The sequence below is a fragment of the Agrobacterium sp. 5Ca39 genome (assembly GCF_055382365.1).
Window position 1 is genome coordinate 2,177,501 of the sequence record NZ_AP026436.1, and the last position, 57,671, is coordinate 2,235,171.

Below are 57,671 nucleotides of genomic sequence, written 5' to 3' on the forward strand. Positions count from 1 at the left end.
GACATTGCGCTTATAGTTGAATGCGATCGATACGCAGGGAAGAACAATGAGCCGACGTATTTTACCCCTACTTGCTTCTCTGTGTGTGACCGCGATTCTGGCGGGCTGCAGCGATGGCGGCGAAAGCAGCCAGAACGCCGCCCAGGGCGCAGCGCGTCCGCCGTCTCCGGTCAGCGTCATTTTGATGAAGACCAGCGAATATCCGTTGACCACTGTTCTGCCCGGCCGCGCCAGCGCGTTCCAGACGGCTGAAATCCGGCCGCGGGTCACCGGCATCATCCGTGAAATTCCCTTCAAGGAAGGTAGCGAGGTGAAGCAGGGCGACGTTCTCTACCAGATCGAAGACAATACCTATCTGGCGGAAGTGGCGCAGGCCAAGGCAAACGTGGCGAAGGCGGAAGCGAGTGTCCCGAGCGCCGAAGCCAACCTTGCCCGGTACGAACGGCTGGTTAACAGCGGTGCCACCCAGATCGAATATGAAAACGCCAAGGTGACGCTGCTGCAGGCGCAGGCCGATGTGGCGCAGACCAAGGCGGCGCTGGAAACGGCGGAGATCAATCTCGATCTCACGAAGGTCCGTGCACCCTTCGACGGCATTACCAGCGCAACGGCCTTCAGCATCGGCAACGTGGTGACCGCGAACCAGACGACCGCTTTGACGACGCTTCGTCGCATCGATCCGATTTACATCGACCTGATGGAATCCAGCACCAATCTCCTGCGTCTGAAAAAGGCGATATCGTCCGGTCAGCTTGGTGGCGACACGAAAGAGACCGGCATTCATCTGACACTGGAAGATGGCACCGAATATAAGCATGACGGCAAGATCGACATGTCTGACATGGCGGTGAGCGAAACGACAGGCACCTTCTCCATCCGCGCCCTCTTCGATAATCCGGACGATCTCCTGCTTCCCGGCACCTATGTTCGCGCCACGCTGACCATCGGCAAGGAAAAGGGCTTCCGTATCCCGCAGCGCGCGGCGAGCCGCAACGCCAATGGCGAGCTGACGGCAAAATTCGTGACGGCGGAAAACAAGGTGGAAACCCGCACCTTCCCTTCCAGCCAGCAGTCGGGCAACGCCTGGCTGGTGACGGAAAACGTCAAGGATGGCGACAAGCTCATTGTCGACGGCTTCCAGTGGATCGCGGACGGCGCAACCGTGGCGCCGGTGGAAGTGACCATTGACGATCGGGGTATCGTCGTTGTGCCGCAGCAGGCTCAGCCTGCCGCCGCGCCTTCGAAATAAGCATGAGCGCGAGACCTCCGGTCGAAGCTCGTAAAAGGTAAGGCAAGGACTGCCATGGCCCATTTCTTCATCAGGCGCCCCGTTTTTGCATGGGTTATCGCCATCGTCATCATGCTGGGCGGCGCCCTTGCGATCTGGACTCTTTCCATTTCGCAATATCCCGACATTGCACCGACAACGGTCCGCGTCAGCGCGACCTACAATGGCGCCAGCGCCGAGACCGTGGAAAAATCGGTGACAACCATCATCGAGGACGGCATGACCGGCCTCGATGACCTCACCTATATGACCTCGTCGTCCTCGACCGGCAGTTCCGAAGTGACGCTGACATTCGGTAACAGCATCCTGCCTGACATCGCGCAGGTTCAGGTGCAGAACAAGCTGCAGCTTGTCCAGTCGCAATTGCCCGATACCGTGCAGCAGCGGGGTATCCAGGTCAGCCGCTCGACATCGAGCATCCTCATGGTTGGTGCACTGATCTCCACCGACGGCAAGCGCAATTCGGCCGATCTCGGCGACGTCTTCTCCTCGCGTGTCGAAGACCAGATCAAGCGCCTGGAAGGCGTGGGCAGCATCAATGTCTTCGGCTCCGAATATGCGATGCGTATCTGGCTGGATCCCTTCAAGCTCAACAAATATCAGCTGACCACCGCAGACGTTACCGGTGCCATCGAAAGCCAGAACACCCAGGTTTCGGTCGGTTCGCTCGGTGCCGTTCCCGCCGTCAAGGGTCAGCAGCTCAACGTGACGGTGACGGCGCAGAGCCAGCTCACCACTGTCGCCGACTTCGAATCGGTCATCCTGAAAGTCGAAAAGGATGGCGCAACCGTCCGCCTGAGCGATGTTGCCCGTATTGAAATCGGCCAGGAAACCTATGGCGGCGATTCCCGCTCCAATGGCCGCCCTTCGGCCGGTTTCGCCGTCAACCTTGCCACGGGGGCCAACGCGCTCGACACGGCGGCGCGTGTAAAAGCTGCCCTGACCAACGTCGAAGGTTCGCTGCCTGAAGGCGTCGCGATCGAATATCCCTATGACACGACGCCGTTCGTGAAACTGTCGATCGAAAAGGTGGTGCATACGCTGATCGAGGCGATCATCCTCGTCTTCGTCGTGCTTCTGGTGTTCCTGCAGAACCTCAGAGCCACCTTTATTCCGATGATCGCCGTGCCGGTCGTGCTTCTCGGCACCTTCGGCGTTCTTGCGCTCACCGGGTATTCCATCAATACGCTCACCATGTTCGCCATGGTTCTGGCCATCGGTCTGCTCGTTGATGACGCCATCGTCGTTGTCGAAAACGTCGAACGAATCATGTCGGAGGAGGGTTTGTCGCCCGTCGAGGCCACCGAGAAGTCGATGGGTGAGATCACTGGAGCCATCATCGGTATCGCGCTTGTGCTCACCGCCGTGTTCATTCCGATGGCCTTCTTCGGCGGATCGACGGGCATCATCTACCGCCAGTTCTCGATCACCATCGTTTCGGCCATGCTGCTTTCGGCCGTAGTCGCCATCGTGCTGACGCCGGCGCTCTGCGCCACCATGCTGAAGCCGATCGACCATCACAAGAAGCAGCGCGGGCCGGGCGCGTGGTTCAACCGCGGCTTCGGCAAGACGACGGACGGCTACGTGTCCTCCATCGGTTATCTGCTGAAGCGGCCCCTGCGCGTCATGATCATCTTCGCAATCGTCATCGGCGGCTGCGTCTGGTTCTTCAGCAAGCTGCCCAGCTCGTTCCTGCCGCAGGAAGACCAGGGCGTGCTCCTGACCATCATCCAGACGCCGACCGGTTCGAATATCGAGCGAACCAATGAAGTGGTGAAGCAGGTTGAAAACTACTTCCGCGAAAAGGAAGCCGCCAATGTCGAATCGGTTTTCGGCGTTCTCGGCTTCAGCTTCAGTGGTTCGGGCCAGAACAACGCCATCGTCTTCACCAAACTCAAGGATTTCGCCGAGCGAACCGCACCCGACCAGCACGCGGGCGCCATCGTCCAGCGCGCCATGGGCACCTTCTTCGGTTTCCGCGATGCCCAGGTCTTCCCGCTTCTGCCGCCGGCCATTCAGGGCATGGGTACATCGAGCGGCTTCTCGATGTATCTCGTGGATAGCGGCCGCAACGGCACCGACGCCCTGACCGCTTCGTCCAAGGAACTGATTGCGCTTGCCACCGGCAATCCTAAGATCAGCTCGCTTCGAAGCGACAGCCAGGACAACGAAACCCAGATGAAGATCATCCTCGATCAGGAGAAGATGGGGGCAATGGGTGTCGATCTTTCCTCTGTCAATCTGATGCTGTCGACGATCTTCGCCGGCCGTGACGTCAATGACTTCACCCTCAACGGTGAACTCAAGCCCGTCTATGTCCAGGGCGACGCGCCGTACCGCATGCAGCCGGACGATCTCAAGTTCTGGTATGCCCGCAACACCAGCGGCGAGATGGTGCCATTCTCCTCCTTCAGCGAGGTGAAATGGATCAACGCTCCTCCGTCTCTGGCGCGCTTTAACGGCACGGGCGCCATCTCGCTCGAAGGCACTGCCGGCGCCGGCGTAGCCTCCGGTGATGCCATGGACGAGATGGAACGGCTGACGGCGAGCCTGCCGGGCGGTTACACGGTCGCGTGGCAGGGCATCTCCTATCAGGAACGCCTTTCCGGCTCACAGGCGCCGATGCTCTATGCGCTCTCGGTGCTGATCGTGTTCCTTTGCCTTGCCGCCCTTTATGAAAGCTGGTCCATCCCCTTCTCGGTCATCATGGCCGTGCCGGTGGGTGTCCTCGGCGCCTTGGCCGCGGCGCATTTCTTCGGCCAGTCGAACGACGTCTACTTCAAGGTAGGCCTGCTGACGACCATCGGCCTCGCGGCAAAGAATGCGATCCTGATCGTCGAATTCGCCAAGGAGAGACAGGAGCACGGGCTGAGTCTCATGGAAGCGACACTGGAGGCCGCGAAGCTGCGCCTGCGGCCGATCATCATGACATCGCTGGCCTTCATCCTCGGTGTTGTGCCTCTCGCAATCGCAACCGGTGCGGGTTCAGCCGCCCAAAATGCAATCGGGATTGGCGTGTTGGGTGGTATGCTTTCTGCAACACTGCTCGGAATTTTCTTCGTTCCGTCCTTTTTCGTCATCATTCGTCGCCTTTCAAGGCGTTAACAAAACAAAAATGGGCTGTGCCAACCGTTAATACGCTGCTAGAAATGTTGCCGATTTGGCAATTGCACGTTTCTACGGCAGATCGACCGCGCAGCCCATTTTTCACCAAGCCGCGCTCGGTAAGCCAACCAGAGAATTGGGAAAATTATATGCTGTCTATTCGCGCTACTCTTCCCCTGACAATGCTGCTGCTCTCAGGCTGCGTTGTTGGACCCGACCACAAGACACCGGAAATCCAATTGCCGGGAAAGTTTGCGGAAGCCGGAAAAACCAGTAACGGCGACATCAGCACCGTTGCGTGGTGGACAGCCTTCAATGACAGCCGCCTGAACGGTTACGTTGCTACCGGCCTGAAGCAGAACCTGACGGTGATGCAGGCCATAGAGCGTATCAACCAGGCTGAAGCCAACGTGATTTCAGCCGGCGCAGGCGGCCTGCCCAGCCTGACCGCCAATGGCAGCCACACGACCAGCGAAACGAAGGGCAGCTACCGCGACGTTCCTGTCACCAACGTCTCTTCCGGCAGCCTCAGCGTTTCCTGGCTGCTCGATCTCTTCGGCCGCTATCGTCGCGCCACGGAAAGCGCCAATGCATCGCTCGATGCGGCTTATTCAAGCGTCGACGTTCAGCGCCTGACGCTGATTTCCTCGGTTGCCTCGGCTTACATCGACGTACGCTATTATCAGGAGCGTCTGGCGATCGCCCGCCATAACCTGGCTTCCCGCCGTGAAACACTGGATCTGACCAAGCTTCAGCTTGAAGCCGGTGCGGCTTCGCGACTCGACGTTGTCCAGTCCGAAGGTCTGGTCAACTCCACCCTGTCCGACATACCGGGCCTCGAAACCAACTTCCGCAAGGCGGCGCACCGCATCGCCACGCTGCTCGGCCTGCCAGCTTCGTCGCTGATCGCCGAGTTGCAGAAGGGCGCGCGTCAGCCCGTGGCCCGCAGTGTGCCACGCACCGGCATTCCGGCAGATCTCATTCGCAACCGTCCGGATATCCGTGTCGCCGAGCGTGAACTTGCGGCAGCCGTGGCAAAGATCGGCGTTGCCGAATCGCAGCTTTATCCGAGCATTGAACTCGGCGGCGCCATCACCCCGAGCTACAACTTCGTCAGCGGCGGCAACAGAGGTACGGCAAACAGCTGGTCCTTCGGCCCGAGCCTTGTTCTTCCGATCCTCGATGGCGGCAGCATCCGCGCCAATATCGACCTCGCCAACTCGCAGGCGCGCGAAGAATATCTCGCATGGAAGCAGACGGTCCTCAACGCCGTCGAAGAGGTTGAAAACGCCCTTGCCGCAGTCAATCGCGACCAGCGCACCGCCGACGCATTGCGCAAGACGGTCGCTTCCTACCAGGAGGCGTTGCAGCTCTCGACCGCCAGCTACCGCGACGGTGCCTCTTCGCTGCTCGACGTTCTCGATGCGCAGCGTCAGGTTTCCGCCGCACAGGCAAGCCTTGCCACGGCGATCCAGCAGACCGCGCAGGACTATGTGTCGCTGAACGTGGCGCTGGGCGGCGGTTATGCCTTTGGCCAGACGACCGCGCCGAAGAAGCCGGCAGGCCCGACTGTTACGGCGGCCAAGGGCATGTAATCAACAGCCCGAAAAGACAAAAAAGCCCGCGTCTCGACGCGGGCTTTTTGTTATTCGCGGCATGGAATAAAAAAAGCACCGGGAACCGGTGCTTTTTTGTCTACTCGATCGCCAGGATCAGTTCTTGGCGCGCTCGACGTAGGAATTGTCTTCCGTCGCGATGACCACGCGAATGCCGGCATCGATATGCGGCGGCACCATGGTGCGGATACCGTTGGAAAGAATGGCGGGCTTGTAAGAAGAAGACGCCGTCTGGCCTTTTACGACCGGCTCGGTTTCCGTGATCTCAAGCGTGACGTGGCGCGGCAGTTCGACAGCCAGCGGATTGCCTTCGTGGATGGAAAGAACGCAGGTCATGCCTTCCTGAAGATAGGCCTTCTGGTCACCCATCGTCTCCGCGTCCACCACGACCTGATCGTAATTCTCAGGGTTCATGAAATGGAAGCCTTCGCCATCTTCATAGAGAAACTGGAAGTTCAGGTCTTCAACAAAAGCACGCTCGACCTGCTCGGTGGTGCGCCAGCGCTCGGAGACCTTCACGCCATCGACGATGCGGCGCATGTCCACCTGCGTGACCGGCGTGCCCTTGCCGGGATGAAAGTTCTGCGCGGTGAGAACGACGTAAAGCTTGCCGTCCACGTCGAGAACATTGCCCTTGCGGACGGATGAGGCGATAACCTTGACCATATGACTTCCTTGTAACTCGATGAAATGCGTCGTAAAGGACTGCGCGGCAGCACCAGCCCCGGCAGACGTTTTGTCTTTTTTCTGGGGCGCAACTACCTTAAATCCGCACGGATTGCCAGCCTTCTACAGCAATTCGCGGAAGAGTACCTAGCGGTTTTCGCCCCGGAACCGCTTTAAATAACGCAACCAGGTGTTTTGCAGCCTGTTTATCCGCAATCCGGGGCGGGGCAGAAGACGGAAACGAAGAACGATGCGCGCAAGCAACGAAACAATGTCGCCATGGTGGACGCCCGATGTCCATGCCGACCGTCGCGCCTTCCTGCTTGGCCGCAACGCCGTCCAGTCGGCCTTTCGCGGCTATTTCGCCCGCGCCGATTTTCTGGAGGTCGATACCTCCACCCTGCAGATCTCGCCAGGCAACGAGGCACATCTCCACGCATTTGCCACTGAAGGCGTGACGCCGGGCGGCGACGCCGTGCCGCTTTATCTTCACACGTCTCCGGAATTCGCCTGCAAGAAGCTGCTTGCCGCGGGTGAAAAACGCATCTCCTGTTTCGCCCATGTCTACAGGAACCGGGAGCGGGGCCCGTTGCACCACCCCGAATTCACCATGCTGGAATGGTATCGCGCAGGCGAAACCTATGAGAGCCTGATGAAGGACAGCGCCAGTCTTCTCGCTCTCGCGGCCGAAACCACGGGCACGAAACATTTTTCCTATCGCGGGCGCAGCGTTGATCCCTTTCTCGAGCCCGAACGCCTGAGTGTCGCTGAGGCCTTCGAACGCTATGCCGGAATCGACCTTCTGGCCACAATCAGCGGAGACGGCGAGACCGACAGCCGGCACCTTGCCGCAAGCCTCGCCAGTGCCGGCATCCGGGTGGCCGAGGATGATACCTGGGCGGATATGTTCAGCCGTGTCATCGTCGAACGGGTCGAGCCGGAACTTGGCTTCGGACGCGCGACAATTCTCGATGAATATCCGACAAGCGAAGCAGCCCTCGCCCGCAGATCCCCGAGGGATGCGCGCGTGGCGGAACGTTTCGAGCTTTATGCCTGCGGCGTGGAACTTGCCAATGCCTTCGGTGAATTGACCGACGCTGCCGAGCAGAGGCGGCGTTTTGAAACGGAGATGGCGGAAAAGCAGCGTGTCTATGGCGAGACCTATCCGCTGGACGAGGATTTTCTGGCTGCGCTCGCCATCATGCCGCCGGCAAGCGGCATAGCCCTGGGTTTCGACCGGCTGGTGATGCTGGCCACAGGCGCACCCCGCATCGATCTCGTCATGTGGGCCCCGGTTGCGGAATACGGACGATGACAGGCTCTGATACCATCAAGACACCGGAGGCACTGCTGGAAGCAGGGCTGATCGAAGCCGGCGCACTCGACAACCTGCGGCCGGTCACGCAGCGTTACGCACTGGCTATCACGCCAGCGGTTGCCGAACTGATCGACATCGGCGATCCGAACGATCCCATCGCCCGGCAGTTCGTGCCGGATGCGGCCGAGCTTATCCATCTTGCCGAGGAGCGGGAGGATCCGATAGGCGATGACGCCCATAGCCCCGTGCATGGCATCGTTCACCGTTATCCGGACCGGGTTCTTTTAAAGGCGGTGCATATATGCCCCGTTTATTGCCGTTTCTGTTTTCGCCGTGAAATGGTCGGGCCACAGGGTAATGGTATGATGAGCCCGCAGCAGCTGGACGCCGCATTCGACTATATAAAGGCGAACCCGGCGATCTGGGAGGTCATCCTCACCGGCGGCGATCCACTGGTGCTCTCCCCGCGGCGACTTTTCGATCTGATGCAACGACTGAAAGACATATCGCATGTGAAGATCGTCCGCTTCCACACCCGCGTGCCCGTAGTCGATCCCGATCGCATCGATGAAGCGATGATCGACGCGCTGAAATCCAGCGGTAAGACGACTTATGTTGCCCTGCATGCGAATCACGCGCGGGAACTCGGCGACGCCGCAAGACTAGCCTCGGCACGCCTCATTGATGCGGGGATCGCCATGGTCAGCCAGACCGTGCTTTTAAAAGGTGTCAACGACGATCCGGCGATTCTTGCCGAACTGATGCGGGCATTCGTCGAGACCCGCATCAAGCCCTATTATCTTCACCACCCCGATCTGGCGCCCGGCACCAGCCACTTCCGCCTGTCGATAGAAGAAGGGCAGCGAATCGTGTCTGCCTTGCGCGGACGCATCTCCGGTCTCTGCCAACCGACCTATGTTCTCGACATACCCGGCGGCCACGGCAAGGCGCCCATTGGCGCAAATGCGGCCGAAAAGACCCGGGACGGCCGTTTTTCAATATCTGACTTCAACGGAAACGATCATATTTATCCGCCGCAGCCATCCGGACACGATTAAAAAAAGCTAAAAAAGCCCGTTACGCAGGGCCTTTTGACGCCGGCCCCGAGCGGAAACAAAAATTTCACAATTCCGCCCCTCTCCTGTCATCATAAAGAAAAATATTCTACCTATAACAATCAGCATTGATTTTAGTGCTGGTCTGGATTATTAGTGTGGAACTGGAGAACGAGTCTCCTGATTCCGGATCAACACCAATACAGGGAGTGTGTCATGTCAAAATACAATCGCATCAACGCAATCCTTGGTCTTGAATCCTGGAATGCTGGATTTAAATCCACGTGTTCCCGCTGCTGTCGAATGTGACTTAACAGTCTCAATTTCCTGAAAATCAGTTCGACAACATGCTGTGAGAAGTAGCCACAGCGGGAGTTTATCTATGCAGAAGCAAGTTATTGAATTCGCCGGCGAGCCCGTTGGCATCGTCGTCCCGGACAACGACCGGCTGAAGTTTATTGCGGTGAAGTTCCACGTTCACGATCTGGACGAGCAGAAGTTCGACAGTGCGGACGATGTGCGGATCGCGATTCGCGACCTCGTGCGTAATCGGAACCTGGCCGCGGTAGCCTGATGCGCGAAAGCCATCGCCCGCTTACAAAACCGTCAAAACGAAAGCGCGCCCCATATCGGACCCGACATTGTGGGCCGGCGGCGCGCTTTTCCTTTGGCTGACAGTCCTGCCTGCAAGACACCGCCTTCCACTTTAATTGGTCTGCCTATGCAGGTTTTTGCGAAATTCGCAAACGCGCCTAAGCCCCCCCACATTTCCTTGTTCCGACAAGGCGCTGAGCTGACAGGCTCCCGGAACGGGCAGAATGAGAGGCCGTCGCAGACTCTCAAGTTTGATGTCAGAAGGCCGTAAAGGTCAGCGTTGTCAGCGAACGAACGATGCCCGGAATATTGACGATGTTCTGATTGATGAATTTGCCGATATCCTCTTCCTGCGGAAGATAGATTTTCAGCAGAAGATCATATTCACCGCTGGTGGAATAAAGTTCGGAAACCAGTTCGGTTTTATAGATGGCGTCGGCGACATCATACGTCTTGCCGGGCTCGCATTGAAGCTGAACAAAAATGGGCTTCACGGACATCTCCCGTATTGAAACTCTCAAGGCACGGCTCTGGCGCCACGCATCACGGCGCACTATTGGCTGAGCCGCATCGTTCTTGCAAGACCGCGCAAGGGTTTAAGCAGAAAACTCGCCGGCCTCGACGCCGGTTCCACCTCCTGCCTCGGAAACGATCCAGCGCCGAAAGCTTTCAAGCGGTGCGTAACCGACGCGATCCGGCATGCAGGCGAGATAATACGCCTCCTCGCTTTCCGCCTCGCCGGCAACGGCCGCGACAAGTCGGCCACTTCGCAACTCCTCTTCGATCATGAAAGCAGGAATGAGCGACACACCGAGACCGGCGCTCGCCGCTTCGGCGATGGTGGTGAACTGATCGAAAAGCATGCCGTGTACGTTGTCGAATACCACGCCGTGACTGCGAAACCATTGCTCCCAGGCATCGGGTCGGGTTGTCATGTGGAGTAGCGGCACATGCAGCAGATCATCAGGCTTTGAAAATCGGTGTCGCGTTTTGAAAGCGGGGCTGCATACGGCAACGATCTTTTCGTGCATCAGGAAAACAAGTTCGGTACCCGGCCAGTGCGGCAAGCCGAAATGAATCGCCGCATCGACCGTATCGGTCTTGAAATCGAAAAGCGAAGACCGCGTCAGAAGATTGACGGAAATACCCGGGTGGCGTGCGATAAAAGCGGGCAGGCGCGGCACGAGCCAGCGTGTGCCGAAGCTTGGCAGCACCCCGAGATTGAGCGTGCCGCCATCCGGATTGGCGCGTAGATTGAGGGAAGCCGTCGATATGCGCCGCAGGGCTTCGCGTATTTCCCGGCCATAACCCTCCCCTGCCCTTGTCAACCGGATCGTCTGTCGCTCGCGAAGGAACAGCGCCACCCCGAGCTGTTCTTCGAGGGCCAGGATTTGCCGGCTGACGGCACCCTGGGTCAGGCCGAGCTCCCGCGCAGCCGCGGTAACGCTGCCGGTGCGCGAAGCGGCTTCGAATGCCGCAAGTAGCGAAAGCGACGGCAAAAAACGGCGGGGCGGCAGAACCATATTCCCTCACGGAATGAACTCTTGACGATATGTCGATATTCAACAGGCGGCGAGGCTTGTAAAGTCTTATAAACAAGGGCTTGTAACTCATACGAAAACCAAATGAACTCGCCCGGACATGGTGGAACGATGTATAATGACCCCCGCTCGCACGGCCTCTGGGAAAAGACCGCGCCGCAGCCACCCGCAACAGCTGCGTTAAAAGGCTCCGTGGCTGCCGATGTCGTTATCGTCGGTGGCGGTTTCACCGGGCAATCTGCGGCGCTCCACCTTGCCGAACGGGACACGAATGTCGTCCTGCTCGAAGCCAGGGAAATCGGCTTCGGCGGCGCGGGGCGCAATGTCGGCCTTATCAATGGCGGCATGTGGGTCATGCCGAAAGAATTGCCTGGCGTGCTGGGCGAAACTTACGGCGAGCGGCTTCTCGGCCTTCTGGGCAATGCACCACTTCTCGTGCGAGACCTGGTGGAAAAACACGCAATTCCCTGCGAGATCGAAAAAAACGGAACGCTGCATTGCGCAGTTGGTGAAAAAGGGCTCCGTGAAATCCGCGAACGCTGCGAACAATGGGCCGAAAGGGGCGCGCCCGTTCGTGTTCTCGATGCAGCGGAAACGGCCAGACGCACAGGCACGACAGCCTATTCCGGCGCACTTCTGGATACGCGTGCAGGCACAATTCAGCCGCTCGCCTATGTTCGCGGTCTCGCCGCCGCCGCGCAGAAGGCGGGCGCACGGCTGTATACGGATAGCCCCGTGGTAGCCACCGAACGCAACGGTGGACAATGGGTCGTGAAGACGCCAAACGGATCGGTAACCGCCAAATGGATCGTGGTGGCGACCGAAGCCTACAGCACGGGACCGTGGCAGGTCGTTCGCGATGAACAGATTTATCTGCCCTATTTCAACTTCGCGACCAGACCTCTCGGCGACAACCTGCAAAAAAGCATCCTCCCCGGCCGCGAGGGCTGCTGGGACACGAAGGAAATTCTCTCATCCTTCCGCATGGACAAGGCTGGCCGGCTGGTCTTCGGCAGTGTCGGGGCGCTGCGCGGCACGGGTGCCGCCATTCACCGCGCCTGGGCGAAACGGTCGCTGAAACGGCTTTTTCCGCAGCTTGGGGATACCGAGTTCGAGTGTGAATGGTACGGCCAGATCGGTATGACCGACAATGCCGTGCCCCGCTTTCACAAATTCGCCGAAAATGTCGTCGGCTTTTCAGGCTATAATGGCCGCGGCATCGCACCGGGCACGGCCTTCGGCAAAGTCATTGCACAGCATGTTCTCGGTGAGATAACCGAGGCGGAATTGCCTTTGCCTTTAACGGAACCAAAAGCGCAGCCCTTCAGGGCTCTGAAGGAAGCCTATTACGAAGCAGGTGCACAGATAGCCCATTTCGCCGGCGAGCGTTTTTGATCCGACTTACGGTCCGACAGAAACATCGGGCCCGATATCTGATTACGACCTTTGCCGTTTCTGCTGTGCTCGCCATCCCCCACAGCTGTCACGGCGTTTCAGTCCGCCCAAATCTACGGTCTGAAAAGACACTCCCGTGACGCAGACGCTCATCCAATGCATTCCTGTGGCGAGCAGAGAACTGAGGTTGGAAGCCCCCCCAACCCCGGGAATTTTGTCATCCTTCGATATATCCTTGAAAATATAATGAATGCGCTATAGGCCTATCGATATATTCATAGGAATATCTCGTACCGGGGCATCACACCATGAGACTTTTGCGTCGCAGCTTCTTCAAAACCATCGCCACAGTGACGTCCTTCGGGCTGGCGGCCTCCTTTGCAGCCGTTCCGGCCCATGCCGCCGAAAAAGTCACGGTGTTGGCCGCAGCCAGCATGAAAAACGCACTGGACGGCATCAACGCCGAGTGGGCGAAGGAAAGCGGTAATGAAGCGGCGGCTTCTTATGCCGCAAGTTCGGCGCTCGCCAAGCAGATCGAGCAGGGCGCACCAGCGGATATCTTCATTTCCGCCGACCTTGCATGGATGAATTATGTCGCTGAAAAGAAGCTGATCAACGCTGACAGCCGCTCCAATCTTCTAGGCAACCGCATCGTTCTCGTCGCTCCCGCCGACAAGGCCAAGCCGGTCGAGATCAAGCAGGGCTTTGATCTTGGGGCTCTGGTAGGTGACAGCCGCCTGGCCATGGGCGCGGTGGATTCCGTACCCGCCGGCAAATACGGCAAGGCCGCGCTGGAAAAACTCGGCGTCTGGTCGTCGGTCGAACAAAAGGTCGCCGGCGCGGAAAGCGTGCGTGCCGCCCTGCTGCTCGTCTCGCGCGGAGAGGCGCCCTATGGCATCGTCTACCAGACCGATGCGGCTGCCGATCCCGGTGTGAAGATCGTCGGCACGTTCCCTGAAGACAGCCATCCGCCGATCATCTATCCCGTGGCCATTCTTTCGGAGGCAAAATCGCCGGCGGCAAAAGCCTATCTGGATTTCCTGAAGTCCGAAAAGGCAACGCCCTTCTTCGAAAAGCAAGGCTTTACGGTTTTGAAATAAACTGCTTTCCCTGGCCCAGGGGCCGCAAGAGATGACGGTTACGGGATATGGCGTTGCATTGGTGGACACTCAGCCCTGAAGAATGGACGGCGATCAGGCTCAGCCTGTGGGTGTCCTCCGTTGCCATGCTCGCCAGCCTGCCGTTCGGCATTCTCATCGCCTTGGCGTTGGCGCGCGGCCGCTTCTGGGGCAAGTCTCTCCTCAACGGCATCGTCCACCTGCCACTTATCTTGCCGCCTGTCGTAACCGGTTTTCTGCTGCTGGTTCTTTTCGGCCGCCGGGGCGCCATCGGACAATTTCTCGACAGCTGGTTCGGCATCGTCTTCTCCTTCCGGTGGACGGGGGCAGCTCTCGCATGCGCTGTCATGGCCTTTCCGCTGATGGTGCGCTCCATCCGCCTTTCCATCGAAGCGGTGGATCGCAAGCTGGAAGAGGCGGCGGGAACATTGGGGGCCAATCCGCTCTGGGTGTTCCTCACCGTTACCCTGCCCCTGATCCTGCCCGGCATCATTGCCGGCATGATTCTCGCTTTCGCCAAGGCCATGGGCGAATTTGGCGCGACCATCACTTTCGTTTCAAACATTCCGGGCGAAACGCAGACATTGTCCGCCGCCATCTACACCTTCACGCAGGTCCCGGGCGGCGACGCCGGTGCGCTGCGGCTTACAATCGTTTCGGTTGCGATTTCCATGCTCGCTCTGCTCGTCTCGGAATTGCTGGCCCGCGTAATCGGCAAACGGATGAGCATGGAATGACGCTTTCGGTTTCCATCCGCCACCGTCTTGGCGCCTTCGAACTTGACGCGTCATTCATGTCCGAAGGCGGAGTGACCGCGCTTTTCGGGCGCTCGGGCTCCGGCAAAACCTCAGTGATGCGCATCATCGCCGGCCTCCTGCGACCGGATGATGGACAAGTTTCACTTGATGGCAAAGTGCTGAGCGACAGCGAAAAACGACTGTTTCTGCCGGCGCACAAACGCCATTTCGGTTATGTCTTTCAGGAAGCGCGGCTCTTCCCGCATCTCAGCGTCGCCCAAAACCTGAACTACGGCAGGTGGTTCACTGCGAATAAAACCACGGGCACGGATGGGGACCATATCGTCGACATGCTCGGCATTGGCCATCTTCTGCACCGACGCCCGAACAAACTTTCCGGCGGCGAAAAGCAACGTGTGGCTATCGGCCGCGCCCTGCTTTCTTCACCCAGATTGCTGCTGATGGACGAGCCGCTCGCCTCGCTGGACGAACAGCGGAAAGCGGAGATCATTCCCTATCTCGAACGGCTGCGGGACGAGACGAAAATCCCTGTTGTCTATGTCAGCCACTCGATCCACGAGGTCGCCCGTCTGGCCGATCGCATCGTTGTTATGAAGGACGGTATGGTGGAAACGCAGGGAAAAGCCGCCGAGGTGCTGGCAAGACCCGATTTCAGCACCCATCTCGAAAGGCGCGAGGCGGGCAGCATTCTTTCCGGGCGCATTGAAAGCTTCGACGAGCGGCATGGGCTTGCCGCCGTAAAGCTAAAAACCATGCTGCTTCACGTTCCGGCAAGAAGCGGAATATGCGGCAGCCCGGTGCGCGTGCTCATACCCGCACGCGATGTAATGCTTGCAACCGTAAAACCTGAAGGCTTGAGCGCGCTCAACATTCTCAACGGCCGTGTCGCAAACGTTTCCGTGAGCGAAGACGCCATGGTCACGGTTCAGGTGGATTGCGGCGGTGACATCATCCAGTCGCGCATCACAGACCTCTCTCGCGAAAGGTTGCAGCTGGAACCCGGAAAACCGGTGCATGCAATCATAAAGTCAGCGGCTATCGATCCCTATTGAGAGCAGCGTCAGGATTGCGGTTGGCCTCCAGCCAGTCGATATCCTGATGTAAGGCCTCGTTCATCCGCGTTTGCATGTCGCGATAACGCGCCAGCAATTCGGTGCCGAAGACGGTCAGCGCCGCCCCGCCGCCCTGTTTGCCGCCGCGCTGCGATTCGATAACCGGTTGTCGAAACATATGGTTCAGCGCATCCACCAACAGCCACGCGCGGCGGTATGACATGTCCATCGCCCGCCCGGCGGCGGAGATCGAGCCGGTCTCGACAATCAGTTCCATCAATTCGATCTTGCCGTGGCCGAGGCGTTCTCCGGGCGGAAAATCAATGCGAAGGACAGGTTTCAGTGGCGGAAGAGCCTCACTCATCGGTCAAAGGCTCCGTCCATGAAGATCGCGATAGGCCTTTTGCGCTCCATCCACCGGCAAGGCCGTCGCCTCATAGATGCCACGTGCCACGGCCCGCGCCATCACAATGGTGGCAAGATGGCAAAGTTCGGCGAAATGAACGCCGCCCTCAAGCGGCTTCTCGCCCGTCGCGGCCGCGAACATGGTGTCACCGTCACTCGGCAAATGGGCGGGCAGAACGGCGCGGGCCAACCCGTCATGCGCCATGATGGAAAGGCGATGTGCCTGCGCTTTCGTAAGTGCGGCATCCGTCACCACCGTACCGATGGTCGTTGCCGTGAGATTGACCCCCTTGAGGCGCAAGGCGGTATTTTCAGGCTCAAACCGTTGCGGAAACCCGCTTCCGCCAAGCTCATCCGCCACCTCAAACGGAGCCGACCAGAAATGGCGGCTCGCGCCGAGGGTTGCCGAGCCAAGCGCATTGACGGCGACAATAGCCGCCACTTTATATCCCCCGGAACTGACAGCACTTGCCGACCCCAGCCCTCCCTTGAAGGTCGCCGTCGTTGCTCCCGTCCCGGCACCGACCGTCCCGAGTTCGAAGGGCGCCGCACACGCCGCCTTGAAAGCCGCATATCCCATGTCGCGATAGGGCGAATGCAAACCCCAATTCTTGTCGCCGCCATTCAGAAGATCCATGAGGATCGCCTGCGGCACGATGGGTACGCGGGTGGAACCGACCTGAAGGCCGCGGCCGATCTCGCGCAGCCCGGCCTGAACGCCGCCTGCCGCATCAAGCCCAAAGGCCGAGCCGCCCGACAGCACGAAGGCATCCACGGTTTCAACCGTCATCGCCGGGTCGAGCAGGCCCGTGTCACGCCCGCCAGGCGCACCGCCCAGAACAGAACCTGAGGCAATGGCGGGCTTTTCAAAAACAATCGCCGTAACACCGGAACCGAGGGAAAGATCGGTAACATTGCCGACCGAAACGCCGTCTATGTCAGTCAGAAGATTGGTGAGTGCCGCCATGCCTTTTCCCTTTTCTCCCGGTATCCCGCCACCATCAGGCACTGTCAACGCAAAAGGTGACACGCCTGATGTCGGCGACGAGCCGCGATCAGGAAAAAACCGCAGTCCCGATCACGGGCGTCGAGGGAACGGCCATGTCCCGCGGCTCCAGCGGTCCGGAAATATATGCCTGATGGCCGGCTTCTATCGCCAGAGCAAAAGCTTCGGCCATGCCGGCCGGGTCTCCCGCCCCCGCCACCGCCGTGTTGAGCAGAACGGCATCGTATCCAAGCTCCATTACGGTGACTGCATGCGACGGGCGGCCGATACCGGCATCAACAATCAAAGGTATGTCGGGGAAACGCGCCCGCATGGATTTCAGCGCCACCAGATTGAGCGGTCCCATGGCGCTACCAATCGGTGCGCACCACGGCATCAAAACCTTGCAGCCCGCCTCCAGCAGCTTCTCGGCGACGACCAGATCGTCGGTCGTATAGGGAAAGACCTCAAAACCATCGTCGCAGAGGATTTTCGCGGCTTCCACAAGCGCAAAGACATCGGGCTGCAGCGTATCGTGATGGCCGATGACCTCCAGCTTGATCCAGTTGGTGCGAAACACCTCGCGCGCCATCTTTGCCGTCAGCACGGCTTCCTTGGCGGTGTGGCAGCCAGCCGTATTCGGCAGGACGTTTCGATCCAGTTCGCGGATCAGTTCGAAAAACTGCCCGCCTTTCCTGCCGCCCACCATTTCCCGGCGCAGCGAAATCGTCAGAATATCCGTGTTGCTGGCCCGGACCGCATCCGCGAGCACGGCGGGGGATGGGTACCGCGCCGTACCAAGGAGAAGACGGGACGAGACCTCACGGCCATAAAGCATCAGCATGGCTCAGCCTCCCTGCATCGGCGAGAGAATTTCGACGCGGTCAAAATCCTTCAGTTGATAATCGGCGCGCTCTTCCGAATGCACCAGTTCGCCATTCACCGCCGTCGCCAGCCAATCGCCTTCGTATTCGAGGCTGGCAAGCAGGCCGGCCAGCGTCTCGGCGGCGAGATCAAGCTCGTCGCCATTGACAAGAAGTTTCATGATCCTGTTCCTTCTGAGAAAGTTTGGCGAATGATGTCAGCCGCCTGCCGCGCCATGGTCGGAGAAAGCAGAAAGCCGTGCCGGTGCGCGCCGTTGATGAAAATGGTCCGGCAGTCCTGCATGACCTTGGGGAGATTGTCGGGATAAGCAGGACGCACACCCGTGCCGGATTCGATGATCCGAGCTTCCGCAAAAGCCGGATGCACGGCATAGGCGGCATTCAGGAACTCCATCATCGAACGGACGGAAATGGCCCCGGCATCCTCCGTCTCGATCATCGTCGCGCCCACCATGAAGCGGCCAGACTCGCGCGGGACGATGTAAAGCGGAATGCGCGGATGCAACAGCCGGACGGGACGGGAGAGGGATAGCTCCGACGTAGCGAGGTAGAGCATCTCTCCACGCACGCCGCGTAGGTTGGAAATTTCTCCCACTGCCGCAGCTCCGGTGCAGTCCACCGCCCGGTCGAACAATCGTTCATCGACAGGGATGCCCATGTGGAACCGCACACCCATGATAGAAAGCCGCTCATGCAGCGATTTCAGCGCGAGACGCGGATCGAGATGCCCCTCGCCCGGGAAATAGAGCCCGGAGCGGAAGCGACCCGCAAGATCGGGCTCCAGAGCGGCGATCTCGCCCTCATCCACCCAGCGATAACCGCTGGTCCGCGATGCGAAACGCGTGAGCTCTGCCTTGTCGCGTGCTGGCGCGACGACCAGCGTGCCATTGCGAACCACAAGGCCGGGAGTTGCCTCGTCCCACCAGTCAAGCGCCACCTTGCCAAGCGTCAGGACCGCTTCCTCCGCATTTTCGCGCTCACACCAGGGAGCCAGCATGCCGCCGGCATAAAACGACGCTCCACGAGAAGGCTCGGCATTGCGCTCCGACACCTCGACAACAACGCCCCTCCGCGCCAGTTCGAAGGCCGCCGTCAAACCGGCGACCCCCGTTCCCTTGACAAGGACGTGCATTTTATTCGGCATTCGCAGGCGTCGGAAGCGGCATGTAAAGCTCACCGCCTTCCTTGAAGCGCGCGGCCATGGCCTCAAGCCCCTCCTTCTGCGCCTCGGCGCGGATATCGTGGGAAATCCGCATCGAGCAGAATTTCGGTCCGCACATGGAGCAGAAATGCGCAACCTTGTGCGCCTCCTTCGGCAGCGTCTCGTCATGGAAGGACCGAGCCGTATCGGGATCGAGCGACAGGTTAAACTGATCCTCCCAGCGGAACTCGAACCTTGCACGCGACAGCGCATCGTCCCGCACCTGTGCGGCCGGATGACCCTTGGCAAGATCGGCGGCGTGAGCGGCGATCTTGTAGGTAATGACACCCACCTTCACGTCATTACGATCCGGCAGACCGAGGTGTTCCTTCGGCGTAACGTAGCAGAGCATGGCGGTCCCGAACCAGCCGATCATTGCAGCACCAATGCCGGACGTGATGTGGTCGTAACCGGGCGCAATGTCCGTGGTCAGCGGCCCAAGCGTATAGAAGGGCGCTTCGCCGCAGGTCTTCAACTGCTTGTCCATATTCTCCTTGATCTTGTGCATCGGCACGTGGCCGGGGCCTTCGATCATCACCTGGCAATCCTTTGCCCAAGCGATCTGCGTCAACTCACCCAGCGTTTCTAACTCCGCAAACTGCGCCGCATCATTGGCGTCAGCGATCGAGCCGGGACGCAGGCCATCGCCCAGCGAGAAGGAGACATCGTAAGCACGGCAGATGTCGCAAATCTCGTCGAAATGCTCATAGAGGAAACTTTCCTTGTGGTGATGAAGACACCACTTGGCCATGATCGAGCCGCCGCGTGAGACGATGCCGGTGACGCGGTTGACGGTGAGCGGTATGTAATGCAGCCTGACGCCGGCATGGATGGTGAAATAATCCACACCCTGCTCCGCCTGCTCGATCAGCGTATCGCGGAACACTTCCCAATTGAGGTCTTCGGCAATGCCGTTCACCTTCTCCAGCGCCTGATAAAGCGGCACGGTTCCGATCGGAACCGGCGAATTACGGATGATCCATTCGCGGATATTGTGGATGTTGCGGCCGGTCGAAAGGTCCATGACCGTATCCGCACCCCAGCGGATGGCCCAGACCATCTTCTCAACCTCTTCCGCCATTGAGGAGGTGACGGCGGAATTGCCGATATTGGCATTGATCTTGACGAGAAAATTGCGGCCGATGATCATCGGCTCAAGTTCCGGATGGTTGATATTGGCTGGAATAATGGCGCGGCCCGACGCCACTTCCTGACGCACAAATTCCGCCGTGACGTAATCAGGAATATGCGCGCCGAAACTCTCACCGTCACGCGCGAGCTTCTCCTTCGCTGCCTCGCGCCCGAGATTTTCGCGAATGGCGATGAATTCCATTTCGGGCGTGATAATGCCCGCCCGCGCATAGGCAAGTTGCGTCACCGCCTTGCCCGCCGTCGCTTTCAGCGGCTGATGACGTACACCAAATTCAGGCGTCAGGCGTTCGCCTGTGGCAAAACCGTTATCCTCCGGCTTGACGTGCCGACCCTCGTAAGCCTCGACATCACCGCGCGCGACGATCCAGTCATGACGCAGACGCGGCAGACCCTTTTCGATCAGGACCGGATGGTTGGGGTCGGTATAGGGACCTGAGGAATCATAAACCGTGACCGGCGGCTCGCCCGCCGTCGGGTGCACTGCGATCTCGCGCATCGGTACGCGGATATGCGGATGCAAAACGCCCGGCTTATGGATTTTCGTGGAGGCGGCATGCGGGCCGGTTGTAACGACGAGCGGTATAGTCTTGGCAGCGATATTCATCTTGAGGCTCCAAAGTTTAACAGTGGAGACCCAGTTCGAGCCGGAATGATGGAAAATACCTGTGTGCCGAAACGCGGCGCCATGCGCCGCCCGACATCAGGTCTTTGCACCGTCCCTACGCCAGTATGAACTGGATCAGGTTCAACGGGTCACTGCGCATGAAAGCAGAATCTCAGCCCCTTGACGGGACACCCCTGGTGAATGGCCCCAGCAAAAAACACCCTCAGGCTTTTGTCAAGACCGGCGATCCATGCTTGGCAAAGGTGCGGGAATGGCGCATGCTGCCGTTAGTTGTAATTAACCTAACGGTTTAGGCGAATATTATCGTTTGCAACGTAACCATAAGCACAAACCATCCTGATGTGAAATTCATGGGAGATACGTCGGAATGAATGCGACTATACGTGAAATACTGGCAAAATTCGGCCAGCTTCCAACCCCCGTCGATACGATTGCAGATGAAGCCGATCTTTACGCGGCGGGCCTTTCTTCCTTTGCATCGGTGCAATTGATGCTCGGCATCGAAGAAGCATTCGATATCGAATTCCCGGACAATCTGCTGAACCGCAAGTCTTTCGCCAGCATCAAGGCCATTGAAGACACTGTTAAACTCATTCTCGATGGTAAAGAGGCAGCCTGATGAACGTCACCGTCGCGCCGCAGGATGAAACGCTGTCCGCGCGCGCGGGCCGTGTCGCGGCAATTGCCGCCAAATATGCGGACGAGGTGGATGTCACCGGCCGCTTTCCGCAGGAAGCCGTTGATGCATTGAGGCAGGAACGTCTGCTCGGCATACAGGTCCCTTCACTGCTGGGCGGCGAAGGCGCCTCCCTTCAGGAAATCGCCGATATCTGCGCCCGGCTTGGGCAGGCCTGTTCGGCAACGGCGATGATTTTCGCCATGCACCACATCAAACTGTCGAGCCTTGTGGAACATGGAGAGGCGAGCGCATGGCACGCCGACTTCATGCGCCGCGTCGCCGGCGAACAGCTTCTGCTCGGTTCCGCCACCACCGAAGGCGGCATCGGCGGAAATCTGCGTAACTCCATCTGCGCAATCGAAGTCGAAGGTGATAGCTGCCGGCTGGAGAAGGACGCCACGGTTATTTCTTATGGCAGCAACGCCGATGCGATCCTGATTACGTCGCGCGCCCACAAGGATGCCGCGCCCGCCGATCAGGTGATGACCGTCTTCCTGAAAAACCAGTATACGCTTGAGAAGACCCATGTTTGGGATACGCTCGGCATGCGTGGCACCTGTTCGGACGGCTTCCTGTTCCGCGGCGAAGCGCCGGCGGCGCAGATTTTCCCAAAGCCTTTCGCAGAAATCGCTGCACAATCCATGCTTGCAAGCTCGCATCTGCTGTGGAGCGCCGTCTGGTATGGTATCGCGTCGGATGCGGTGCTGCGCGCCCAATCTTTTGTCAGAGCTGCGGCCCGCAAGTCGCCCGGAACGGCTCCTCCCGGCGCGATCCGCCTTGCCGAGGTTTCCACCAAGCTGCAGGTGGTGAAATCCAACATCATAGCCGGTATCAAGGCCTACGAGGACACCAAGAGCGATCCGGAAAAATTGATGTCGATGGCCTTTGCCGTTGCCATGAACAATGTGAAAATCTGCTCTTCGGAAACCATTCTCGAGATCATCGACCACGCCATGCTGGTCTGCGGCATCATGGGCTACAAGAACGGCACGCCCTACAGCCTCGGCCGGCATCTGCGCGACGCGCATTCCGCCCGCCTGATGATTTCCAACGACCGCATTCTCGGCAATTCCGCCAATCTCCTGCTGGTTCACAGGCAGGACACCAGCCTCTTGGGATAAGACCATGGACATGCAAACATCGTTCCTCGATCGACTGTTCGAAGAAGGCCTGCTGATTGAAACGGGTGTGGACGGTCTTTATGGACGCAGCGGCCAGTTCGAGGACGTGATTGCCGCCTTCGAGCGGCTGATCGACCGCACCGGTGGCGCCGATGGCGCCGAAGCGATCCGTTTCCCGCCCGGCATCAACCGCGCCTATTTCGAAAAAAGCGGTTACATGAAGAGCTTCCCGCAGCTCGCCGGCACGGTCCATTCCTTTTGCGGCTGCGAACTGGACCATGTCAGCCTGCTGAAAACCATGGATGAGGGCGGCGACTGGACCAAGGATCAGAAAGCCACCGATATCGTACTGACGCCAGCGGCCTGCTACCCGCTTTATCCAACGATCGCCAAGCGCGGCGCGCTGCCTGCCGGCGGCGGTCTCTATGACATCCAGTCCTATTGCTTCCGCCACGAGCCCTCCAAGGATCCGGCCCGCCAGCAGCTTTTCCGCATGCGCGAATATGTCTGCATGGGCACCGAGGCCAACGTCACCGAATTCCGCCAGACCTGGATGGATCGCGGCGTTGAGATGATGAAAGCGGTCGGGCTCGATGTCACCATCGATATCGCCAACGATCCTTTCTTCGGCCGCGCGGGCAAGATGCTCGCCAACAACCAGCGCGACCAGAACCTGAAATTCGAACTGTTGATCCCGGTCACGTCAACGACCAGCCCGACAGCCTGCATGAGCTTTAACTACCATCAGGACGCCTTCGGCCAGAAATGGGGTCTGAACCTCGATAATGGCGATGTCGCCCACACCGCCTGCGTCGGTTTCGGCCTTGAACGCATCGCGCTGGCGCTGTTTGCCCATCACGGTCTAGATGTGAAGAAATGGCCCACAAAAGTCGTGGAAACACTCTGGGGCTGATTATCCATGCAGCAGATTTTTCCCGGTCTCGATCCCAAAAATTATGTGCAGCATCCGCTTCATTCCTCCGAAAGAATGTGGCCGGAGACCAATTGCTACATTGATTTATGGATCGAGGTGCTGGCCTCGAAAGGCTTATCCCCGGAAGCCATGTTCGGTTTCACCCTGACGCAGGACTTCGAAGGCGACCAGTTCACCTTCTTCAAGGTGCCGCTGGAAGACCTCGAAGCCCTTTATGGCATTCGCGCCACCGAGCTTGCGATCTTCGATAAGGTGGAAAACCACATCGAGGCGCAGCTGGAACGCGGCCGCATCTGCCTGATCGAGATGGACAGTTTCTATATGCCCGATACCCATGGGGTGGGCTACCGTAAGGAACACGGCAAGACCACGATCGCCATCAACCGGCTCGATCTCGAAAAGCGGGAACTCGACTATTTCCACAATGCCGGCTTCTTCCATCTCTCCGGCGAGGACTTTGACGGGCTTTTCCAGCATCATCTGGCTGAAACCGACCCGCCTTTCCTGCCCTATACGGAATTTGCGAAATTCGCGGACGGCAATCCTTCGCCGGCGCATGTTCGCAAGACCGCCGAACGGCTCCTGAAGTTTCATTTTTCCCGGCGACCTTCCTCCAACCCGGTCCGGGCCTTTGCAAAGGTGTTTCCGGCACAGGTGGAAAAGGTCGCAGACCGGCCCTTCGGGTTTTTCCACAAATACGCGTTCAATACGCTACGCCAGCTCGGTGCCAATTTCGAACTGGCGGCAAGCCACTTCGAATGGTTGGACGCGGATAGTTTTTCTGAGGCAAAGAACCACGCGCTAAAAATCTCCGAGGTTGCCAAGACCGTGCAGTTCCAGCTTGCGCGCGCCGTCACCCGCCGCAAATTCGATGCGCTGGCCACCGTTCTCGATCCGGCCGCGGATGCATGGGATGGTCTGATGCAAAGCCTTGGCAAAAAACTATCTGATGCCAGCGAGGCCGCGTGAGGACCTATCTTCCGGGTGAAATCGAGGAATTGCTGAGCGAAGGCTGGACGCTGGCGCTGACGCCCGCCGATGCCTATGAAACGCCCTCCGATATTCCCGCCTCGCTCGAAAGCCTCCATGTCTCCGTTCCCGGAACCGTGGCGCAGGCTTTGGAAGCCGCTGAAAAGTTCGACCGCCTCGCTCCGACGCCCCTCAATGACAGGGACGCCTGGTACAGGCTGACGATGATTTCCGATGTCAGGGAGCGTGCCACCCTGCGCTTCGACGGTCTTTCCACCATCGCGGAGATCTTCTTCAACGGTGAGCTGATCGCGGCAAGCCAAAGCATGTTTGAAAGACTGGAAGTGCCTGTGGAACTGACGGGTGCGGATGAACTCGCGATCTGCTTCAGAGCGCTGGCACCCCGACTTGAAAAAACCGGTCCCCGCGCTCGCTGGCGGCCGCAAATGATGAATACGCAGGGGCTGCGGCTGATCCGCACCACTGCACTGGGTTATATGCCTGGATGGTGCCCGGAAATACACGCCGCCGGCCCATGGCGACCCATCAGCCTGATACGGCAGAACGGAATTCTCTGCACGCTGCAATCTTCGCTGGACGGGGCCGGAACGGGAACGGTCAGCATCGCGCTGCAAGGTAGCCGCCCGATAAAGTCGGCAAAGCTTGGCTGCGCCGGTTACAGCGCCGATCTTTCTCTCGACGAAGGCGGCACACTTTCCGGCGAACTGCGCATAACTGATGTGGAACAATGGTGGCCACACACGCATGGCAGGCCAACTCTGCATGACGTCGTTCTTGAGCTGGACGGCGCGCAACATCGCCTTGCACGCACGGGCTTCCGGCAGGTCGAGATCGATCACGGCGAAGACGGTAAAGGTTTCGGCCTCAGGGTGAACGGTCAACCGGTGTTCTGCCGTGGCGCGGTCTGGACGACGGCCGACATCGTGCGCCTGCCGGGAACGAGGCCGGACTACGAGCCATGGCTTCGAAAAGCAGCGGAAGCAGGCATGAACATGATCCGCATCGGCGGCACCATGACCTATGAAACCCCGGAATTCTTCGCACTTTGCGACGAACTCGGCATCATGGTCTGGCAGGACGCCATGCTCGCCAATTTCGATTATCCGGCAAGGGACGAGAGTCTGCGCCAGCACATCGTCACGGAAATCTCGCAGTTCCTTGAAGCCACCGCGCTTTCTCCATCGCTCGCCATTTTTTGCGGTGGCAGTGAAATGTACCAGCAGGGCGCGATGCTCGGCCTTCCGGAACAGATATGGAAGGGAACGCTGACCGAAGAGGTTCTGCCAGAACTTCTTGCCGACAAGCGGCCGGACGCGGCCTATGTCGCCAATTCCCCCTCCGGCGGCGCATTGCCCTTTTTTCCGAACACCGGTGTCGGCCATTATTACGGCGTCGGCGCCTATTGCCGTCCGCTGGAAGATGCACGTCGCGCTGGTCTGCGCTTTGCCGCCGAGTGCCTGGCCTTCGCCAATGTTCCCGAACAGGAAACACTGGACAGGTATCTACCCGGCGTGGCCGTGCACGATCCACGGTGGAAAGCGCGTGCACCGCGCGATCGCGGCGCCTCCTGGGATTTCGAGGATGTTCGCGATCACTATCTGAAGCTTCTTTATGATGTCGAACCGGACGTTCTGCGGCGAGAAGACGGCGGTCTTTATCTCGACATGTCCCGGGCCGCGACGGCCGAAGTTATGGAGGCGACTTTCGCCGAATGGCGGCGCAGCGGTTCATCCTGCCAGGGCGCTCTTGTCTGGACCCTGCAGGACCTCCTTCCCGGTGCAGGCTGGGGTATCATCGATGCCACCGGCAGGCCGAAATCCGTCTGGCATGCGCTGAAAAGGGCGTTTCGCCCCATCCAGGTCAATCTGCTCGACGAGGGCACGAACGGGTTGGACATTCAGCTGATCAACGAGACCGGCGACACCTTCGAGGGCATGCTCGAACTCACCTGCCTGCGCGACGGCGCCCAACCCGTCGTTCATGCCAAGCGGTCGATCACTCTGTCATCGCGACAGAGCCAGACGATTGCCGCGACTGATCTGTTCGGGGCGTTTTTCGATACAACCTACACTTACCGTTTCGGCCCGCCGTCCCATGATGTCACGGTGGCCCGGCTTCGCGACGTTGCGACCGGACAAGTCATTGCTGATGCATTCCATTTTCCGCTCGGCCGGAAAAAGGCGCTGCACGCGGCAAACCTCCAGGTCGCCATCAGCCAAAACAACGATATCTGGTCGCTTGAGATCGGCACTGACCGTCTGGCGCAGTCTGTCTATGTTGCCGCAGAAGGTTACCGCGCTTCGGAAAACTGGTTCCACCTTGCCCCCGGCGAGAGCAGAAAGATCGGCCTTGTGCCGGAGACCGCAGGATCTCAGACGCCTCCTTCCGGTGACGTGGTGTCATTGGGGTCCAGGCGGCGATTTTCCTTTTAGGGCCACGCGCGTCACGGTCTCCATATAGGTTCTCTTCGCATCAGGCGTGGAGAGGTTGTGGTCGGCATCGGGGATGATGGTCAGCGACACATTTCGATAGGCGGACAGCCCCTGCCCGTCGGCGTCGAAATAATAGCGGAAATGCTCAAGACCATCATCATTATCGCTGTAAAGCAGATTGACGGCAGTCCCTTTTGCCTTCAGCAGATCGAAAGCGCGGTATACGGCCCGTCCTTCCTCGCTGCCACGGCGGAACAGCCTCGCCGTTTTTGTCGAAAGCTTCTTCATCGTCGCCTTGACGATATTCAATCCGGCACTGACAACATCCACATCGCCGCTGATGAGACGCTTGAACGTGGCGCCCTGACGAAAGCGCTGACTGTATTCCCCAAAGGAGCGGGGCCGCTTGTGCAACGCCTCATCGACCGAACGGCCTTTCCGCCAGTGGAAGACAACCGGGTTGACAGCAACCACCGCTTCAATCCTGTCATCGACAAGCGCGCCATTAAAGGCAAGGTATGCGCCGCTACATCGGCCCGCCGCGATGAACGGACCATTGCTGCCCCGTTCGAGGAAATCGAGCGCGGCGGACACATCGTCATTCTGCGCGGCATCGTAAAGAACCTGATCCGGCACGCCTTTGACCGGCGGACTATCGGCAATGTTGGCCGCATCGAAACGGAGGGAAGCGACACCCTCCCGGGCAAGCGTACGGGCGATCTGCACCGAAAGCCTGCCCCAGCCCGCGTGCCGGTCATAGGCCGCCCCGAGCAGCAAAACCGAGGAGACCGCACGCCGGTCGTGCGGTGTGCAGGAAACGCCAAAAAGTCGCCCGCCCTCACCAAACTGCACCGGCTGTTCGAAAAAACCCTGACCGCGCTGCGCCGCGTTGATGACGAAATCAGCCGGGCAGGCCGCGGAGCCTGAGGCCCGTGTCTGAGAAGAGACCCAGCCCACCAGCCGGCTCACCACATTTTCCGATATTTTCGATAGCGTGGGACTGGAAACGAGATCGTCATAGCCCGAAAATTCGGCCTCCTCCACCTCACCGCCGATTGCGGTGAGGTGTGTGGCGAAATCACCGTCCGTGACGCGGCCCGGCCTCGACAGAACGAGAATGCGGCGAGCCGGAGCGGCATCGAGATTCGAAAGATTGATCTTCTTGACGATATCGGCCACACCGGCTGGCATCGCCATGCCGGCGATTGCACCTGCCTGTGGCATGCGTTGGCTGGCACGCAGGCCAAGTCCATCGTCGATCATCGAAGACCACATCGCCAGTTCGCGCAGATAGGCACGTCCTGAGACGACGGGTGCCAGAAACGCCATGGAACTGGCGGCTCCCGCAAGCGCCTCCGCAGCGATCGGGCAACCGAGGCCCTGGGCGATGACGACCACGCCCGAGCATCCGGAGAGGCGCCTGAGATAGTTCAGCGCCGCCCGCGTATCGGAAAGCCAGTCCGCCACGCGGCTCGCATCTTCCGGATCAAGTGCATCTCCGGTGCCAAGATAGTCAAAACGCAGGCTGGCGACCCCGCAAGCCGCAAGCCGTTCGGCCAGAACCCTTTGGAACTTGCGGCTGCAAAGCTCCTCCATGCCCCACGGACTGACAAAAAGAACGGCGTGTTCCTGCCGCAAGTCCTGGCGTGCCGGATGAAAAATACCCGCAAGCCCGTCAAAGGAAACCGGACGGGCGATCGTGCCGTCCGCCGCGATGCCGGAAAGCAATAATGCATCGAGGGAAGAATTGCTGCTTGTATGCTCTGAAATATCTATTGCCATAGACCTTGCCACCATTGCGCCAGCGTCGGGCTCAACCATTACGGGATCACTATACCGAAGTGTCTTAATGCCTGTTCTACAATAAGAACAATAACATTAGAGAATCCTAAAAATACCATGTCGTCTGGATCGACGAAAACGCATGCGATGCAGACAGAATGGCTTCGCGTGGCGACAGGTCGCGTTTGAGCCGCTATTTTTCTCGAAACCGCTTGAATATGCTGATAAATAGCGAGTCACATACCTATTTGCAGGAGGAGGTTGCGCCACCCGGCCGCCGGATCATCTAGACACCGCGCAAACCAACACGCCGGGCCCGCCCCGACAGGTCATAGAAGTTTTATATGGAACAAAGCCTTACGCGTTACATCTGGTCGCATACCAAGCGGCAGCAGCTTTTCATCCTGCTGATCGTCGCCCTGTCCATGATCCCGTATTTCCTCGCCTTCGACCTGCCCAAGCAGATCGTCAACGGCCCCATTCAGGGAGACGGCTTCGAAGGAGCGAATGCAACCCAGCTCTTCATGCATCTCACGGTCGATATCCCCTATTGGGGCACCGTGACCCTGTTCCCGGGGCTTGAGCTCAACCGCATGTCGATGCTGATGGCGCTCAGCCTGACGTTCCTTGCGCTTGTTATCATCAATGGGCTCTTCAAATATTACATCAATACCTACAAGGGCCGGCTTGGCGAACGGCTTCTGCGGCGTATTCGCTTCGAACTTATCGACAAGATCCTGAGGTTTCCGCCCAGCCATTTCAAACGGGTGAAGGGCGCTGAAATCTCCAGCATGGTGAAGGACGAGGTAGAGCCGCTCGGCGGTTTTACCGGCGACGCCTTCGTGCAGCCGGCCCTTCTCGGCGGCCAGGCGCTCTCCGCCCTCTTCTTCATTCTCGTGCAGAACTTCTGGCTCGGCCTGATCGCGGCCTTCATGGCAGCAATTCAGGTCGGCATCATTCCCAAGATGCGCCGCCGCCTCATCGAACTCGGCCGTCAGCGGCAGCTGAGTGCACGCCAGCTCGCCGGACGTATCGGTGAAATGGTCGACGGCATCGGCACGATTCATGCCTATGACACGTCCAATTACGAGCGTGCGGATGCTTCGCATCGCCTCGGCGACATCTTCAAGATTCGCTACGATCTCTACCAGTGGAAGTTTCTGGTCAAATTCATCAATAACTTCCTTGCCCAGCTGACCCCCTTCTTCTTTTATGCGCTGGGCGGATATCTGACCCTGAAGGGCAGCCTCGATGTGGGGCAGCTGGTCGCCGTCATCAACGCCTATAAGGAACTGCCAGGTCCGCTGAAGGAGCTGATCGACTGGGATCAGGCCCGGCAGGATGTGCAGGTAAAGTACGAGCAGGTCTTCGAACAGTTCGATGCGCCGAACATGATCGACGAGAAGGTGCAGAAACTTTCTCCCGGTGCCGTCGCAGCCATCAGCGCACCGCTCGTCGTCGCCAATCTGACGCTCGAAGACGATAGCGGCAGCCGGCTTCTGGAACAGGCATCCCTCAAGATCGAGCCGGGTGAGGTTATCGCCATCGTCGGTGGTGCGGGAGGCGAGGCACTGGCGGATGCGATAGGCCGCACGCTCTGGCCGAGCTCAGGCAAGATCAGCATCAACGACGTCGACATTCTGGAATTGCCGGAATCGCTGACGGGACGGCGCATCTCCTACGTGTCCTCGGACAGCTATTTCTTCCATGCCAGCCTGAAGGACAACCTGCTATACGGTCTCAAACACGCGCCGCTTGCAGAGAAAAACTATGAGGGCGCGGCGCTGGACCATCGCAAATGGGAAATCCGTGAAGCGAAGATGGCCGGCAATCCGCTGATCGACATCAACAGCGAATGGATCGATTATGCTTCGAGTCCGGCAGGCGATGGCAAACCGGAAAATCTCATACAGGCCATTCTAGCTGTTCTCGACAGTGTGGAACTGTCGCAGGATATTCTGGAATTCGCCCTGCGATCGTCGATCGACCCGTTGACAGACCTGCATCTCGCCGCCCGGATCGTTGAATTGCGACATGTCCTGCGCGCCGAGCTGGAAAAGGAAAATCTGAGCGGCCTGATCGCGCCTTTCGAGCTGGAGAGCTACAATAGCGAGGCGACGGTCGGCGAAAACCTGCTTTTCGGCACCATGCGGGACTCGTCCCAGTCAATCAGGACGGTCATCGAAAGCGACTATTTCCGCTCTTTGATGCGCGAGACCGGCCTGGTAAAAACCCTGTTCGAAATGGGCTACACGATCGCCGAGAACATCGTGGAAATCTTCGCCGATCTGCCGGGGGATCACCCCTTCTTCCAGCAGCTCACCTTCATGACGCCTGACGATATTCCGGTCTATCAGCAGATGCTGCAACGCCTTCAGGGCCGGAATTTCGACGAGGCCAATGAAAGCGAAAAACGCGCAATGCTGCGGCTGAGCTTCTTCTATATCGAGCCCCGCCAGCGTTTCGGCCTGCTGACGCCGGAAATCATGAACCGCATCGTCGAGGTCCGGCACATGTTCCACGAGAAGCTGCCCGACAGTCTGAAAAACGTGATCGAAATCTACGATCCGACCAAATACATGAGCGCCACCAGTCTTCTGGATAATATCCTCTTTGGCAAGGTAAGCCACCGCTACACCGATGCTTCAAGGCGTATCACCCGCATCGTTGCTGACGTCATGCGCAAGCAGGGCGTTTACGAACGGGTGCTGGCAGTGGGTCTGGATTTCAATCTGGGTGCAGGCGGCAAGCGGCTAGGCCCGCTACAGCGCCAGAAGCTTAATCTGGCAAGGGCGCTGATCCGGAAATCCGACATTTACGTCTTCAACCGCCCGCTTCCGGGCCTCGACCCGAGACAGCAGGAAGAAATTGTTGAACGGGTCATCACACTCCTGAAACAGAACAACAATAACCCCTCGATCATATGGGTTCTGTCGAATGCGCACCTCTCGCGCATGTTCGAGAGGGTTATCGTTGTTCATCAGGGGCTGATCACCGCTGACGGAAGTTACGAGACTCTGGTCGAGGAAAACGGTACATTCAAGGAGATGGTCGCGACATAATTCCAAGAATGTGACCGAGGTGGAACAATAACAGGGTAAGGCAATGCTGTTCAAAGACGAAATTCAGATGCTGAAAAGGGTGCCGTTTTTTTCCGAAATGGAACCCTCCAAGTTGAAACTGCTCGCATTCGCATCGGACCGCGTTTCCTATCACGCCGGCGACGTGCTGTTCCGGCAGGGTGACGTCGGCGACGCGGCCTATGTGCTGCTGACCGGAAAGGTTGATGTTCTTGTCGATTCTCCCTCTGGTACTTTGAAAGTGGCGGAAATGACGGGCAACGCCATCGTCGGGGAAATCGCAATTCTCTGCGACAGCGTCAGAACCGCCACCGTCCGCGCCTCCACCAATGTGGAAGCTCTTCGGATCGGCAAGGAACAATTCTTCAAGCTGATGTCCGATTTCCCCGATATCACTATCAAGGTCATGCGCGTTCTGGCCGAACGTCTCACCCAGACGACGGCTGAACTCAGCAAAGCCAGGACAAACGCCAGAACATAAGCGGCAATTCTATGCTCCCCGGGCGGTCGATATTGGAAAAATAAATGTCGTACTATTGCAATATAAATGAAATGCTGACTGAATAAGGGGTAAAGGCATCCGCCCGAAAAGGGCGGGAAATAAGATCTATAGAGACAACGGGCTTCATGGGAGGAAAGCGTGCAAGATTCCGTTGTCATTGGGGTGTGTCATGGCGTTCAATTCCGACACTGCGGGTCGGGAAAGTAACAGAAATTTTCGGGTGAAGATCTGGGGGGCGCGGGGAACGCTTCCTGTTTCAGGTGAAAACTTCCGAAAATACGGTGGGAATACCATCTGCATCGAGGTTCGATGCGGCGACCATGTCCTTTTGTTTGATGCGGGGTCGGGACTTCATCCCGCAGGCATGGCGCTTCGGGCGGAGGGGGTTACCGACGTCGATCTTTTCTTCTCCCATTGCCACTACGACCACATTGTCGGTTTTCCCTATTTCAAGCCATTCTATAATAGCTGCAATGACGTCTCGATTTGGTCGGGTCATCTCGCGGGCGCCATAACGACACGGGAAATGCTCAAGGACTTCATGAGCCCGCCCTGGTTTCCCGTGCCGCTGGAAATTTGCTGCGCAAAAATCGACACGCGGGATTTCATGCCCGGTGATACCCTAGACGTCCATCCGGGCCTCTCGATCCGAACCGGCATGCTGAACCATCCTGGCAACGCCGTCGGATACCGGCTGGACTGGGAGGGAAAGTCCCTCGCCATCATCACCGATACCGAACACGAGCCCGGCGGCATCGACGAAACTGTGCTTGATCTCATCCGGGATACCGATCTTTTCCTTTATGACGCCATGTTTACCGATGACGAGATGGGCCTTTATCGCGGCTATGGCCATTCGTCCTGGCAGCAGGCGATCCGCCTCGCCCAGTTGGCCGATGCGAAAAATGTCGGTTTCATCCATCATGCCCCAAGCCGCAGCGACGAAGAGCTGGACATGATCGAAAAACAGGCTAAAGCCCTGTTCAGCGGCGCATTCGCAGCCATGGACGGTCAGGTCATCGAAATCTGATAGCCGCCGTCATGGTGTTTTTGACTTCGCGTGACTATTTGACCGGAAATCTGAAGAGGCCTCACCAGTCATTGGTGGCTTCGGGTACTTAAACACGCATAATTGACCATCGCCGCTCGTTTGCTCCACGATATTGCCACGAGATGTCATGCACTAAAGACGCGACGATCGACCGACTGATGATTCTGGGCCGAACGACCTCACGATGGGATTTGCATGATCCGTTTCTTCTCGGAAACCAGTTTGAGACGCGCCCGGATTTTATCCGGCCTGATTATATTTGCCTTTGTCTTTTCGCATCTTTTCAATCATTCCCTTGCGCTCATTTCCATCGACACCGCCGAACGGGCACGAAAATGGTTCAGCCTCATCTGGCTCAACCCTGTTAGCAGCCTGCTTTTCTACGGCTCGGTCCTGGTGCATGTCAGCCTGGTCCTGCGCTCGCTTTACCAGCGCCGAACGTTGCGCATGCCGCTTCGTGAAGCGCTTCAGGTCATCTTCGGCCTGTCGATCCCCTTCCTCATTCTGAGCCATGCAGTGAATATCCGCGTGTCGCACATGCTCTACGGCATCGACATCGGTTATTATACCGTCGTCCGCCGGCTCTGGATCAACAATCCCATGGGTGGCGCGTGGCAAAGTCTCGCCCTGATCGTCATCTGGATACACGGATGTATCGGCCTCTATTTCTGGCTGCGTTATCGCGACTGGTACCCGAAAATCGCCGGCATCTTCATGACCATAGCTGTAATGCTGCCGCTTCTGGCGCTGCTGGGCTTCAGCGATGCCGGCCGTTGGCTCGAGGAAGTCGACCGCAAATATGCGCTCCCTCCGGGACTGGGCGACACAATCGTTCAGAGAGACGAACTTCCGCTGCAGCGGGAGATGGAAACACGAATCCGGTTTATCACCGGGACGACAGAGGCGATTTTTGCCGGCGCGGTGATGCTGGTCTTCGCGATGCGCGGTGTAAGAAGCTGGCGACAGCGGTTGACGGCCATCGAAATCCGCTACGAACATGGTGCGCAGGCGCGCGTGCCAGCGGGCCTCAGCATTCTGGAAGCCAGCCGTCTGGCAGGCATCCCGCATTATTCCGTATGCGGCGGTAAAGGACGATGTTCGACCTGCCGGGTGAGAGTCATGGAAAGCAAGGGGCCGCTCCCTCCGCCCGGAGACATCGAGCAAACCACATTAAGACGCATCCATGCCGATTCGGATGTGCGGCTCGGCTGCCAGCTGCGTCCCACCCATGATCTCGGCGTTGCCCTTCTGGTTTCACCGCCCCAGCACAGTGACCTGCCGGCGGACTCCCAGCCGGCCCGGCCGGGCCGGGAAGAGGAGATCGCCATTCTCTTCTGCGATCTGCGCAATTTCACGACTTTGTCGGAAGCGAAGCTGCCCTACGATGTCGTCTTTCTCCTGAACCGCTATTTCACCATCGTCGGCCAGGCCGTCGAACAGGCGGGGGGCCATCTCGACAAATTTATCGGTGACGGCGCCATGGCGCTTTTTGGACTAGGCGACGACAGCCAGCACGCCTGTCGCAATGCCATGAAGGCGGCAGCAATCATATTGCGGGATATTGCGATCCTGAACGAAGGACTGGAGAAACAATTCGCCGTGCGTCTTGAGGTGGTGGTTGGCATTCACGCAGGTCCGAGCATCGTCGGGGTCATGGGATATGGGGCTGCCAAAACGCTGACGGCCATTGGCGATACCGTCAACGTGGCAAGCAGGCTTGAATCCAAAGCCAAGGAATTTGGCGCCGCAATCGTGGTCTCCGAACCGGCCATCATACAGGCGGGAAAGGATATTGCCGATCTCAGAAGCGAACAGGTCGCCATTCGCGGTCGAAACTCACAAATGAAGGTGTTTCTACTCTCGGAGGAAGAGAGCGAACGCTATTTGTGACAGGACCCGGAAGTTTGGGGCCGGATCGATCTTTTATATCTTGCGATAGAGAAAATAACGGTCCGTCGGCACGCTCTCCGGAACCGGCAACGGTTTCAGCAGGGGATGATCGAGAGGCAGACCGCTGACAGCGACGCCGCCTTTCGCCAGCATGCCGGCGGCGAGATCGGGCAACCATGTCAATGTGATCGCATCTTTTTCCGGATAGCCCGTGCCGATATCGGCATGCACCATTGCCGCTTCCGCACCGACGAATGCGGGAGCGGTCTGCGATATCTCGCCGATCACCAGGTCTTCGTCTGCAGGAACGGACGAGGCATGGGCACCCATGGCCCTGTCAAACGCAATGATCCTGCGCCCCGGAAACAGTTCCCGCAGATGATTGAAAGTTCGCCCGTTTCCAAGGCCGATTTCCATGAGCGCACCCTCATGCGGCATATCAAGTTTGGCGGCGACATGATTGAGAATGTCACGCTGCGCGGTCAACCGGCGAATGAAACTGTCCAGTCTGCTCATGATCCGTCCGTTATCAGGCCTTGATGATGTGTCTTGCGGAAATGCCCCGGCGCGCGAAGGCGTTTCGCGTGTCGATGATCAGCGGAGCCCATTCGGCAAGGGCGGCATAGTCCACATTGTCATGGTCGGTCGCAACCAGAACAGCATCGAAAGCGCTGATGGACTGCCTGTCCCAGGAGACGGACTTCATGCCCATCAGGTGGCTGTATTCCCGTGTCTTCGGGATTTCGGCCACATGCGGATCAAAATAGGCCGCTTCGCCACCGCGCTCCTGAACAAGCTCGATGAGCTTCAATGAAGGGCTTTCACGAATATCGGGCACATTTTTCTTGTAGGCGAGACCGACGACCAGCACCTTCGAGCGGCTGAGCGCCTTGCCGGAATGGATGTCGAGCGCTTCCGCAACCCGCCCCACAACGTGGCGCGGCATGCCGGTGTTGATTTCACCTGCAAGCTCGATGAACCGCGTTGGCAATTCATATTCGCGAGATTTCCAGGTGAGATAGAAAGGGTCGATCGGTATGCAGTGACCGCCAAGACCGGGGCCGGGATAAAATGGCATGAAACCGAACGGCTTGGTTTTTGCCGCATCGATGACTTCCCATATATCGATACCCATAGCCTCGTAGACGACCTTAAGTTCGTTGACGAGCGCGATATTGACAGCGCGGAAGACATTTTCGGTGATCTTCACGGCCTCCGCCGTCGCGTTGGTCGAGACCGGAACGATTTTCTTGACCACCGATCCGTAAAAAGCCGCCATCAGCTGCCCAGCAGCCTCGCCGTCACCCGCAACGACCTTCGGAATGGTCGACGTTTCAAAGTCCCGGTTGCCGGGATCTTCCCGCTCGGGGGAAAAGCCGATGAAGAAATCGATACCTGAGACGAGACCGGTGCTCTCCAGAATGGTTTTCACAATCCCATCGGTAGTGCCGGGATAGGTGGTGGATTCCAGCACCACAAGCTGCCCCTTGCGCAGATGCGCGGCAATGTCGTGACAGGTCTTCTCGACATAGGAAAGGTCTGGCTCGCGATACTTCGTCAACGGCGTCGGTACGCAGATGGCGATCACGTCACACTCGGCCAATCTGGAGAAGTCGCATGTGGCAACAAAGCCGTCATTTTGCCTGGCTCCTGCGAGCACGGCATCCGAAACCGCCTCGATATAGCTCTGACCCGCATCTATCGCAGTAATTTTGCCGGGGTCGATGTCGAAACCGACAGCCTTGAAACCAGCTCTAGCGATTGTCATGGCAAGCGGCAGGCCCACATAGCCGAGGCCGATCACGCCCGCTTTGGCGCTCTTGTTCTCAATGCTGGAAAGCAGGGCTTGGGAAATGTCTGGAGAAGTCAAAGCGTGTCACGCTCCGCGCATGTGCAAAAGATGTCTTTCAGTTGGGCAAGAATGGCGAGGCTGTCAAGGCTCCACACCTTCAAATTCCGGTTGACGCCAGAGGCACGACCAACGCACAACCATCCGCATGAAGATCGCGTTTTATTCGCCGCTCAAAGCACCCAACCACCCCGTTCCTTCCGGCGACCGGTTGATGGCCCGCCTGTTGATGCAGGCGATGGCAATGGGTAGCCATGAGGTTTTTGTCGCTTCCGAGCTGCGAAGCTTCCTGAGACAGCCGGATGATCCCGAGCGGTCGTCCCTCGCCGACCGGGCCGAACGTGAAGTAGAGACTATTGCGGAGCGCTGGCGGTTGCACGGCGCACCGGACCTGTGGTTTTGTTATCACCCGTACTACAAGGCTCCAGACCTGCTCGGACCGGAACTCACCAGCCGTTTCAATATATCCTACGTCACCGCCGAAGCATCCTATTCGCCAAAGCGCAACGCCATGGGCTGGCAGGCAGTGCAGGACGGGTTGTTGTCGTCGTTGAACGAAGCCGCAGTCAATATCTGCTTCACCGAACGGGATCGCGAAGGGCTCGTACAGGCCTCTCCTGGGCTTCAATGGGCGATGCTTCCGCCTTTCATCGACCCCGCGCCCTTCCTCAAGGTTGTTCCCCAGCCGAAACGGACACGGCTCATCACCGTCGCCATGATGAGGGCGGGCGACAAACTCGAGAGCTATCGCGCCCTGTCGAACGCTCTCGCCCTGCTACCACAAGACCTAGACTGGACACTTGAGATCGTTGGCGACGGTCCGGAACGCGAGGCGGTGCAAGCCATGTTCAGCGGCTTCCCTGAAAATCGCCTCGTCTGGCACGGGCAAAAAGCCGCAGACGAGATCGCAGCGCTTCTCTCGAAAGCTGCCATTTATGTCTGGCCGGGTCACGGCGAGGCCTACGGCCTTGCCTATCTGGAAGCACAGGCAGCCGGCCTGCCCGTGATCGCCGAAAAAGTGGCGGGCGTTCCCGAAGTCGTAAAATCTGGCGCCACCGGATTACTGACACGTGCAAATGATAGTGCCGCTTATGCCGATGCGATCAAGGCCCTGCTCTACGACGACAGGCGGCGACAGGAACTGGCAAAAGCAGCCCGCCGGTTCGTCATGCATGAACGGTCTCTGGAAAATGCCGCAACGAAGCTGAACGATATTTTGATGCAAGCAAAGGCACGAAGATCATGAGTCTCGAAAAACTCATCGCAGCACTGGACGAATGTGGCCGTCGCGGCATTTCGGCCGATCTGTGGCTCAGGGACGACGATGCAGTGGACCCGACGGGGGCACTCGATACCCTGCTTGATCTTTGCGAGAGTTTCTCGGTTCCGGTCACCCTCGCGGTCATTCCCAAAACGACGACCCGCAGGCTCGCGCAGCATCTGGATGCCTCGGACATTGCCCAGGTGGCGGTTCACGGCTGGTCGCATACCAATTATGCCGGCGATGGACAAAAGAAACAGGAGCTTGGCCTCCACCGGGAACTTCCCCTCGTTCTCGACGAGCTGCAGTCCGGGCTGGAAAAACTCTACGATCTGCATGGACCGCGTGTCGTGCCGATGCTGGTGCCACCGTGGAACCGCATCGACGCCCATATAGTGAGGGAACTGACAGGGCTTGGATATCGTGCCCTCTCCGTTTTCGGTCCGGAGAAGGACACAGCGCCGCCATGTCTGAATACGCATGTGGATGTGATCGATTGGCATGGCAGCCGCGGCGGCCGTGACCACGATGTCCTGTTTGCCGAGACGGCGGCCCGCATCCTGCGCGCTGCCGAGGAAGGCGGCACAATCGGCATCCTTACCCATCATCTCGTGCATGATGACACCGTCTGGCATTTCCTCCGGCGGCTTTTCGAGGTGACCGCACGGCACCGCGCAGCACGCTGGTGCTCCTCTAAATACCTCGTCGAAGCAATCTCACCATGATTTCCAGGCGATCAGCAGCCCGCCGGCATCCTTGGCCAAATCCCGCCTGATCGCCTCAACTGTATCAAACGGCGTTCGGTCCGGAACGGATGCCGCGACAAACGCTGCCGGTGCAAGGCTGATGCTTCCCTGCCGGGCAATGACGGTGAAAATCAACGGGCCGGTGGACCACCACGCCGGCGCGCGCGGCATTTCTTCGAGAATGTCGGGAAAGGCGGCCAGCATCTTGCGAAAGACCGGATGCGCAGCTGGAGCGGCAATGAAGGAATTAGCGAGAAGCATACTTCCCTGTCCGGTATTCCGCGGCGTTTTTTCATCAAACGCCGTGAGACCCGCAAGGGGAAGGAATGAATCGAAACTCACGTCATCGCGCGCCGGATACCAGTCGCAGTCGAGATAGATGCCGCCGAACCGCTCGAGCAGGATGTAGCGGGCGACGTCAACAGCACCCGGATAGTCGCCCTCGCTCAGCATCCTGTTAAAGACGCTATTCGCAAAAACCCCTTCCCGCTCAAGATCGGCTTCCCGCCAAAGGCGATAATCGTAGCCGTGCTTCAGCGCATGGGCAGCCCAGGCCTCGACCGACATGGGCGGCGATTTCTCGCCAATCCATATCTGATGAATGAGCCTCGGCACATCCTCCCGGCTTTTGAGGTTTATTGTGCGGCGTTCTTCCACGGAAAATCGCGCATATTTTTCCAGCACCTGCGGGGGTGGCACCAGCGTATACTGATAACCGATCTTCGCGACCATATCGCCTTCGGCCTTGGCAAGACGCAGCCGTGCGGCATGCAGCCGGCGCGGCAGGCCGAGCACCGTCTGCTCTCCCATCAGATGCCCGTCCTTTGCTGCAACCAGCGATAAGAGAAGCGCGTTCGCCTCAGCATATTGGCCGTTATTCTGCAACTGACGCGCATCGTTCAGCTTGGCGTCGTAATATTTCTTGTCGGACATGGATCCTCGTTCGAAAGCTCCTGTCGGCATATTACGAAACAAGAGCGGTGGGGCAAGTCGCAGCATTTCGGAAGCCGGCTTCAAATTTGCTAAAGAATTCGATGTTTCAGAAGGATAGACAGACAACAAACCCTGCGATAACGTTGCTTTAAGCCCTCCCGAGCAATTGTCACAAGGCAACGATAAAGAGGCGGCAAGGAACCCTTTGGCATGAGCGCAGGCGCAGATTTGCTCCGTATCGAAAATCTGCAGGTCTCGTTTTCTCTCATGGGTGGAACGATCGATGCAGTCAGGGGGGCGAGCCTCCGCATTCTTCCGGGAAAAGTAACCGCATTGGTCGGTGAATCCGGCTCCGGAAAATCCGTCATTGGCCAGACGATCATGGGCATCCATCCCAAGACCGCTCGTGTGAATGGCCGCGTGCTGTTCACCGATCCGGAAAACACTGCGGGCGGTCCCGTCGATCTTTTGCAATTGCCCAAAGACGGCCGCGAAATCCGCGCCATCCGTGGCAACCGCATCGGGCTGATCTTTCAGGAGCCCATGACCTCGTTTTCGCCGCTGCACACCATCGGCAACCAGATTGACGAGGCGCTCAGAATCCACAGCATTCTTTCGCCGGCGGAACGTGCGGAAAAAATGTATGAGACACTCGATCTCGTCGGGTTTTCGAACCCGAAGAAGGTCGTGAACATGTATCCTTTCGAGCTTTCAGGCGGCATGCGCCAGCGCGCCATGATCGCCATGGCGCTGATCTGTCGTCCCGCGCTTCTGATCGCCGACGAACCCACGACAGCGCTTGATGTGACCATTCAGGCGCAAATCCTCAAGCTGCTGCGTGACCTGCAGAGCAGGCTGAATATGAGCATGCTGCTCATCACCCATGACCTCGGCGTGGTCGCGAACATTGCAGATGAGGTTGCCGTGATCTATCAGGGCGAGATCATGGAAGCCGGCACGGTCGATGATATCTTCAAATCGCCAGCCCATCCCTATCTCAAGGGTTTGATGGCAGCCGTTCCGCATTTCGACATGAAGCCGGGCGAGAGGCTCAAGGCGCTACGAGAAATCAACGTCGACCATGAAAGCCTGGTGGGCAAGAAGACCGCGACGGTCAACAAAACCCCTGGTCCGCTTTTGACCGTGGACAATATCAGCAAGACGTTCACGACCCGCAAATCGAGCTGGTTCCGCAAAGGTGACGCCAGCGCAACCAAAGCGGTAAACAGCGTCAGCTTTGAGATCCGTCGTGGAGAATGTCTGGGACTGGTCGGCGAAAGCGGCAGCGGCAAGACAACCGTCAGCAAAATCCTCATGCGCGCCGTTCGCCCGGATCAGGGTTCCGTCACCTTCCACCGTCCGCAGGGCGATATCGATGTCCTCAACGCCCGGGACGATGACCTGAAAGAGCTCCGGTCGAAGATACAGATGGTCTTTCAGGACCCGATATCCTCGCTATCGCCGCGCATGACCGTGGGAAACATCCTGAGCGAGCCGCTGGAAATCCACGGTCGGGGTGATGCGAAATATCGCTCCGAAAAAGTGCGCAACCTCGTCAGGGCCATCGGGCTTGGGGAAAGCGCGCTGAACCGTTATCCGCACAGTTTTTCGGGCGGTCAAAGACAACGTATCGGCATTGCAAGAGCCCTCGCACTTGGCCCGGAACTGCTGATCTGCGACGAACCCGTCTCCGCTCTCGATGTTTCCGTGCAGGCGCAAATTCTCAATCTGCTGAAAGATTTGCAGCAGGATCTCGGGCTTACCTACCTCTTCATCTCGCATAATCTTGCGGTGGTGGATTATATGGCCGATCGCGTGGCGGTCATGTGCGAGGGCCGCATCGTGGAGCTGGCGCCACGGGAAATCCTGATGCGCGCTCCGGTGCATCCCTATACGAAATCCCTGCTGGCCGCCGTGCCTTTCCCCGATCTCGACCGTCCGCTCGATTTCCGCACCATCGGCAAGATCAGCGCGACGGGCAAATTTGACTGGGGCAAACAGTTCCGCGACGAGGGGGACGGCGAGATGGTATCGGCCGATCTTGGGGAAGGCCATTTCGTACTTGCGAACGGAAATGCCGACATGCGGGAGCTTCGCCCTTGATCACGCGTCGCACCGCTCTCGCTCTCTTGGCCTCTGTCTTTGTGCCGGCTTATGCGCGGGCCTCCTATACCGACCCCACCTATTTCAAGGAAAAGCGCGAAAAGGGCGAATTGCCCGACATCGCCGAGCGCCTGCCGAAAAACCCGCGCGTCATCGACATGAAGGCACTTGGCCGAGAGCCGGGGAAACATGGCGGCTCGGTACGTATGCTCATTGGCGGCCAGCGCGACATTCGCCTGATGCCGATCAGCAGCTATGCCCGCCTTGTCGGTTACGACGAAAAATTCGAACTTCATCCGGATATTCTCGAAAGCTACGACGTACAGGAAGAACGCATCTTCACCTTCAGGCTGCGCGAAGGCCATAAGTGGTCCGATGGCAGTGATTTCACGTCAGAGGATTTCCGCTATTTCTGGGAAGATGTCGCCCTCAATAAGGAAATCCACAAGGGCGGTCCGCCGATCGAGCTTCTGGTCAATGGCAAACCGCCCCAGATCGAGGTCGTTGACCGACTGACCGTGCGATACACCTGGGACGGCCCCAATCCGGATTTTCTGGCAAAACTGGCGGCCGCCTCGCCGGCGCGGCTGTTCTTGCCTGCCGCCTATATGAAACAGTTCCACATCAAATATCAGACGGCGGAAAAGCTCGCCAAGCTGATCAAGAAAAACAAGACAGACGACTGGAGCGGGCTGCATATCAAGATGTCGCGGCAGGTGCGCCCCGAAAATCCGGATCTGCCGACGCTCGATGCCTGGCGTAACACAACCGCGCCGCCGGCCGAACAGTTCGTGTTCGAACGCAACCCCTATTATCACCGCGTCGATGAAAACGGCCTGCAACTGCCCTATCTCGACCGCTTCCTGCTCAACGTCACCTCGTCGGATATCATCTCGGCCAAAACGGCGTCGGGCGATAGCGACCTGCAATATTTCGGCCTCGATTTCGCTGATTACACTTTCCTGAAGGATGCCGAAAAGCGCTTCCCCCTGAAAGTTAATCTCTACAAGCGCTCCCAGGGCTCGCGCATCGCGCTGCTGCCAAATCTCAATTGCGCCGACCCGGTCTGGCGCAGCGCTTTCCAGGATGTGCGTGTGCGCCGCGCGCTCTCGCTCGCGATCAACCGGCACGAAATCAACATGGTCTGTTTTTACGGGCTCGCGAAGGAAAGCGCAGATACCGTACTGCCGGAAAGCCCGCTTTACCGGCAGGAATTTGCGGACGCCTGGAGCGCTTTCGACCGCGCAACGGCCAACAGGCTGCTCGATGAAGCGGGTCTCGACAAGCGCGACAATGCCGGCCTTCGGCTCCTGCCTGATGGTCGACCCGCCTATATCATTGTCGAGACGACAGGCGAAAGCACGCTCGAAACAGACGTGATGGAGCTGGTGACGGATCACTGGCGACATATCGGCATTGCCGTTTCTGTCCGCCCCACCCAGCGCGATGTTTTCCGCAAGCGCGCCATGGGCGGAGAAGTACTGATGTCGGTGTGGATGGGTATGGACAATGGCGTGCCAACGGCCGACATGCTGCCTTCCGGCCTTGCCCCCACCGGTGACGACCAATTGCAATGGCCGGTCTGGGGGATTCACTATCTATCCGGCGGCCGTGAAGGCAAGGAGCCCGATCTGCCGGAAGCGGCACATTTGCTTGATCTTCTGAAAAAATGGCGTCGAAGCGTCACCGAGGAAGAACGTCAGGCAATCTGGCTGGAAATGCTTGGCGTCTATACGCAGCAGGTATTTTCCATCGGCATCGTCAACGGCGCGCTGCAGCCCGTCGTCCATGTCAAGCGCATGCGGAACGTGCCGGAAAAGGCGCTTTTCGGTTATGAACCCACTTCCTATCTCGGCGTCTACATGCCGGATAGCTTCTGGTACGACGGAGACGCCTGATATGCTGCGGTATATTCTGAAGCGCGTCCTCGTCATGATCCCGACGCTCATCCTGATCTCGATGCTGGTTTTCACCATCATCGAACTGCCCCCGGGCGATTATTTCGAAAGCTATGTCGCTGAGCTGCGCGCCATGGGCGAAACGGCAAATCTTGCCGAAATCGAGGAACTGCGCGTCCGTTACGGCTTCGATCAGCCCGCCCCGATCCGCTATTTCCGCTGGGCGACCGGCATGCTTGTCGGCGATTTCGGTTATTCCTTCGAATATCAGCTACCCGTGAGCGACGTGGTGGGAGATCGCCTGTGGCTGACGGTTCTGGTTTCCTTCGTCACCATCATTGTCACCTGGCTGCTGGCTTTTCCAATCGGCATCTATTCCGCCACGCATAAATACAGCTGGGGCGATTACGGGCTCACCTTCCTCGGCCTGCTCGGCATCGCCATCCCCAACTTCATGCTGGCATTGATTCTGATGTACTTCGCCAACATATGGTTCGGCATCTCCATAGGCCATCTGATGGACCGGGAATATCTGAACCAGGCGATGAGCTGGGCGAAGTTCAAGTCGATCCTTGAGCATATCTGGATTCCCGTTCTCATCATCGGAACGGCGGGCACGGCCGGCATGATCCGCCGCCTGCGCGCCAACCTTCTGGATGAATTACAGAAGCAATATGTGGTCACCGCCCGCGCCAAGGGCCTGCACCCTTTCAGGGTATTGACCAAATATCCGCTGCGCATGGCCCTGAATTTTTTCATCTCGGATATCGGCTCAATCCTGCCTGCCATCATATCGGGCGCGGAAATTACCGCCGTCGTCCTGTCGCTCGAGACCACCGGCCCCATGCTCATCCGGGCGTTGCAAAGCCAGGACATGTATCTGGCGGGTTCGTTCCTGATGTTCCTTGCGTTCCTGACGGTGATCGGCGTTCTGGTGTCGGATATCGCCCTTGCCATACTCGATCCGAGAATCCGCTTCGGAGGTGGTAACGTCAAATGACTTCATCCATTCCGAATCCCGGCGAAGCCCTGCCGCACTATGTCTCGACCGCGCCCTTCGACCCGTCGCTGATCGAACCCAACACGTCTGGCATGGCGGCCTTCAGCAAAGCCTCGCAGTTGAAGCTCATGTGGTGGCAGTTCCGCCAGCACAAGATCGCGGTGTGGTCCGGCGCCTTTCTGGTGGTGCTTTACCTTTCTATTCTGATCTGCGAGTTCCTCGCCCCCTATAATCTCCACACCCGCAATATCGAACACATATACGCCCCGCCCCAGGCCATCCACCTCTTCAATGACGGGAAATTTGTCGGCCCCTTCGTGTATGGCCGTGAAATGACGCTCGACATGGAAAATCTGAGGCGTGTCTACCGGGACGTGCCGACCGATATCCAGCCGCTGCGTTTCTTCTGCAAGGGTGACACCTATCGTTTCTGGGGCATGTTCGAGGGCAGAACCCATCTCGTTTGCCCGGCAGAAGGCGGTGAACTGTTCCTTCTCGGCACCGACCGCCTCGGGCGTGACGTGCTGTCCCGTATCATCTACGGCGCGCGCATTTCGCTGACCATCGGCCTCCTCGGCGTCGCCATGAGCTTCGTTCTCGGTATTGTGATCGGCGGCCTGGCAGGATATCGCGGCGGCACGTTTGACCTGATTGTCCAGCGCATCATCGAGGTCCTGCAATCCATTCCCAGCATTCCGCTATGGCTGGCGCTCGCCGCCATCATGCCGGTGACCTGGAGTCCGATCCTCGTTTATCTCGGCATCACCATCATTCTCGGCATGCTGGACTGGACCGGGCTAGCGCGCGCCGTGCGTTCAAAGCTACTGGCGTTGCGCGAGGAAGACTATGTTTTGGCTGCGCAATTGATGGGAGCGGGCACACCGCGTATCATTGGCCGACATCTTATTCCGGGCTTCATGTCCCATCTTATCGCCTCGGCCACCCTGACGATACCGGGCATGATCCTTGGCGAAACAGCGCTCAGCTTCCTGGGCCTCGGCCTGCGCCCCCCGATCACAAGTTGGGGAATTCTGCTCACGGAGGCGCGCAGCGTCAGCGTCATTGCGCTATATCCCTGGCTTCTCATCCCGACGATCCCTGTCGTTCTCGTCATTCTGGCCTTTAATTTCTTCGGTGACGGACTACGTGATGCTGCGGACCCCTTCAGATAAAATGGAATACACCTTGATAAACTGCCCTTCCGAAGCCGCCTTCATCGTGAAAGGCAAAAAGAGGTGTGGCCCATGAGCTCCCGTTTGAACGACGCGCGTATTCTCATGTACAGCCACGATTCCTTCGGTCTCGGCCATCTGCGGCGGTGTCGCACCATCGCGCATGCCCTGGTGGAGGATTATCGCGGTCTCAACGTCCTCATCATTTCAGGGGCTACCATTGCCGGTGCCTTCGATTATCGCGCCCGCGTCGATTTCGTGAAAATTCCGAGCGTCATCAAGCTGCGCAATGGCGAATACACCTCGATGGACAGGCATATCGATCTTCAGGAAACGCTGAAGATGCGCCGGTCCATCATCTACCATACCGCCGAAAGCTTCCAGCCTGACATCTTCATCGTCGACAAGGAGCCCATGGGCCTTCGCGGCGAGGTGGAGGAAACACTCGCTTATCTCAAGGGACAGGGCACCAAGCTCGTCATCGGCCTGCGTGATGTCATGGATGCGCCGCAGCTGCTCGAGGCGGAGTGGAAGCGCAACAACGTCATGACCAAGATCGGCCAGTTCTATGACCATGTCTGGGTCTATGGCCCGCCGGATTTCCACGATCCGCTGACAGGGCTCGACGTTCCGCAGACGGTGCGCGACAAGATGGATTTCGTGGGCTTTCTTCAGAGATCGAAGACACAGGCAGAGACCGCGGCGCATCGGCCGGAAGGCGATTATCTTCTCGTCACCACAGGCGGCGGTGGCGACGGCAGTGAATTGATCGATGACGTCATCAACGCCTACCGACATGACCCGGAGCTGACGCACAAGGCGCTGGTCGTGCTCGGCCCTTATATGCCGGCGGATCAGCGCCAGCGCTTCATGAGCAGCGTGGCCGATATACCGCACATCGAAATCATCGAATTCGACAATCGCATGGAAGATCTCGTCGCTGGTGCGCAGGCCGTGGTCTCCATGGGTGGCTATAACACTGTCTGCGAAATATTGTCTTTCGACAAACCCGCACTCGTCGTGCCCCGCACGGTGCCGCGGGAGGAGCAGCTTATCCGCGCCAGCCGCGCATCGGAGCTGGGTCTTTTCGACATGCTCCTGCCGGAAGATGCCGAGAACCCAGCCAAGATGGCGGCCGCCCTCAAAGCCCTGCCGCACCGCGCGCCGCCATCCGTCAATTCGTGCGGGCTGAAGCTCGACGGGTTGGAAAACATATCACGCAGGATTGCCGAATGGCTGCCGCCCGAGGGCGACAAGACGCCGATCACGCTCAGCGCGTAACCCGGCCTCGGCAACCAACGTTCAGAAGAGACGCGCGCAACGTGACTGATGCAAAAAAAATCGTGGTGCTCCTCAAGGGCTATCCGCGCCTGTCCGAGACTTTTATCGCCCAGGAATTGCTGGGGCTTGAAAAGGCCGGGCTGAAGCTCGAACTCATGTCCATGCGCCGGCCAACGGACAAGAAACGCCATCCCGTTCATGGTGAGATCAGCGCGCCCGTCACCTACCTGCCGGAGTATCTGCATGAGGAACCTCTGCGTGTGCTGAAAGCCCTGTGGGGATGTCGCAAAAAGCCGGGCTTCACCAAGGCGCTTCGCCAGTTTCTCAGCGACCTGCCCCATGATCTCAGCCGCAATCGCTTTCGCCGTTTCGGTCAGGCGGCCGTGCTGGCCCATGAATGGCCGGAGGATGCCGGGTGGCTGCATGTGCATTTCATTCATACGCCCGCCTCAGTCGCGGCCTATACCCATCTCATCACGGGCACGCCCTGGACGATTTCGGCCCACGCCAAGGACATCTGGACCTCCAGTGATCGTGACCTTGCCGCCAAGCTGCAAAGCGCCCGCTGGGCCGTGACCTGCACTGCCGGCGGCTTTCGGCATCTGCAGACCCTTTCCGGGGTGAGGCAGAACGTGCATCTGAGTTATCATGGCCTCGATCTCACGCGTTTCCCGCATTTCGACACGCCGCGGCCGGCGAGAGACGGTTCAGATGCCGAGGATCCGGTCAGGATTTTGAGTGTCGGCCGTGCGGTCAAGAAAAAGGGAATCGATATTCTGTTGCGCGCGCTCGCCTCGCTGCCACGCAATATCCACTGGCGCTTTACCCATATCGGCGGCGGGGACGAATTGGCTGCGTTGAAAAAACTCGCGGACGAACTTGGCGTCTCCGACAGGGTCGTCTGGACGGGAGCCATGGACCAGAAGCAGGTGCTGGAGAATTACCGGCAAGCGGACCTCTTTGCCCTTGCCTGTCGCATCACCAGCGATGGCGACCGCGACGGTCTTCCCAATGTGCTGGTCGAGGCTGCAAGCCAGGCGATGACCTGCATCTCCACCAACATATCGGGCATTCCGGAGTTCTTCGTCAGTGGTGAAAACGGCCTGCTCACAGAGCCGGAAAATCCAGCGGCCTTCGCAGATGCCCTGCGCTTGGCTATTACCGATCCGCAATTGCGCCTGCGTCTTGGCAACGCCGCCGAAAACCGCGTGCGCACCGCCTTCGATCATCGCACCAGCATTGCCGAACTGAAGACGCTCTTCGAGACCGAATGGGAAAAGACACCATGACCGAGATGGAAAAGCGGCCCTGTGTTTTCTTTTATGTCCAGCATCTTCTTGGCATCGGCCATATAGCCCGCGCCAGCCGCATCGCCAATGCCCTTCAGACGGATGGTTTCGACGTAGTTCTGGTGACGGGCGGAACGCCTGTCCCGGGTTTTCCGGGTGAAGGCATCCGTCATGTCGAATTGCCGCCGATTACCGTCAGCGATGGCAGTTTTACCGGCCTGGTCGACAGTGCCGGCAAACCGGTGGATGACGACTTCAAGAGGCTCAGGACCGATATGCTGATCGGTGCCTATCATGGCGCCAAACCCGATATCGTCATCATCGAGGCTTTTCCCTTCGGCCGCAGGCAGGTGCGGTTCGAACTGCTTCCGCTTCTCGATGAGATCGAGGATAGCGAACCGCGCCCGCTCGTCATGGCGTCACTGCGAGATATTTTGCAGGAAAAAACCAAGCCGGGCCGGGATGAAGAAACCGTCTCGCTGGTAAAGAAACATTTCGACGCCGTGCTCGTGCACGGCGACCCGGATTTCGCCCGGCTGGAAGATACCTTTCCCCTCGCCAGCGAGATACGTCAGCGTATTGTCTATACCGGCCTGGTGGCCCCGCTTCCACCGCCGGAACCGGTCGAGAAATTCGATATTGTGGTCTCCGCCGGCGGCGGCGCTGTCGGTGCGGCCCTTGTCCGGGCCGCCCTTGAGGCCGCGCCGCTGCTGGACGGTATCAAGAGCTGGTGTCTCGTCACCGGTCCCAATATGCCACAGGCGGATTTCGATGCGATATTGGCTGCGGCACCGGAAAATATCTCCGTTTTCCGCTTCCGCAAGGATTTCGCGAGCTTGCTCGCCGGCGCGTGCCTTTCGGTATCACAGGCCGGCTACAACACCGTCTGCGATATTCTTCAGGCAAAATGCCGTTCACTCCTCATCCCTTTCGCAGCCGGCGGTGAAACCGAACAGAGCGCCCGTGCGGAGCGGCTGGCCGGGCTTGGGCTTGCCCATGTGCTGGAAGAGAAAGATATTTCGCCAGCCTCCATGGCCGAAGCGATCAAGGCGGCACTCGTCCTGCCGCCACCCGGTACGGTCCACCTCAATCTCGATGGCGCCGCCGGGACGGCTAGGACGCTGCATCGGCTTTATGATGAGCGGTAAGGATCGCCTTTAGTTCACGCACCGCTGCCTCATCCGTGACTTTGCGCCCCGCCCCGGTGAAACCGAGCTTCGCCACGCGGCTTTCCGGATCATAGTGAGGAACGGCGGAACAGGATGCGTGGATTTCGGTGATTGGAAGCCGGTCAAGCAGCGTCTGCACGCTTTGCGGACGCACGCCGGCACCCGGCATGATCGCGATCCGCCCAGCAGCGACCTCCGACAAACGGGCCAGAGTGTCCACCCCTTCCAGCGCTGAACGTGCGCCGCCGGAAGTGAGAATTCTGGAAAAGCCGAGCGCAACGGCGGCCTCGAGGGCTTCATCCATGGCGGGAACGACATCGAAAGCCCGGTGAAGCGTTACATCCAGACCGGTGGCATGACGACGCAGCTCTTCGAGCAGCGGAAGATCGAGGGAGCCGTCCTCGCGCGATGCACCGAGCACCACGCCGGAAAGGCCCGCGGCGCGCGCCGCATCTATATCGCGTTTCATCACATCCGCTTCATCACGCGTGAAAACGAAATCGCCGGCGCGTGGCCTGATCATCACGCTGACGGGCAACCCATAAGCCGCAGCGCGGTGCATAAAGCCGACAGACGGGGTGACCCCGCCGCCGGACAGTGCCGCGCAAAGTTCGATACGGTCTGCCCCGCCTCTCACTGCGGCCTCCAGACCGGCCACATCGTCCACGCAAATCTCGAGAATCATCATAGCCTCTTTCGTTCGATGGCGGTTACCTGCGGCGACCGATCCCATCAAGGGCGTAGAGCATATAAACCCCGCCAATCCCGACGATCGCTCCGAGGATCGACGTTCCCGAATAATTGGAGACGAGCGTGCCAAGCGCAAAAATCAGGGCGCCCAGACCCGCTCCAAGAAAAATATTGACGGCGATCAGCGAACTGCCGAGGCCCGGCCGGTCCGCGATCAGTTCCTGCAGGTAGGTGATGGGTATGCTGATGATCGCGGCCGCCCCCAGTGCGCTGATGACGGTCTGGGCATAGATATGCCACGGCGCCGATGCGAGCCCCTGCAGGATCAGGTAAACAGCGTAAAGCAGTGCGCCCGCGGCAAGCGTCAGGGTCTGGGGCACCTTCTTTTCTATCCAGCCCCACAGCAAGATGAAAACGATTTCCAGCGCGGCGACGATACCGGCGACGATGCCGATATCGGCCACCGTACCCTTGGCTTGGCCGGTAATGATGAGGGAACGCACGGAATCGTTCAAATGCAGCATCGAGCAGATCAATGCGATGGCGACGATCCGAAGCAGCACCCGACGCGATCCGATTTCACCAAGCGAGGCGCGCAGGCCAAAACGCGCTTCGGTACTGGCCGAGGCGGGCGTGGCGGCGCGCGGCAGGCAGAAGGCTACCAGCAGAAAACAGACGAGCGCGCAGACGCCCGAGAACAAAAACGCGGTCAGCATGTTTCCGGAATTCACCAGAAATACCCCCACAAGCCCCGGCACCAGCACCCAGGAAAGCGAGATCGTCGCCCGCATGATGGAATTCACCGCGATCATCTCGCCCGTCGAAAGATTGCGGGCGTCGGCGCGCACATGCGCAAAGATCAGCGAATTCATAGCGCCGAAAATTGGCAAAAGCACGAGTTTGGATGCCACAAAGGCAGTGGCATTACCGGCGAGATACACCAGCAGGTAGCCGCTGACACCGAACAGCGCGATGTAGAGCATTGGCTTGCGATATTCACCCAGCCTGTCCGCGACGATGCCCATCAGCACGCTGGCGCTGACATTGATGACGGCGGCAAACAGCATCAGCAGCGAATAGACGGTGTTGCTGAGCCCGATTTCGCGAATGCCGATCACCGCCTGATAGGGCGCGGTCGCCGCATTCGAAAATCCGAAGAACAGGATGGCGAGCGCCCCGATGCGGATCGACGGATTGTTGATGACGATGGAAAGAGCCGACGGCATGGATGTTCGCCTGAGATGATCCGGCAAAGCCGGATCGCTGGATTGAAGCTACCGGACCGCTGTCATCGCCAGCGGACCGAAAGGGCAGGATTCGGGATATAATCGAAGTGCGGCTTCCAGGGATAAAAATCGCCCTCCCGACGGCGATTGGGAAGATTTTCAATATCCTGATTGATTACCCCCTCCGTCAACGCCATGAGGTTGGGATTGGCGATTGGCGCAAGCTCCGGCGACAGATAACCGGATTTCACGACCAGAAGCCGCACGTCCTTCGGATCGAAGCCAAGACGGGTAAAATCCGAAATCATGTGATAGGGCCGGCGACGGGCGGCCAGAATGACCGTGATTCCGCCGATGACGATCACAGCCTGTCGCTGATCCGCCGCACCGGGATCGTCCAGTGTCACAACCTCGGCTTCAACGGTGACGGACGGGCTCTTCGGATCAAGACTTCCGCCGATCTTCAGGGAAAGGATCGCGCCTTCGCCCGCCGCAAAACAGGCTTCGACCGCAGGCCTGTCGGTAATGCCGCCCAGCAATGCCCCCTGCCAGTCACGCGCAAGCAGCGCCGCCAGAACATCGGCGCGATCGCCCACCCCGCCGCCAGTGGGGTTATCGCCCGAGTCCGCCAGGATGATCGGCCGGGTGGTCGTCGTTTCCGCAATATCCAGAATTTTCGCGAGCGGCTCCGTCACAGGACCGAAATGAAAATCCTGCCGGGCGTCCCAGTAGGATTGCGCGATCTCGGCCGCAATTGCCTGTGCGGCCGCTTTATCCGTTCCCGTCACCACGGCGCAAGCGGTCGCTCTCGGTTCATCCGCCCAGACGTAGCCGATCATGAAATTCGCATCCCAGATGCCAGGGCGGGCGTCATGATCAGGAAGGAAAGCATAAAGGCTCTTGGCCGGCTCGTCTTCCGTGGAAGTCTTCTCGCCGGGCAGCAGAACGGGGATTTTCGCCCAGGCGATACCGGGTCTTGTCCCTGTCTCCAAGGCCCTGATCAACATCGTCCAGGCGCGCACCATCGTCTCCCGCACATCGATATGCGGCGCAGTTCGATAGCCGGCAAATATGTCGAGTTGATCGATGATCGTCTGGCTGACATTGCCGTGCAGGTCGTAGCTCGCGGAGATGACGACATCCGGCCCGACCACGGTGCGGGCGCTTGAAATCCAGTCGCCCTCTGCATCGTCCATGCCTTCAACATTCATCGCGCCATGCATGGCGAGATAAAGTCCGTCCAAGGGCAATGAGGCTTTCAGACGCTCGAGGAATTCCCGCTTGAAAGCGTCGTAGGCCGGGCGCGACACCGGACCGCCGGGCACCGCCCGGGCGTGCAGAAGCGGCAGCACCTCCGCTCCGCCTTCGCCGAGAAAGTTGAAATATTCGGCCTCCAGCAACTCCGCGCCGCGAAAGACGCGAAAATCCTCCTGCCCCATCAACACCGGCGAGTAGGTGCTGCACTCGGTATGGATTCCACCAACGGCAATACGCATGTCGCCTTCCCTCAATACACCGGACTAAAGGGAACGATGGCCGCAAAACGCAACCAGTCCTTCTGCGCCTTCGGTGTCCAGGCCGCCTCGGCAATGGCCGGTAGCCGCGGGAAGACCAGATGGTTGAAATAGGCGCGGTTGAGGAAATGTTCGGACCAGATGCAGGCCTGAACGCCCTTCATCCTCTCCTTCAACTCCTCTGGAAAATCACCGATCGCCTCATAAGAGTAGGTGTGGGAAGGCGGAACGGTGCCGGCCCAGCTGGCACCCGGCTCCTGCCAGGCTTCGTCCTGAACCATGTCGAGATAATAGGCCTGCCCCGGGGTCATCACCACATCGTAACCCTGCCTTGCGAGTTCAAGGCCGACCTCCGGCTTCTGCCACGCCATCAGCAATGTTCCCGCGGGGTCGACGCCGCCGCCGTGCGAAACCTCGTCCCAGCCGGCCAGCTGACGGCCGCGCTCGTGCAACATGGCCTGAATGCGTTTCATGAAGTGGGACTGGATACCGAAAGTACCATCCAGTCCCTCCTTTTCCATCAGCGCCTTGGCGAGTGGCGAGGCGAGCCAGGATCCGTCCGCAACCTCATCGCCGCCGATGTGGATGAGCCGAGACGGGAACAGCTCCACCATCTCGTCGAAAACCTTGCCGAGGAATTCGTAAGTGAGTTCGATGGCGGGATTGAGCGCGTTGTTAGGATATCCCTGCACGGAGCGGTAGCTGTCAGGGGCTTCCTGCCCGTCCGTCAGTTCCGGATAGGCGACGAGGGCAGCCGTACTATGGCCGGGAATATCGACTTCCGGCACGATTTCGACATTCAGCGCCGCCGCATGGGCAACGACCATGCGCACATCGTCCTGGGTATAATAACCGGAGACCGGTTCCGCGCCGTTGCCGAGCTGCGGCAGGAGCGGCGCATCCGGGCCGCGTGTGGCGCCGACCGTGGTCAATAACGGATAAGCCTTGATTTCAAGACGCCACGCCTCATCATCCGTCAGATGCCAGTGGAAGCGGTTCATGCGCAGCCATGCAAGAATATCGATGAGCCGCACGACATCCTGTGTCGGATAAAATTGCCGCGAGACATCCAGGTGGCAGCCGCGCCAGCTATAACGCGGCGCATCGCTGATTGTGCCGGACGCGGGAAAACGGAACCTTGGATCGAGACGCGCGCCATGCAGCAATTGCGCCAGAACCGTCAGGCCATACTGCAGCCCGGCAGCGGCCGAGTATTCCACGACAACAAAGTCAGAGGAAAAGGAAAGGCGATAACCTTCCGCCTCCAGTCCGCTATGCTGTTTGAAGTGCAGGGCCTTTCCCTCATGCACAGGGGCGAGGCTGAAGGGCACGTGCCCGACGGCAAATAGCCTGCGGAACAGCGAAAGCACGGTTTCCACCGCAAGGACTTCATCGGCCTTGGCATCTTCCGACGGGAAGAGCGCGACGGGAAAGCCGTCGCCGGGCTCGGCATCGATTTCGGCGGGCCAGGGCTGGATGGCAAAAGGCAGAACAAGCTTGCCTTCTGGAAGCAGCACCGGCGCCGGCTCGCTGTGACGCCCGTCCAACATCAGGTCCCCGACATCAACGGCGCGATGCGTGCCGTCGGCAAGGCTGATATAGGCGGATTTTGCACCATCCGTGCGATGCCGGGCGGGCCTCAGCAACCCATCGACGGTGAAACGCCAGGATTTGCCGGGTTCCAGCACGAAACCGGCAGGCGGCGCGAATTCATGGAAATTGGCGTTACGGCGCAGATAAACCGCATTGCCGCAAACCGGCTTGTCTACCGTCCGCGTCAGCGACGTGTAAACGATACGGAAATCCCTCAGCGGCTCTCGGGAAAGATTGATCAGCGTGAAGGTGAAGCCTCCGGATGCGGATTCCGCCAGTGGATGCCATGAATTTTCGAGACGATAGTTTGCGAGCGCCATGATGCTCCCCTTTATTGCGCATTTGGCCCTATGAGAGGGCTCGGTCAGTAGTGTTCGGATTGCGAAAAAGTGCGGGCCAGCGGCGCCTGCCCCGCCGTGAGACCGCAATCGACCGGCAGGCACACGCCGCTGATGGCCGCCGCCTGCGGTCCCGCCAGAAAGGCGACCGCGTTCGCCACGTCTTCGGGTTTCACGATGCGCTGCAGCGGATACCAGCGCTTCGCCTCCTCGAAGACCTGGGGATTGGCAGCGGCCCGCACCTCCCACGCCTGGGTGCGCACGGTGCCCGGCGCGACAGCGTTGGAACGGATACCGAATTTCCCGTATTCGACGGCGATGAGTTTCGTCAGGTGGATCAATCCGGCCTTCGCCGCGCTATAGGCTGGATGGCCAAAAACTGACATACCATTGACCGACGTAATATTGACAACGGAACCCTGTGTCCGCTTCAGCGCGTCTTCAAAAGCCCGAAAGCAGAGAAACGGTGCTTCGAGATTAAGGGCATTGTCCTGCCGCCATATTTCGGCGGTCGTGTCGTGCAGACTGACAGCCCTCGCGGCACCGGCATTGTTGACGAGTGTCGCCACATCGCCCAGCTCCGCGACGTCAGCCGCCAGCCTCGAAAGATCTGCAGGATCGGTGACATCGCAGGTTTTTGCAACGAACCCGGATCCGGAAAGCAGAGAAAGCGCACTGGAAAGGGCTTCAGCATCGATATCAACCAGCACCACCTTCGCATGGCTTTCAGAAAGCGCCGCGGCAATCGCCCGCCCGATATCACCTGCCGCGCCGGTCACGATGGCGAGCTGGTCTTTCCTGTCCTTCATCTCCTGCAACTCCCTTGAAGTTTCACGACCCCTGTTGCGGGGTCTCGGGCCGAGCAGCCCACGTTTTCATCATCCCACCTTCAGTCGCCGAGCAATTGCTTGTCATCCGAATCGCGATGCTCCACGAGCTGCTGCTTGATGTGACGCAACGTCACCATCGATCTTTGCCGATGGTGATAAGCAGCAAGCGTCGCCAGAACATCGACGGCGGCCAGATAGGCGTAGCGCGATGAAGTCGGGCGGAAGATATTGTTTCCCTCGGGCACGTTGACACCCACCACCATATCCGCGGCCGCGGCAAGCGGCGTGTCGCTCTGGGTAAGCGCGATGGTGGTAACCCCCATGTCGCGAGCCAGCCTGAAACACTTCACCAGCTCCATGTTGCGGCCGGAAAAGGAGGAGCCGATAATCACGTCCTCCTTTCGGGCCGCGGCGGTCATCATCAGCTGCATGCTGTGATCGGCGCTGGTGGAGACACGCAAACCCAGGCGAAAAAGCCGGTTCTGGATTTCCGAAGCGATCATTGAGGAATTGCCGCCCGCGCCGAAGGCATAGATCATGCCGCTATTGGCGATCTTGATCGCCGCTTCATCGGCAAGGGCAGGATCGAGCGTCCTGTGCAACAGGAAAAGTGCTTCCTGAGCCTTGGCAAGCACCTCTTCCGCGACGTCCGAGGGGCCGGTGCTGGACGGTTCGGAGGTGAGGTACCGGATACCGACATAGGCCGTCTTGGCGAGACTGACCTTGAAATCCGAAAAGCTCTGGCAGCCCAGCCGGCGGCAGAACCGCGTCACCGTCGGCGGAGACACTTCGGCGCGGGCGGCAAGTTCAATGATCGACGCATTGACGGCGAATTCGAAATCCGAAACCAGAATATCGGCAATCCGCCGCTCCGATTGCGAGAATTGTCCCCTGTCTTCCTGTATTCTTGCGAAAATATCCATGCTCACCGGTCTCCGTTCCGCCAAAACTTAAGGCTTGGCCCCGTTTCCGATGCACCCTAATCCAGGCCGCCCGTCAACCGAATAAAGCCGGGAGCCGCCGTTGTTCCGTCCTCCCGAAGACACGCCTGACATCCTCAATATGAAAACAGTTTTCTCTGTTGATTGGAAGATGAGCATATGCCAACAATAATCACCAGAGAAATTTCCAATTCCTGAAAATAATTTCAACAACGGACCAGAATCATGCGCGATCCCTTCCAAAACCCCTTCGCCGAAACCGACAGCGCCCGCCATTCCATCTGGGAGATGCTGGTAACGCGGGACATTGACGCTTTCCTTGCAGCCGACTGGTCCAGGGTAGCGGATGATTTCGTTGAAGACGGCTTCCTCGGCATCAATGCCAGTCGGGATGCAAATCCTGACAACTGGCGCCTGTCTTTCCCCTCCCTTGCCGCCTATCGCGACGAATGGCTGCGGCAGGCGAAGGATTTCCAAACCCAGCAATTTGCTGAAGACCCACGCCATGCGATCTTCACCACCACCACGCTTGAGGAAATCGAAGTGGAAGGCGAAACCGCGCTGGTTCGCAAGAAATTCGACGGCGGAATTCGCAGGGCCGATGGCGGTTTCGACGTCA

The 57,671-nt window shown here is 58.8% G+C and carries 47 protein-coding genes, 1 pseudogene and 1 riboswitch (1 of these 49 cut by a window edge); of the genes and pseudogenes, 29 read left to right on the plus strand and 19 right to left on the minus strand.

The annotated features are described in order from the left end of the window. Nucleotides 1-46 precede the first annotated feature (46 nt). The 3 genes from ACZ47E_RS10835 to ACZ47E_RS10845 all read left to right on the plus strand — a co-directional run bounded on the left by ACZ47E_RS10835 (nt 47) and on the right by ACZ47E_RS10845 (nt 5,988). Entirely contained in the window at nt 47-1,249 is a 1,203-nt protein-coding gene (locus ACZ47E_RS10835; RefSeq protein ID WP_006699119.1) for an efflux RND transporter periplasmic adaptor subunit, read from the plus strand. A 54-nt stretch (nt 1,250-1,303) separates the two neighbouring features. After that, the gene (locus tag ACZ47E_RS10840) at nt 1,304-4,393 is read left to right on the plus strand and encodes an efflux RND transporter permease subunit (RefSeq protein ID WP_004443603.1); all 3,090 of its coding nucleotides are present in this window, start codon (nt 1,304-1,306) and stop codon (nt 4,391-4,393) included. 149 nt (nt 4,394-4,542) lie between these two features. Continuing rightward, a complete protein-coding gene (locus ACZ47E_RS10845) occupies nt 4,543-5,988 on the plus strand; it encodes an efflux transporter outer membrane subunit (RefSeq protein WP_022556884.1) in 1,446 nt (481 codons plus the stop codon). 117 nt (nt 5,989-6,105) lie between these two features. Here ACZ47E_RS10845 and efp read toward each other — a convergent pair whose 3' ends face one another. Further along, the gene (efp, locus tag ACZ47E_RS10850) at nt 6,106-6,675 is read right to left on the minus strand and encodes an elongation factor P (protein ID WP_004443607.1); all 570 of its coding nucleotides are present in this window, start codon (nt 6,673-6,675) and stop codon (nt 6,106-6,108) included. Nucleotides 6,676-6,925: 250 nt separating this feature from the next. On the opposite strand from efp, the gene epmA reads away from it, so the two are divergent. The 3 genes from epmA to ACZ47E_RS10865 all read left to right on the plus strand — a co-directional run bounded on the left by epmA (nt 6,926) and on the right by ACZ47E_RS10865 (nt 9,622). Continuing rightward, the gene (epmA, locus tag ACZ47E_RS10855; RefSeq protein WP_278067023.1) at nt 6,926-7,990 is read left to right on the plus strand and encodes an EF-P lysine aminoacylase EpmA; all 1,065 of its coding nucleotides are present in this window, start codon (nt 6,926-6,928) and stop codon (nt 7,988-7,990) included. Continuing rightward, nucleotides 7,987-9,051, plus strand: coding sequence for a lysine-2,3-aminomutase-like protein (locus ACZ47E_RS10860; RefSeq protein ID WP_278067024.1), 1,065 nt, complete (start codon nt 7,987-7,989; stop codon nt 9,049-9,051). Before epmA ends, ACZ47E_RS10860 begins: the two co-directional genes overlap by 4 nt. A gap of 379 nt (nt 9,052-9,430) precedes the next feature. Continuing rightward, nucleotides 9,431-9,622, plus strand: coding sequence for a hypothetical protein (locus ACZ47E_RS10865; protein WP_045533251.1), 192 nt, complete (start codon nt 9,431-9,433; stop codon nt 9,620-9,622). 277 nt (nt 9,623-9,899) lie between these two features. Here ACZ47E_RS10865 and ACZ47E_RS10870 read toward each other — a convergent pair whose 3' ends face one another. Together ACZ47E_RS10870 and ACZ47E_RS10875 are read right to left on the minus strand one after the other, a co-directional pair. After that, a complete protein-coding gene (locus ACZ47E_RS10870) occupies nt 9,900-10,136 on the minus strand; it encodes an Lrp/AsnC ligand binding domain-containing protein (protein WP_003521320.1) in 237 nt (78 codons plus the stop codon). 102 nt (nt 10,137-10,238) lie between these two features. After that, nucleotides 10,239-11,165, minus strand: coding sequence for a LysR family transcriptional regulator (locus ACZ47E_RS10875; protein WP_278067026.1), 927 nt, complete (start codon nt 11,163-11,165; stop codon nt 10,239-10,241). Nucleotides 11,166-11,294: 129 nt separating this feature from the next. On the opposite strand from ACZ47E_RS10875, the gene ACZ47E_RS10880 reads away from it, so the two are divergent. From ACZ47E_RS10880 to modC, 4 genes are all read left to right on the plus strand, one after another. Continuing rightward, entirely contained in the window at nt 11,295-12,578 is a 1,284-nt protein-coding gene (locus ACZ47E_RS10880; protein ID WP_045533255.1) for an NAD(P)/FAD-dependent oxidoreductase, read from the plus strand. 308 nt (nt 12,579-12,886) lie between these two features. Next, a complete protein-coding gene (gene modA / locus ACZ47E_RS10885; RefSeq protein ID WP_464016848.1) occupies nt 12,887-13,678 on the plus strand; it encodes a molybdate ABC transporter substrate-binding protein in 792 nt (263 codons plus the stop codon). Between the two features lie 47 nt (nt 13,679-13,725). After that, entirely contained in the window at nt 13,726-14,433 is a 708-nt protein-coding gene (gene modB / locus ACZ47E_RS10890; RefSeq protein WP_107340349.1) for a molybdate ABC transporter permease subunit, read from the plus strand. Then, a complete protein-coding gene (modC, locus tag ACZ47E_RS10895) occupies nt 14,430-15,506 on the plus strand; it encodes a molybdenum ABC transporter ATP-binding protein (protein ID WP_107340348.1) in 1,077 nt (358 codons plus the stop codon). Before modB ends, modC begins: the two co-directional genes overlap by 4 nt. On the opposite strand, the gene ACZ47E_RS10900 is transcribed toward modC, so the two are convergent. From ACZ47E_RS10900 to thiC, 6 genes and pseudogenes are all read right to left on the minus strand, one after another. Then, nucleotides 15,490-15,870, minus strand: a complete 381-nt coding sequence (locus ACZ47E_RS10900; protein WP_107340347.1) for a winged helix-turn-helix domain-containing protein — start codon at nt 15,868-15,870, stop codon at nt 15,490-15,492. The two genes, modC and ACZ47E_RS10900, sit on opposite strands and share 17 nt — an antisense overlap. A gap of 3 nt (nt 15,871-15,873) precedes the next feature. Then, the gene (locus ACZ47E_RS10905) at nt 15,874-16,878 is read right to left on the minus strand and encodes a P1 family peptidase (protein ID WP_107340346.1); all 1,005 of its coding nucleotides are present in this window, start codon (nt 16,876-16,878) and stop codon (nt 15,874-15,876) included. An 88-nt stretch (nt 16,879-16,966) separates the two neighbouring features. After that, the gene (locus ACZ47E_RS10910; RefSeq protein ID WP_006699109.1) at nt 16,967-17,740 is read right to left on the minus strand and encodes a thiazole synthase; all 774 of its coding nucleotides are present in this window, start codon (nt 17,738-17,740) and stop codon (nt 16,967-16,969) included. A 3-nt stretch (nt 17,741-17,743) separates the two neighbouring features. Next, nucleotides 17,744-17,941: a sulfur carrier protein ThiS gene (gene thiS / locus ACZ47E_RS10915; RefSeq protein ID WP_004443639.1), complete on the minus strand. Its 198-nt coding sequence runs from the start codon at nt 17,939-17,941 to the stop codon at nt 17,744-17,746. Then, nucleotides 17,910-18,912: pseudogene (thiO, locus tag ACZ47E_RS10920) on the minus strand (glycine oxidase ThiO). Before thiO ends, thiS begins: the two are co-directional and overlap by 32 nt. Nucleotide 18,913: 1 nt before the next feature. Then, nucleotides 18,914-20,737, minus strand: a complete 1,824-nt coding sequence (thiC, locus tag ACZ47E_RS10925; RefSeq protein ID WP_142186741.1) for a phosphomethylpyrimidine synthase ThiC — start codon at nt 20,735-20,737, stop codon at nt 18,914-18,916. A 94-nt stretch (nt 20,738-20,831) separates the two neighbouring features. Next, nucleotides 20,832-20,943, minus strand: a riboswitch (TPP riboswitch). Between the two features lie 182 nt (nt 20,944-21,125). Between thiC and ACZ47E_RS10930 the strand changes: the two genes are divergently transcribed. Genes ACZ47E_RS10930 through ACZ47E_RS10950 form a run of 5 tightly spaced genes read left to right on the plus strand, consistent with a single transcriptional unit; the run spans nt 21,126 to nt 26,914 of the window. Next, the gene (locus ACZ47E_RS10930; RefSeq protein ID WP_003504852.1) at nt 21,126-21,377 is read left to right on the plus strand and encodes an acyl carrier protein; all 252 of its coding nucleotides are present in this window, start codon (nt 21,126-21,128) and stop codon (nt 21,375-21,377) included. Further along, nucleotides 21,377-22,558 carry an acyl-CoA dehydrogenase family protein gene (locus tag ACZ47E_RS10935; RefSeq protein WP_037090281.1) on the plus strand — a complete coding sequence of 394 codons (1,182 nt, stop codon included), beginning with the start codon at nt 21,377-21,379 and terminating at the stop codon, nt 22,556-22,558. The genes ACZ47E_RS10930 and ACZ47E_RS10935 overlap by 1 nt, the downstream gene beginning before the upstream one ends. A 4-nt stretch (nt 22,559-22,562) precedes the next feature. Continuing rightward, nucleotides 22,563-23,471, plus strand: coding sequence for an amino acid--[acyl-carrier-protein] ligase (locus ACZ47E_RS10940; protein ID WP_278067029.1), 909 nt, complete (start codon nt 22,563-22,565; stop codon nt 23,469-23,471). A gap of 6 nt (nt 23,472-23,477) precedes the next feature. Continuing rightward, the gene (locus ACZ47E_RS10945; protein ID WP_464016849.1) at nt 23,478-24,461 is read left to right on the plus strand and encodes a DUF1839 family protein; all 984 of its coding nucleotides are present in this window, start codon (nt 23,478-23,480) and stop codon (nt 24,459-24,461) included. Beyond that, on the plus strand, nt 24,458-26,914 hold the full coding sequence (locus ACZ47E_RS10950) for a glycoside hydrolase family 2 protein (RefSeq protein WP_278067030.1): 2,457 nt from the start codon (nt 24,458-24,460) through the stop codon (nt 26,912-26,914). Before ACZ47E_RS10945 ends, ACZ47E_RS10950 begins: the two co-directional genes overlap by 4 nt. Here the strand turns inward: ACZ47E_RS10950 and ACZ47E_RS10955 are convergent. Then, nucleotides 26,882-28,696 (minus strand): alpha/beta hydrolase family protein, encoded by a 1,815-nt coding sequence (locus ACZ47E_RS10955; protein ID WP_278067031.1) that lies wholly within the window; start codon nt 28,694-28,696, stop codon nt 26,882-26,884. The genes ACZ47E_RS10950 and ACZ47E_RS10955 overlap by 33 nt on opposite strands. A 344-nt stretch (nt 28,697-29,040) precedes the next feature. Here ACZ47E_RS10955 and ACZ47E_RS10960 point away from each other — a divergent pair, with 344 nt between their 5' ends. The 4 genes from ACZ47E_RS10960 (at nt 29,041) to ACZ47E_RS10975 (ending at nt 35,219) form a co-directional block, all read left to right on the plus strand. Continuing rightward, complete coding sequence (locus ACZ47E_RS10960; RefSeq protein ID WP_006699101.1) at nt 29,041-31,758, plus strand: ABC transporter ATP-binding protein; 2,718 nt, start codon at nt 29,041-29,043, stop codon at nt 31,756-31,758. Between the two features lie 43 nt (nt 31,759-31,801). After that, complete coding sequence (locus ACZ47E_RS10965; protein WP_004443676.1) at nt 31,802-32,257, plus strand: cyclic nucleotide-binding domain-containing protein; 456 nt, start codon at nt 31,802-31,804, stop codon at nt 32,255-32,257. 349 nt (nt 32,258-32,606) lie between these two features. Continuing rightward, nucleotides 32,607-33,308 (plus strand): MBL fold metallo-hydrolase, encoded by a 702-nt coding sequence (locus ACZ47E_RS10970; RefSeq protein ID WP_278067479.1) that lies wholly within the window; start codon nt 32,607-32,609, stop codon nt 33,306-33,308. A gap of 216 nt (nt 33,309-33,524) precedes the next feature. Then, nucleotides 33,525-35,219, plus strand: a complete 1,695-nt coding sequence (locus ACZ47E_RS10975; RefSeq protein WP_278067032.1) for an adenylate/guanylate cyclase domain-containing protein — start codon at nt 33,525-33,527, stop codon at nt 35,217-35,219. 33 nt (nt 35,220-35,252) lie between these two features. Here the strand turns inward: ACZ47E_RS10975 and ACZ47E_RS10980 are convergent, their stop codons facing one another. Continuing rightward, nucleotides 35,253-35,735, minus strand: a complete 483-nt coding sequence (locus ACZ47E_RS10980; RefSeq protein ID WP_037090275.1) for a class I SAM-dependent methyltransferase — start codon at nt 35,733-35,735, stop codon at nt 35,253-35,255. A gap of 13 nt (nt 35,736-35,748) precedes the next feature. Beyond that, nucleotides 35,749-37,089, minus strand: coding sequence for a nucleotide sugar dehydrogenase (locus ACZ47E_RS10985; protein WP_278067033.1), 1,341 nt, complete (start codon nt 37,087-37,089; stop codon nt 35,749-35,751). A gap of 127 nt (nt 37,090-37,216) precedes the next feature. Between ACZ47E_RS10985 and ACZ47E_RS10990 the strand changes: the two genes are divergently transcribed. Both ACZ47E_RS10990 and ACZ47E_RS10995 read left to right on the plus strand, forming a co-directional pair. Beyond that, the gene (locus tag ACZ47E_RS10990) at nt 37,217-38,314 is read left to right on the plus strand and encodes a glycosyltransferase family 4 protein (protein WP_278067034.1); all 1,098 of its coding nucleotides are present in this window, start codon (nt 37,217-37,219) and stop codon (nt 38,312-38,314) included. Continuing rightward, entirely contained in the window at nt 38,311-39,054 is a 744-nt protein-coding gene (locus ACZ47E_RS10995; protein WP_278067035.1) for a polysaccharide deacetylase family protein, read from the plus strand. Before ACZ47E_RS10990 ends, ACZ47E_RS10995 begins: the two co-directional genes overlap by 4 nt. Here ACZ47E_RS10995 and ACZ47E_RS11000 read toward each other — a convergent pair. Next, nucleotides 39,046-40,008 carry a glycosyltransferase family 32 protein gene (locus ACZ47E_RS11000; protein ID WP_278067036.1) on the minus strand — a complete coding sequence of 321 codons (963 nt, stop codon included), beginning with the start codon at nt 40,006-40,008 and terminating at the stop codon, nt 39,046-39,048. The two genes, ACZ47E_RS10995 and ACZ47E_RS11000, sit on opposite strands and share 9 nt — an antisense overlap. A gap of 210 nt (nt 40,009-40,218) precedes the next feature. Between ACZ47E_RS11000 and ACZ47E_RS11005 the strand changes: the two genes are divergently transcribed. The 7 genes from ACZ47E_RS11005 to ACZ47E_RS11035 all read left to right on the plus strand — a co-directional run bounded on the left by ACZ47E_RS11005 (nt 40,219) and on the right by ACZ47E_RS11035 (nt 49,899). After that, nucleotides 40,219-42,111: an ABC transporter ATP-binding protein gene (locus tag ACZ47E_RS11005; RefSeq protein WP_004443693.1), complete on the plus strand. Its 1,893-nt coding sequence runs from the start codon at nt 40,219-40,221 to the stop codon at nt 42,109-42,111. Next, nucleotides 42,108-44,009, plus strand: coding sequence for an ABC transporter substrate-binding protein (locus tag ACZ47E_RS11010; RefSeq protein WP_278067037.1), 1,902 nt, complete (start codon nt 42,108-42,110; stop codon nt 44,007-44,009). Before ACZ47E_RS11005 ends, ACZ47E_RS11010 begins: the two co-directional genes overlap by 4 nt. A 1-nt stretch (nt 44,010) precedes the next feature. Then, on the plus strand, nt 44,011-45,009 hold the full coding sequence (locus ACZ47E_RS11015) for an ABC transporter permease (RefSeq protein ID WP_004443698.1): 999 nt from the start codon (nt 44,011-44,013) through the stop codon (nt 45,007-45,009). Further along, the gene (locus ACZ47E_RS11020) at nt 45,006-46,181 is read left to right on the plus strand and encodes an ABC transporter permease (RefSeq protein WP_072495120.1); all 1,176 of its coding nucleotides are present in this window, start codon (nt 45,006-45,008) and stop codon (nt 46,179-46,181) included. The genes ACZ47E_RS11015 and ACZ47E_RS11020 overlap by 4 nt, the downstream gene beginning before the upstream one ends. A gap of 72 nt (nt 46,182-46,253) precedes the next feature. Next, nucleotides 46,254-47,462, plus strand: a complete 1,209-nt coding sequence (locus ACZ47E_RS11025) for a glycosyltransferase family protein (protein WP_107340335.1) — start codon at nt 46,254-46,256, stop codon at nt 47,460-47,462. A gap of 41 nt (nt 47,463-47,503) precedes the next feature. Beyond that, the gene (locus ACZ47E_RS11030; protein WP_278067038.1) at nt 47,504-48,751 is read left to right on the plus strand and encodes a glycosyltransferase family 4 protein; all 1,248 of its coding nucleotides are present in this window, start codon (nt 47,504-47,506) and stop codon (nt 48,749-48,751) included. Then, nucleotides 48,748-49,899, plus strand: a complete 1,152-nt coding sequence (locus ACZ47E_RS11035) for a glycosyltransferase family protein (protein WP_107340334.1) — start codon at nt 48,748-48,750, stop codon at nt 49,897-49,899. Before ACZ47E_RS11030 ends, ACZ47E_RS11035 begins: the two co-directional genes overlap by 4 nt. On the opposite strand, the gene ACZ47E_RS11040 is transcribed toward ACZ47E_RS11035, so the two are convergent. The 6 genes from ACZ47E_RS11040 to ACZ47E_RS11065 form a co-directional block, all read right to left on the minus strand. Continuing rightward, nucleotides 49,865-50,605: a copper homeostasis protein CutC gene (locus ACZ47E_RS11040; protein WP_107340359.1), complete on the minus strand. Its 741-nt coding sequence runs from the start codon at nt 50,603-50,605 to the stop codon at nt 49,865-49,867. The genes ACZ47E_RS11035 and ACZ47E_RS11040 overlap by 35 nt on opposite strands. A gap of 25 nt (nt 50,606-50,630) precedes the next feature. Beyond that, complete coding sequence (locus ACZ47E_RS11045; protein ID WP_072495123.1) at nt 50,631-51,836, minus strand: MFS transporter; 1,206 nt, start codon at nt 51,834-51,836, stop codon at nt 50,631-50,633. Nucleotides 51,837-51,898: 62 nt separating this feature from the next. Further along, entirely contained in the window at nt 51,899-53,332 is a 1,434-nt protein-coding gene (locus tag ACZ47E_RS11050) for a M81 family metallopeptidase (RefSeq protein ID WP_278067039.1), read from the minus strand. Nucleotides 53,333-53,343: 11 nt separating this feature from the next. Beyond that, nucleotides 53,344-55,263: a beta-N-acetylhexosaminidase gene (locus tag ACZ47E_RS11055; protein WP_107340333.1), complete on the minus strand. Its 1,920-nt coding sequence runs from the start codon at nt 55,261-55,263 to the stop codon at nt 53,344-53,346. Nucleotides 55,264-55,307: 44 nt separating this feature from the next. Continuing rightward, nucleotides 55,308-56,090 carry an SDR family oxidoreductase gene (locus tag ACZ47E_RS11060; protein ID WP_107340332.1) on the minus strand — a complete coding sequence of 261 codons (783 nt, stop codon included), beginning with the start codon at nt 56,088-56,090 and terminating at the stop codon, nt 55,308-55,310. An 80-nt stretch (nt 56,091-56,170) separates the two neighbouring features. Further along, nucleotides 56,171-57,034: a MurR/RpiR family transcriptional regulator gene (locus ACZ47E_RS11065; protein WP_006698207.1), complete on the minus strand. Its 864-nt coding sequence runs from the start codon at nt 57,032-57,034 to the stop codon at nt 56,171-56,173. 243 nt (nt 57,035-57,277) lie between these two features. On the opposite strand from ACZ47E_RS11065, the gene ACZ47E_RS11070 reads away from it, so the two are divergent. After that, nucleotides 57,278-57,671, plus strand: partial view of a hypothetical protein gene (locus ACZ47E_RS11070; RefSeq protein WP_107340331.1) — the 5' portion only. Its footprint extends 92 nt past the window's final position; only the first 394 of its 486 coding nucleotides appear in the window; it begins with the start codon at nt 57,278-57,280; the stop codon falls past the right edge of the window.

Coding starts and splice junctions, on each gene's coding strand:
- ACZ47E_RS10835 (WP_006699119.1), top strand. CDS start 47: ATGAGCCGACGTATTTTACCCCTACTTGCTTCTCTGTGTGTGACCGCG.
- ACZ47E_RS10840 (WP_004443603.1), top strand. CDS start 1,304: ATGGCCCATTTCTTCATCAGGCGCCCCGTTTTTGCATGGGTTATCGCC.
- ACZ47E_RS10845 (WP_022556884.1), top strand. CDS start 4,543: ATGCTGTCTATTCGCGCTACTCTTCCCCTGACAATGCTGCTGCTCTCA.
- efp (WP_004443607.1), bottom strand. CDS start 6,675: ATGGTCAAGGTTATCGCCTCATCCGTCCGCAAGGGCAATGTTCTCGAC.
- epmA (WP_278067023.1), top strand. CDS start 6,926: ATGCGCGCAAGCAACGAAACAATGTCGCCATGGTGGACGCCCGATGTC.
- ACZ47E_RS10860 (WP_278067024.1), top strand. CDS start 7,987: ATGACAGGCTCTGATACCATCAAGACACCGGAGGCACTGCTGGAAGCA.
- ACZ47E_RS10865 (WP_045533251.1), top strand. CDS start 9,431: ATGCAGAAGCAAGTTATTGAATTCGCCGGCGAGCCCGTTGGCATCGTC.
- ACZ47E_RS10875 (WP_278067026.1), bottom strand. CDS start 11,165: ATGGTTCTGCCGCCCCGCCGTTTTTTGCCGTCGCTTTCGCTACTTGCG.
- ACZ47E_RS10880 (WP_045533255.1), top strand. CDS start 11,295: ATGTATAATGACCCCCGCTCGCACGGCCTCTGGGAAAAGACCGCGCCG.
- modA (WP_464016848.1), top strand. CDS start 12,887: ATGAGACTTTTGCGTCGCAGCTTCTTCAAAACCATCGCCACAGTGACG.
- modB (WP_107340349.1), top strand. CDS start 13,726: ATGGCGTTGCATTGGTGGACACTCAGCCCTGAAGAATGGACGGCGATC.
- modC (WP_107340348.1), top strand. CDS start 14,430: ATGACGCTTTCGGTTTCCATCCGCCACCGTCTTGGCGCCTTCGAACTT.
- ACZ47E_RS10900 (WP_107340347.1), bottom strand. CDS start 15,870: ATGAGTGAGGCTCTTCCGCCACTGAAACCTGTCCTTCGCATTGATTTT.
- ACZ47E_RS10905 (WP_107340346.1), bottom strand. CDS start 16,878: ATGGCGGCACTCACCAATCTTCTGACTGACATAGACGGCGTTTCGGTC.
- ACZ47E_RS10910 (WP_006699109.1), bottom strand. CDS start 17,740: ATGCTGATGCTTTATGGCCGTGAGGTCTCGTCCCGTCTTCTCCTTGGT.
- thiS (WP_004443639.1), bottom strand. CDS start 17,941: ATGAAACTTCTTGTCAATGGCGACGAGCTTGATCTCGCCGCCGAGACG.
- thiC (WP_142186741.1), bottom strand. CDS start 20,737: ATGAATATCGCTGCCAAGACTATACCGCTCGTCGTTACAACCGGCCCG.
- ACZ47E_RS10930 (WP_003504852.1), top strand. CDS start 21,126: ATGAATGCGACTATACGTGAAATACTGGCAAAATTCGGCCAGCTTCCA.
- ACZ47E_RS10935 (WP_037090281.1), top strand. CDS start 21,377: ATGAACGTCACCGTCGCGCCGCAGGATGAAACGCTGTCCGCGCGCGCG.
- ACZ47E_RS10940 (WP_278067029.1), top strand. CDS start 22,563: ATGGACATGCAAACATCGTTCCTCGATCGACTGTTCGAAGAAGGCCTG.
- ACZ47E_RS10945 (WP_464016849.1), top strand. CDS start 23,478: ATGCAGCAGATTTTTCCCGGTCTCGATCCCAAAAATTATGTGCAGCAT.
- ACZ47E_RS10955 (WP_278067031.1), bottom strand. CDS start 28,696: ATGGCAATAGATATTTCAGAGCATACAAGCAGCAATTCTTCCCTCGAT.
- ACZ47E_RS10960 (WP_006699101.1), top strand. CDS start 29,041: ATGGAACAAAGCCTTACGCGTTACATCTGGTCGCATACCAAGCGGCAG.
- ACZ47E_RS10965 (WP_004443676.1), top strand. CDS start 31,802: ATGCTGTTCAAAGACGAAATTCAGATGCTGAAAAGGGTGCCGTTTTTT.
- ACZ47E_RS10975 (WP_278067032.1), top strand. CDS start 33,525: ATGATCCGTTTCTTCTCGGAAACCAGTTTGAGACGCGCCCGGATTTTA.
- ACZ47E_RS10980 (WP_037090275.1), bottom strand. CDS start 35,735: ATGAGCAGACTGGACAGTTTCATTCGCCGGTTGACCGCGCAGCGTGAC.
- ACZ47E_RS10990 (WP_278067034.1), top strand. CDS start 37,217: ATGAAGATCGCGTTTTATTCGCCGCTCAAAGCACCCAACCACCCCGTT.
- ACZ47E_RS10995 (WP_278067035.1), top strand. CDS start 38,311: ATGAGTCTCGAAAAACTCATCGCAGCACTGGACGAATGTGGCCGTCGC.
- ACZ47E_RS11000 (WP_278067036.1), bottom strand. CDS start 40,008: ATGTCCGACAAGAAATATTACGACGCCAAGCTGAACGATGCGCGTCAG.
- ACZ47E_RS11005 (WP_004443693.1), top strand. CDS start 40,219: ATGAGCGCAGGCGCAGATTTGCTCCGTATCGAAAATCTGCAGGTCTCG.
- ACZ47E_RS11015 (WP_004443698.1), top strand. CDS start 44,011: ATGCTGCGGTATATTCTGAAGCGCGTCCTCGTCATGATCCCGACGCTC.
- ACZ47E_RS11020 (WP_072495120.1), top strand. CDS start 45,006: ATGACTTCATCCATTCCGAATCCCGGCGAAGCCCTGCCGCACTATGTC.
- ACZ47E_RS11025 (WP_107340335.1), top strand. CDS start 46,254: ATGAGCTCCCGTTTGAACGACGCGCGTATTCTCATGTACAGCCACGAT.
- ACZ47E_RS11035 (WP_107340334.1), top strand. CDS start 48,748: ATGACCGAGATGGAAAAGCGGCCCTGTGTTTTCTTTTATGTCCAGCAT.
- ACZ47E_RS11040 (WP_107340359.1), bottom strand. CDS start 50,605: ATGATTCTCGAGATTTGCGTGGACGATGTGGCCGGTCTGGAGGCCGCA.
- ACZ47E_RS11045 (WP_072495123.1), bottom strand. CDS start 51,836: ATGCCGTCGGCTCTTTCCATCGTCATCAACAATCCGTCGATCCGCATC.
- ACZ47E_RS11050 (WP_278067039.1), bottom strand. CDS start 53,332: ATGCGTATTGCCGTTGGTGGAATCCATACCGAGTGCAGCACCTACTCG.
- ACZ47E_RS11055 (WP_107340333.1), bottom strand. CDS start 55,263: ATGGCGCTCGCAAACTATCGTCTCGAAAATTCATGGCATCCACTGGCG.
- ACZ47E_RS11060 (WP_107340332.1), bottom strand. CDS start 56,090: ATGAAGGACAGGAAAGACCAGCTCGCCATCGTGACCGGCGCGGCAGGT.
- ACZ47E_RS11065 (WP_006698207.1), bottom strand. CDS start 57,034: ATGGATATTTTCGCAAGAATACAGGAAGACAGGGGACAATTCTCGCAA.